Origin of the sequence: Ahrensia kielensis DSM 5890 (genome assembly GCF_000374465.1) — a bacterium.
Classification (GTDB): domain Bacteria; phylum Pseudomonadota; class Alphaproteobacteria; order Rhizobiales; family Rhizobiaceae; genus Ahrensia; species Ahrensia kielensis.
The window spans coordinates 1,150,813-1,208,483 of sequence record NZ_KB894528.1 but is presented as its reverse complement, the minus strand read 5'-3'; the positions used below and the strand labels follow the sequence as shown (position 1 = coordinate 1,208,483).

Sequence of the window (57,671 nt, the reverse complement as noted above, 5' to 3'; positions counted from 1 at the left end):
CCGACTCGCGGATATGTTACCTGCGGGGTATGAGCGCGTATTCTCATTTGCGGCTAGCAGGGTTCCGCATTGAGCGCCTAATAAGGAAGTGTCTATGGGGACCGATTTGAGGGCTTATCAAACCTCACTCAGCGAAGTTGTAAATCTTTCAGGTATTGGTGTTCATAGCGGTGATAGTGTTTCTATCTCTATGTTGCCCGCTGATCCTAATACGGGAATTATATTTCGCCGCATCATGCCTGACGGCACAACACATGACTTTCCCGCTGTCGTAAGCCATGTCGGGGCAACCGATCTGTGCACGATGCTTGGCGATCCTTCAAAAATACATGTATCGACCATTGAACATATGATGGCTGCGTTTTCAGCCATTGGTCTTGATAATGTTATTATTGAAGTTGATAGCCATGAAGTGCCGATTATGGACGGTAGTTCACGCATATTTATTGATGCGATTGATGAGGCTGGCCTAACGCATTTTGCTGCTAAGCGCCGTTATATCCGCGTTAAAAAGACTGTACGCGCTGAAATTGGTGGCTCATGGGCCGAGTTTAGCCCGTATGAAGGCACACGTTTTGAAGTCGTGATTGATTTTGAGAGTGCTGCTATTGGCCGCCAGGAATTTAAATCGGAAGTTGATGGCGATGTATTTCGCAATGAACTTTCAAGCGCCCGCACTTTTGGCTTTATGAAAGACGTTGAGCGGCTATGGGCTTCTGGCCATGCGCTTGGTTCATCGCTCGATAATTCAGTGGTTATCGGTGATGACAATATGGTTATTAACCGCGAAGGCTTGCGGTTTAAGGACGAGTTTGTTCGCCATAAAACGCTGGATGCTGTTGGCGATCTAGCATTGGCTGGTGCACAATTTATCGGAAGCTTCCGCTCTTATCGCGGTGGTCACCGCCTTAATGCTACAGTTTTAAAAGAACTTTTGGCTGATCGCACCGCATTTGAGATTGTTGAAACACCAGAACCGCGCGAACGTGCGTTTGCGCGCGAGTTTGTGGCTATTGCTGCTCAGGCATATGCCCCTTGGGATGTGTAGAAGTCTCGATTGGCTTTAAAAACACCGACAAAGCTTGATCAAGTCACAAAATTGCGGCATTTGGTGTGCATCGCTGAGCGAGAAGTTTATTCCGCTCAGTTTTGTGGTATTGTTAAGGACATTGTGTGTCCTGCGTTTAAAGAAGCCGGTAGTTAATATGACATCTGAAAATCGTTCATCGCGTTCAAAATACCGCGCATTTTCCATCGGTCGCAATTTGCTTGTAGCCGGATTGGCTGTTGGCGTTGTTTCTGGCTGTGCCAAAGATAATGATGATGTTGATCTGAACGCTTATGTTGAGACTATCGAGCCTGCTGATGTGCTTTATAATCAGGGCCTTGCCAATATGAACCAAGGCCGTTTGCGCGAGGCATCTAAAAAGTTTGATGCGCTTGACCGCCAGCACCCTTATTCAGAATTTGCTCGTAAAGCCAATGTGTTAGCTGCATTTACCCAGTATAAGCAGGGTAATTTTGATGAAGCTATATCTTCAGCGCGCCGGTTTGTGAGCCTTTATCCAACGCATGAAGATGCAGCTTACGCGCAGTATATCATTGGTATTTCCTATTTCAGTCAGATGCCGGTTGTAACGCGCGACCAGCGCGATACGCGTCTTGCGATTCAGAACTTCAACGAGTTGTTGGAGCGCTACCCTGATTCGATCTATGTGGATGATGCGAAAGCAAAAATCCGCATCGGTACGGACCAGCTTGCTGGTAAAGAGATGCAGATCGGCCGTTATTACCTAGAACGCCGTGAATATGCTGCATCTTTGTCTCGTTTTAGAAGTGTGGTCGAAGAATATTCAAACACGCGCCATATTGAAGAGGCGTTAGCGCGCCTTACCGAGACTTATATGGCGATGGGCCTGACCAACGAAGCACAAACAGCAACCGCTATTTTGGGTAACAACTTCCCAGACAGCGAATGGTACGCAAGCTCTTACAAGCTTCTGCAATCTGGCGGTTTGAAACCACAACAAAATTCAGGCTCATGGTTATCTCGTGCGTTCAACCGCTCTTAATCGGGGATTGAGTTTCGTTCGTCCGATTCTCTGTTTCAGGAACCTTTAAAGAATGCTGGCTGAGCTTTCGATCCGCGACATTGTTCTGATCGAAGCGCTAACGATACGCTTTGATGATGGACTTTCTGTGCTTACCGGTGAAACCGGCGCGGGTAAATCTATTCTGCTTGATTCACTTGCCTTGGCACTTGGTGCACGCGGCGATGCTGGTTTGGTGCGCCAAGGTGCTAATCAAGGCCAAGTGACAGCCATATTCGAATTACCGGCCGTGCACCCGCTACGCTCGGAAATTAAAGATGCAGGCATTGATGTTGATCCGAGCGAAGCATTAATTTTTCGCCGTGTTCAATCAGGCGATGGGCGCACCCGCGCTTATATCAATGATCAATCTGTTAGCGCTGGCCTTTTGCAAAAAGTCGGCAAGCATCTTGTTGAAATACATGGTCAACACGATGAGCGAGCGCTGATAGAAACAGATACGCACCGCGATCTTCTCGACGCATTTGGACAATTATCAACTGAAACTGAACATATTGCACGTTTGCATCATGATTGGCGTGCGGCAGTTAGAGCGCTTCTGACACATAAAGCGCGGGTGGCAGAGGCAGCCAAAGAAGCTGATTACCTCAAAGCGTCATCGGAAGAGCTTGAAGCACTCGCGCCAGAAGAGGGCGAGGAAACTCAGCTTGCCGAAAAGCGTCAGGGTATGATGCAGGCGGAGAAAATTGCGTCTGACTTGAATGATGCGCATGAGGTTTTATCCGGTCCCAAATCACCTGTGCCCGATATTGCGAGCTTGCTGCGGCGTCTTGAACGCAAGACAGAAGAAGCACCGGGGCTTTTGGAAGAAGCCAATGAGAATTTGGGCAAAGCGCTCGACCATCTGGCAGAAGCGCAAACGCTGATCGAAAAAGCGATCAATATTTCTGATTTTGACAACCGTGTGCTTGAGCAAACCGAGGAGCGACTATTTTCGCTGCGGGCTGCATCGCGCAAATTCAACGTTCCGGTTGAAAATCTGGCTGAACTTGCTGTTCAAATGGCAGACCAATTGGCCGAGCTTGATGCCGGTGAAGCGCGGTTGATTGAGCTTGAAAAGGCTGAAGGCGAAGCGCTGGCGATGTATGACCGTGCAGCGTTGCAGCTTTCCGAAGCGCGAAAAGCGGCTGCCGACCAGTTGGTTGCAGCGGTAATGGCCGAATTGCCAGCTTTGAAACTGGAAAAGGCGGCGTTTATCATCAATCAGACATCGGACGCTGAAAACCGTGCGGAAACTGGCATTGATACGATTGAGTTCTGGGTTCAAACTAATCCGGGCACACGGCCAGGGCCGATGATGAAGGTTGCATCGGGCGGCGAGCTTTCGCGCTTTTTGCTCGCGTTAAAAGTTGCGCTTGCGGACCGTGGTTCTGCACCAACATTGGTGTTCGATGAAATTGACACTGGCGTTGGCGGCGCGGTTGCAGATGCCATTGGCTCGCGCCTTTCGCGTTTGTCGACAAAAGTTCAAGTCTTGTCCGTGACACATGCACCGCAGGTTGCCGCGCGCGCAGAGCATCATTTCTTGATTTCGAAGAAGACAGAAGATGCAGACAAACTGGCGACCTCTATCGTTGAGATTGATATGGATAAGCGCCTTGAGGAGCTTGCACGTATGCTTTCTGGTGCCACAGTAACCGATGAAGCACGCGCAGCAGCAGCACAACTTTTAAATGCAGGTTAAGCCATGGCGAATGAATTGCGTCTCATAAAAGTTTCTGATCTCGACGAGACACGGGCTGCAGCTGAACTGGCTGCTCTTGCGGCAGATATGGCCAAGTACGATCTTGCCTATCACACGCAAGATGCGCCGCTTATTTCAGATGCTGACTATGATGCCTTAAAAAAGCGCAATGAGGAAATCGAAACCCGTTTTCCGAGTTTAAAACGTGCAGATAGCCCTTCTGAAAAAGTAGGGGCGACAATTTCTGAGAAATTCGAAAAAGTGCGTCATGCCGTGCCGATGCTGTCGCTCGATAATGCTTTTTCTGATGATGATGTTGAAGACTTTGCCAAACGGGTGAAACGCTTTTTGAAATTGCCGGAGACGGCACCTTTACGCTTGACCGCTGAACCAAAAATTGACGGTTTGTCGCTGTCGCTGCGCTATGAAAATCGCAAACTTATCTATGCGGCAACGCGTGGCGACGGGGCTGTTGGCGAAAATGTAACGGCCAATGCGCGGACAATTTCAGACGTTCCTGATCGTTTGCCTGAAAATGCACCGGACGTATTTGAGGTGCGCGGCGAGGTCTATATGACCAAAGCTGATTTCGCAGCGCTCAATGTGGCGCAAGAGGCCGCAGGCAAGCAAACCTATGTGAACCCGCGCAACACGGCTGCCGGATCATTGCGCCAGCTTGATGCATCGATCACCAAAGCGCGCCCGCTCAAGTTCTTCGCCTATGCATGGGGCGAGGTGAGTGTGATGCCTGCGGACACGCAAAGCGGCATGGTTGAAAAGCTGAAAAGCTATGGCTTTTCCATTAATCCGCTGATGGCGGTTTTTGATGATGTGTCTGCGCTGATTGAACATTACCACAAGATTGAGCTTGGCCGCGCGGAACTGGAATACGACATCGACGGCGTTGTTTACAAGGTTGACGATCTTTCTTTGCAGCAGCGTCTAGGCTTTGTCTCGCGTTCGCCGCGCTGGGCGATTGCACATAAATTTCCGGCTGAAAAAGCAGTTACAATTCTCAAAGCAATCGATATTCAGGTTGGCCGCACGGGCGCACATACGCCTGTTGCGCGGCTTGAACCTGTTACCGTTGGCGGTGTTGTTGTCACCAATGCTACGCTGCACAATGCAGAGGAAATCGAGCGGCTCGGTATTATGATCGGAGATACTGTCACCGTGCAGCGCGCCGGTGATGTGATCCCACAAGTGCTGGGCTATGTGCCAGAAAAACGCTCCAATAGTGTTGAGCCGTTTAACTTCCCCACCCATTGTTCATGTCCTTTAAAGACCGAGCTTGTACAAGAGGACAAGGCTACGGGTGAGGCGGGGGTTATTCGCCGCTGTACAGGTGAGTTTGCTTGTCCGTTCCAGCGCAAGGAACATTTGAAGCTGTTTGTTGGACGCAAAGCGTTCGACATTGATGGGCTTGGCGATAAGCAGATCGAGTATTTTTACGATTTGCCAGATGATGACCCTCTGCAAATTCGCACGCCTGCTGATATTTTCAAATTGCAGGAAAATGACCAAAAAGATGAACTGCGCAAATTGAAAAACCGCGAGGGTTTTGGCGAAACATCTGCGGCGAAACTCTTTGCAGCTATCCATGAAAAAAAGAGCATACCGCTTGATCGTTTGATCTTTGGCCTTGGTATTCGCCATGTCGGTCAGACGACGGCCAAGACATTGGCCAAGGGCTATGAAAGCTGGGGCGCTTTTGAAAAGGCAGCGCTTGCTATTGCCAATGGCGATATGGTTGCGCGCGGCGAAATGGAAGCACTGGATGATGTTGGGCCTGCTGTGCTTGATGCCGTTGCGCGTTTCTTTGGCGAAGAACACAATCTTGATATGGTCAAAGCGCTTGTCGAGCAGCTGACGCCGCAGGACGCTGAAAAGCCTAAAAGCGATAGCGCTTACGCAGGCAAAACAATCGTGTTTACTGGCTCATTGGAACGGATGAGCCGTGATGAGGCAAAATCTATGGCTGAGCGGCTTGGCGCTAAAGCATCCGGCTCTGTCTCGTCGAAAACCGATCTTTTGGTTGCTGGGCCAGGCGCTGGTTCAAAGCTTAAAAAGGCGCAGGAATTGGGCATTGAAGTGATTGACGAAGATGAATGGTTTGAGCGCGTGGCGAACGCTTAAGCTCGCCTTCAAAACATCTGATTGTCACGATCACAATTATTCAAGTGCAATAAATTGTTGCTTCCAATAGGGTCTCCTTATTGGAGAGATACATTGACGTTCACAAAATCAGAGTTCAAATCCGGCGTTGTTATGTCCATACCTATGGTCTTAGCAGCACTGCCTTTTGGTGTTCTTTTTGGCACATTAGCGGTTAAAAATGGAATGACCATTTTTGAAAGCTTTTTGATGAGTGCGACGCTATTTGCTGGTGCAAGCCAGTTGGTTGGTATTGAGCTTTTTGGTGCAAATGTTGCGCCTTGGTTGATCGTCCTTTCAATCTTTGCCGTGAATTTTCGCCATATTCTATATTCGGCTGTCACCGGCAGATATATGACGCATATGACTTTCATGGAGCGTTATTTATCTTTCTTTTTTCTCATCGACCCTTTGTATGCGATGATTGAAGAAAGACATGATCGCGGTGAAAAGATCAGTTTTTCATGGATGCTTGGTGCAGGGCTTTGTTTTTGGATTCCTTGGCAAATCGCGACGGTCATCGGGGCGACGTTCGGTAATTTGATTGCCAATCCAGAAGCGATTGGTATCGATTTTCTTTTGCCTGTTTATTTTATGTCTATTGTGATGGGTTTCCGCAAACGCAATAACTGGGCTGTCATAGTTATTGCCAGTGGCGCAGCATCAATGTTTGCCTATCATTATGTTGGTTCGCCTTGGTACGTCACGATTGGCGCTTTGGCAGGCATAGTAGTAGCGGCAATCATTGGATTGCCCAAAGATGCAAAATTGGTAGCAGAATAATGTCGACAATAATCTGGATAATTTTTGCTGGCGCGTTTGCGACCTATTTAACCCGTATCGGTGGGCACGTTGTTTTGTCACGTTTTGACAAAATTCATCCGCGCGTCGATGCAGGCTTGCGGGCAGTGCCCGCAGCTGTTTTGACCGCAATTGTTGCGCCTTACGCTGCCTTTTTTGGCTTAGCGGAAACGCTCACTTTGGCCGTTGTGGCTGTGCTTGCTCTATTTCTGCCGGCCCTGCCGGTATTTGCACTCGGCTGGGCCTGCATATTAGGACTGCGCTATTTTATCGGCTGATTAAACGCGCTTGATGCGGCGCGTTGCTTTTTCCAGCCAATGAAGCGTGTCTTCATCTTCGATCAGTTTGGATAGTTCTGTGCGCACCTTGCTGTGATAGCCGTTGACCCATCGTTTTTCGGCAACGGTGAGCAAAGACACATCGATCAAACGGCGGTCAATCGGGCAAAGCGTCAGCGTTGTAAAGCTTAACATTTCTAGGTCGCCGCCTTCAGGTATTTTCGGTGGATTGACCACCAGAATATTCTCGATGCGAATGCCGTGGCTGCCTTCTTTGTAATAGCCAGGCTCATTGGAGACGATCATGCCAGGTTCAAACTCAACCATAGCGCGGCGGTGGATGCCTTGTGGGCCTTCATGGACACCAAGGTAAGAACCAACGCCGTGGCCTGTGCCATGGGCATAATCATAGCCTTCTGCCCATAATGCCTGACGGGCAAGACCATCAATGTCGATGCCGCGTGTGCCGACTGGGAATTTGGCTTCGGAGATCGCGATCATGCCTTTAAGAACGAGTGTGAAATGGCGGCGCTTGTCTTCTGCTGGCTCGCCCACAGGAATAACGCGCGTAATATCGGTTGTGCCGTCCAAATATTGAGCGCCGGAATCTACCAAGACGAGGTCGCCGTCCCTCACTTGACGGTTGCTCTGCGTATTGACGCGGTAATGCGGCAAGGCGGCATTCGGACCAACAGCGGAAATCGTATCAAATGAAATCTCTTTGAGCGGAAAGCCAAGACGCTCACCAGTTTCAATGCGGATTTGTTCCAGCGTTTGCGCGATTTTGATTTCATCAAGATCTTCAGCTTTCTGGCTATCCATCCAGCTTAAGAATTGCACCATCGCAGCGCCATCGCGCTTGTGTGCTTCCATCGCACCTTTGCGCTCAATGCGGTTTTTGCAAGCGCGTGGAAGACGGCATGGGTCATCGCCTTTAATGATTGTCGCGCCCGATGTTTCGAGTGTTTCGGCAATCTTTGCGGCCACCAATGATGGATCGAGCAGGACGTTTAGTTCGGCTTCTCCGAGAGAGACAAGCGCTGCTTCCAGCTCATCTATTGAAGATAGCTGCGCAAGCTGGGTCAGATATGCTTCCTCTTCTGTGTCGATTTTGCTTTGATCGATAAACAACATCGCGTCGCCCTGTTTTGGAACGATAGCGAAGCTGAGCACGAGAGGCATATGCGATAGGTCTTCACCGCGAATATTGAACGCCCAACAGATAGACGTCGGATCAGTCAGTACGGTTACATCAGCGCCTGATTCTCGCACGGTTTTGGCTATTTCGTTGAGCTTTTGCTTTGGCTGAACGCCTGCATATTCCATATCGTGGATTGCGACTTTGCCTTTTGGTGCATCTGGCTGATCTGTCCATGTTGCATCAAGCGGATTTTCATCAAGCTTCACAAGAGTTGCGCCAATGTGATTGGCGGCGCTTTCAAAAGCGGCGATGCCTGCCATTGTGTGCAGCCAAGGATCGATGCCAATGCGCATATCTTTTGAGGCCCATTTATTCAAATTGAGGGCAGGGCCAGCTTTGGTAAGGTCATGGCGCTCAAATGTTTCTGCGTCTGTCTGCTCACGCAATTGCACGGTGTAGCGACCATCAGAGAAAACATGTGCGCTATCAGCCAAGATAACGGCAGCACCCGCAGAGCCGGTGAAGCCTGTCAGCCAAGCCAATCGTTCTGCACGTTTTGGCAGATATTCATTTTGGTGCTCATCGCTATGGGGGACAATAAATGCATCAATGCCTAGGTCTGCCATGCGCTCGCGCAAAGCGGCAACGCGTGCTGGGCCTTCAGATTTTTCAGAAGTGACGTCAAAAGATTGAAACATATAAGTATCCGTTGTGTTTTTCGGCAAGCTATCTGAGCTGCACCATGCCTTCAAGGTGGAAGGTTAATGTTGCGTTGCAATAAGATTTGTTCGCACATGCAAAAACGCATAGCTGCATTGCTGTATTATGCGTGGTAGAAGTGCTCTTCATATCCCATATTGTTTTTATCGCAACAACGCGAAAACAATTTTGGAGAATAGTCATGGCAAACCGCAAAGGTTTCTTAGAGGCAATGATGGATGCACGTTCACGCCAAGCCAAGGCATATGTAAACGGCGCACTTTTGATGCTTGACGACAAAACACTTAAAGCTCACGGCTATGACCGTAATGAGTTGTCTAAGAACAAGTCATCCTACTACCCGTTCTAAGCAACGGTTATAGAGTTGAAAAAAAAGCGGCTTTTGGCCGCTTTTTTATTGCTTTGAATTTATAGATTACCGTGGCGCAAGTGAATAGTTACCCAGCCTTCACGCTCAATGGTGCGGCGGTGCGTCAGTCCCATATTGCGGAAAGCGGCGACAACCATTCTACGCTGATGGGTCAAAATACCTGACAAAATAAGATCGCCGCCATAGGCCAGATGTTTTTCAATATCGAGCGCCATCGCCATGAGCGGCCAAGGTAAAATATTGGCAACAATCAATTCAAACGGGGCTTGATGTTTAAAAGCCAAATGTTTGAAGCCAATGGATGTTTCGCACTGAATTTGAGCGGTCTGGCCATTAAGAGCAACGTTTTCACGCGCAACTTTTACTGCGATCGGATCAATATCGGTCGCCAGAATTTTTGCTGACGTTAGTTTTGCAATGGCGATAGCTAAAACAGCGCTGCCTGCACCAAGATCAAGCGCACTATAGGGTTTGCGCTTGTTGATAATGTTTTCAAGCATGATCAAGCAGCCGCTGGTGGTTCCATGATGGCCAGTGCCAAATGCTTGGCCTGCGTCAATCTCAATACCAACATCGCCAGCACGCACGGCATGGCGGTCATGTGCGCCATGCACCAAAAAGCGTCCAGCGCGTACGGGCTTCAAGCCTTCAAGCGATTTTGCAACCCAGTCAATGTCGGGCAGGTCTTCGCGTGTAATTGACACGCCAAATCCATCGGAGCCGAGGCCGTTTTTGATGCGGGCCGTGACATCATCAATCAGGGCATCATCCGTATCGATATACAAAGACACCATATGAATATCGGCATCTTCATCTATTTCAGTAATGGCAATGGCATAGCCGTCATCTTCGAACTCAAGTTCGAGCAGTGAGAATATGCGTTCTGCTTCGGCTTTTCCGGTACGCAGACTAATCAGGCTTTGGGACATGTGTGTTTCTTTATTTCGGCAATTTAGGATCGGGTAATTTCTTTTCGGTTTTTATCTTTACCGCTTCTTTTTCAGGTTTGGCCATCGCAAAACTCATAATCACATCTTTTGGCTGTGGTTGATGGTCCTCAAGCGCTTTGCCGGGGATCAATTTGCCATCTGGTTTGCGCCATAGCACAACATGCGTGCCTTCTGGGCGTGTGTCCTGAAATTTCTCAAAGGTGAATTCATCGGTGATGCGTGTTGATTGGAATGTCCAGCCTTCACGTGTTTTTTGTTCAAGCTCATCATAGCTGATGCCGGGCGACATTAATTGCCTGCCGCCAAGTGTGAAGCTGAGTGCTTTGCGTTCTGATTGCTCTTTATAAGCACCGATTTGGAACACATGACTGCGGCCCATTTCTGGTCCAAAATCCGTGCACACCAAGGCATTATAAGCATCATTATCGCTTACCGCGATCAATGTTGAAAACTTGTTGAGTGCGAGGTGATGGTGAGAGTGCTCAGACAAGACATCGCCAAAATGTACTGGAATATCTGCGAGCCTTGCCTCGGACAGGTGGTTCCAGTTTGAATCTGAAATGGTGACCGGAATTTCCATTGCTTGAAGACGTCTGGCAAGTGCGGTGGACCATTTTGATCCGCCAACAAGCAAGACGCCAGGCTTTTCCGTCGTTTTAAGTCCAAGCGCACTCGATAGGGGCGATAGTGAAAAGCCGTGGAGTAGAATAGAGCCGACAACAACGGCAAAGGTGAGGGCAATCATGCGCTGCCCGTCTTCAACACCAGCGGCAACCAAAGAGGCACCGAATAGGCCTGCAACGGCGACGGCAACAATACCGCGCGGTGCTATCCAGCCAACCAAAAGACGTTCTTGCCATGTCAGGCCAGTTCTGATGGTTGCGATGGTAACGGCGATGGGTCTGACGACAAAGAGCAGAAGCACCACGAAGGCAAGTGCGTTCCAATCAAGTGTTTGAATGGTTTCCCAATCAAGCGCTGCTGTGAGCAAAATGAAAACGCCAGAGACGAGAAGGACGGTGACGGTCTCTTTAAATCGGCGCATTTCTGTCAGGGAGGCGATGCGTGTATTGGCAAGCGTGATGCCCATCACGGTGACAGTGAGAAGCCCAGACTCTTCTAAAATCATGTTTGACACAGCAAACAGCGCAAGGACGGTTGTAAAAAGCACCGGTGCTTTAAGATAGTCTGGAATGAGGCCTTTTATGAAGGCGCGTGATAATAAGTATCCAGCCGCATAACCAATAATGACCGCAAAGGCGAAGGCTGAAACGACATTCAGAATAATCGCGCCTGCACCATGGCCATTGACGCTTTGGGTCGCCAGAAAAACCTCGAAAGTAATCACCGCTAAAAGCGCGCCTATCGGGTCGTTGACGATGGCTTCCCAGCGTAGCATTGAGGCAGGGCGCTGCGAGAGTTTTGCCGAGCGCAACAGCGGCATAATAACGGTTGGTCCGGTGACAACCAATATCGCACCGAGCACCATGGCAGCAGGCCAAGCCAAGCCGCCGACATAATGGGCTGCTAAAAGCGCGCCAAGCCATGTGAGCGGTCCTGCAATGAGGATCATCCGGCGCACGCCTTTGGAGGTTTCAGATATTTCACGGAAATTGAGCGTAAGCCCGCCTTCAAAAAGAATGATTGCTACTGCTAAGCCGACAACGGGTTTGTAAATTTCGCCAAAATCGGTGCTTGGATCAATAAAGCCTGTTACTGGGCCGGCGATAAAACCAGCAAGTAATAAGAGGACAATCGCTGGCAGTTTAAAGCGCCATGCCAGCCATTGTGCACCGATGCCAGCAACGCCAATTGCCGCCAGTTTGAGTGCTACATCTTCCATGTTCGCTCACTTTTTTTGTTCGACTAACTCACTCATATGAGCCAGTCGCTCAAAAATGCAAGCAATTAGCTGCCAGCAAGGTTGCGGAGCTTTTGAATGGCTGTTTCAGAATTTTCGCCCCAAGCGATGGTGGAACGGAAATCACCGTTGGAATCGAGCAAGAAAATGGATGCTGTGTGGTCCATTGTATAGTCGCCATCTTCAAGTTCTTGGCGCTTATAATATATGCCATAGCCCGACGCCATGGCGCGCACTTTATCAGGATCGCCTGTAATTGCTGTGACGCGGTCAGTCACGCTTGAGACATAATTATTCAAAATCTCAACGGTGTCGCGCTCTGGGTCAACCGTGATGAAGAACGCTTCGATGTTTTCGCCATCTTCGCCCAAAGTTTCCAGCCAGCCATTTAACTCATAGAGTGTTGTTGGGCAGATTTCAGGGCAATGCGTGAAGCCAAAAAACAACGCAGATGGCTGCCCTATAAATGCTTCCTGTGTAATTTTTTCGCCTTGGCCATCAACAAGTTCAAACGGTACGCCATAAGCCTCGACGCTATTTTGTGTCTGTTGCCATTGATAGAAAACCACACCTAAAGCCGCGACAAGCGCGACGATGAGAACGGAAAAAAGAATACGCATAAAAGTGCCCAATCATTAAATGTTGGATGTTGTATAGGATGTAAAATTTATACTGCCTATGCGCAAATTAGCGCAGGTTCGGGCCTAAAGACACCAAGCAAGGCCAGATTGAATGAGCGATGCCATCATCTGTTTGCCGGTGCCAAGCCAAGTGGCAAAAGCCAATAACGAAACGACAATGATCAGGCCGCTGGCGGCGATCATTTGCTTTGTCATCATTTGGTTTGCTTGCTTATGGTTTTGCATGGTTCGATCATAACCGCATAATCATTGCAACGCTAGGTATGTTTTATTGTGTCGCATCACTGATAATCTTTGTTTTGGGAACTATATAGAGTTTAGATCGTTTCTAACGTCATGGAGAACATAATGTTACGTCGTTTCACAGCCGCAATACTTACCCTAGCCATCAGCACATCATCTAGCCTTGCCGAAGAAGTCGGTGAAGTGAGCGTTGATTGGCTTGGCAATGATATTGTTATCGAAGCTGTGAGTGATCCAGACGTTGAAGGTGTGACGTGTCATATCAGTTATTTTGACCGCGGTATTATTGACCGTTTGCAAAAAGGCAATTGGTTTGAAGACCCTTCAAACTCTTCTATTGCGTGCCGTCAAACCGGACCGATTAAAATCGGCAAGATTGAACTGGACGAAGGTGGGGAAGAGGTTTTCAAGCAGCGCCGCTCGATCATCTGGAAACAGCTTGTTGTCAAACGCATCTATGACAAGAAAAACGACACACTGATCTATCTGTCACATTCAAGACAAGTGCAGGAAGGCTCGGCAAAAATGAGCATGTCTACTGTGCCGCTTTATGGCGCTGAGGTGGATTGGGCAGAAGGTAAGCCGGAATAGCGGCTTAAGCCTTCTCTACAAACCCATCTAAAACCTTTTTCTCGCCAGCCTTATCAAAGGTAACGGTCAGCTTGTTGCCGTCAATTTCGGCAACATTGCCGTTGCCAAACTTCATGTGAAAGACGCGGTCGCCAACTTCGAAAGCAGAGGGCTTGTCTGCAACGGATTTGGCGACGAGTTCGCCCTCGATCATATTGCCTTTTATTGAGCCGCGCCCTGCGCCGCGGCGGCTGTCTGTTTCGCCATAACCGATACGTTCGACATTGGCGCCAGATCGTGAGCCCCAATTGTTGCGTGTTGCATCTGTTTTATTGGCCTGTGCGCGGGCCCAGCCCGGTGTTGAATAGGTGTTTTCAAACGGCTCAGCTTTATCAAAACGCGATTGACCATAGCCGCCATTACCGCCGCCATAGCTGGAGGGTGGGTCGGCAACATCAACATGCGCAAGTGGCAGTTCATCCAAAAAGCGCGATGGAATTGTGGATTGCCATAGGCCATGAATACGGCGGTTGGAAACAAACCAGATGTGGCAATTGATTTTAGCACGGGTCAAACCAACATAGGCGAGGCGGCGCTCTTCTTCTAAGCCGTTGCGCCCACCTTCGTCCAATGAACGTTGGTGCGGGAACAGACCTTCTTCAAAGCCCGGCAAAAAGACGGTTTTGAATTCGAGACCTTTTGCAGCGTGCAGCGTCATGATCGAGACTTTGTCATCGTCTGGATTTTGCTCAACATCCATCACCAGCGACACATGTTCGAGGAATGAGCGCAGGCTTTCAAACTCACTCATAGAGGTGATGAGTTCTTTCAAGTTCTCCAAACGGCCCGGTGCCTCTGCGCTGCGATCAGCCTGCCACATGCCGGTGTAACCACTTTCTTCCAAAATGGTTTCGGCGAGCTCCGTATGTTCGGTATTTTCCAGCGCTTTTGCCCAACGCTCGAAATTAATGACGACTTCACGCAATGCGGCACGAGGCTTTGGTTTTAAATCGGTCGATTCAATAAGCTCAGCAGAAGCGGCAAGCATCGGAATGTTTTTGCGCCGTGCATAATCATGGATCAGCCGCACGGAGGCATCGCCAAGGCCGCGCTTTGGTACATTGATGATACGTTCAAAGGCTAGATCATCGGCCGGTTGGCAAACAACACGGAAAAACGCCATTGCGTCGCGGATTTCCAAGCGTTCATAAAAACGTGGGCCGCCAATGACGCGGTAATTGATGCCGCTCTTGATAAAGCGTTCCTCGAACTCGCGCATTTGAAATGATGCACGCACCAAAATCGCCATTTCGTTGAGATCGTGTTGATCGCTGTGAAGGCGCTCGATCACTTCGCCAATGGCGCGGGCCTCTTCTTCAGAGTCCCAAGCAGCGTGAACCTGCACCTTTGGATCATCAATGTCGGGATCATCGGTGAAGAGCGTTTTACCAAGGCGGTCTTCATTATGGCTAATGAGGTGGGCAGCAGCTCCTAGAATATGTGCGGTTGAGCGGTAATTGCGCTCCAGCTTGATGACAGCTGCGCCCGGAAAATCTTTTTCAAAACGCAAAATATTGTCGACTTCTGCGCCGCGCCAGCCATAAATTGACTGATCGTCATCGCCCACGCAGCAAATGTTTGTTGGCGTGCCTTTGGGCCGCTGCGACAAAAGCCGTAGCCACATATATTGCGCCACGTTGGTGTCCTGATACTCGTCCACCAATATGTATTTAAACTTGGCGTGGTATTCAGCCAGCACATCGGGGTGATTTTTTAATATGCGGATTGGGTGACACAATAGATCGCCAAAGTCGGCAGCATTAAGCGTGCGTAGACGATCCTGATAGGCTGTGAACAGTTCGCGTCCTTTTCCATTTGCAAAAGCGCGTGCATCGCCTTCGGGAATATCGGCTGGGCCCCAACCTTTGTTTTTCCAGCTATCCATCAAATGCGCAAAAGTGCGCGCTGGCCAACGCTTATCATCAATGCCTTCGGCTTGGATAAGTTGTTTGATCAGGCGAATCTGGTCGTCCGTATCAAGGATGGTAAAATCTGATTTCAGGCCCACCAGTTCGGCGTGCTTGCGCAAAATCTTCACGCCGATGGAGTGGAATGTGCCAAGCCATGGCATGCCTTCAACAGCGCCGCCAACAAGAACGCCGATGCGCTCTTTCATTTCGCGTGCCGCTTTATTGGTAAAGGTGACGGCAAGGACCTGACTTGGCCATGCCAAACCTTGGCCTAATATATGCGCGATACGGGTTGTCAGAACACGGGTTTTGCCCGTTCCTGCTCCAGCCAGCACCAAGACAGGGCCTTCAACGGTTTTTACCGCTCGGCTCTGTTCAGGGTTTAAGCCATCAAGATATTGCGGTGTTGCACGGGCTGCCATTGCGCGCGCAGCAATGCCGGACCCGCCTCCATGATTAGGGGCAGGGGCGGCGTTATTTCGAGATGGTGCTGGACCATCATCGAATGGTATGTCATCGAACGGGTTGCTCATTTGTTCGCAATGTAATGATTCGGCGGACAATTGCGAGTTTTTAGTGGAAAATTGGAAGAGATGTTAACGCTTTGGTAGCATGTTTTACATTATCGTTACCGCATTATGACAGTATTTAATAAAATCTTTGTCGGATGCGCTCTAATCTTGGCTGGTATCACAGTTGCAAGTGCGACAACGATGTCCTCTGATGCGAAGATTATTAAATCAGCTTTCACACAAGCCAGCTCAATTGATTTCATGGTAACTGGCGGATCTAAAACCCAAACACCTAAAGGTGTTTTGCGGCATTTAGATGCTTGTGATGCCGATTGTCAGGCGAAACGCCTTGGTCTTACTTTCGATAAATAAAGTTTGCTTTGCCTAGCGGTGTTCTTCCACGCTGGCATCAATCAAAGCCTTGTTGAAATATCGCAGCGCGTTAACCTGCAAAGCCCAAGCTATAATTTTTGTTTCGTCACGCTCATCAACAACAGGCAGGCGTTGATAGCCGCCAGCATCAAATGTGCGCAGCGCAAAATCGATCGAATGGGTTGGTTTTAACACAGGTGTTCCTTTTTCAGGATCAATTGTCTCCGGTTCAAGGCCGGGCTCCACGACATCCATAAAGTCCATTACTTTTTTGGTGCGCATGATCGAGCGGTGCGGGCCTAAATGGTCAAACAGACCACGCATTTCCAATTGCCAATGGAAATATGACAAGCCATGCAGCGCTTGGTTCACACCGTGAGCAATTGCCACGCATAATAATAATGCGATGGAGAGGCTGTAGCCGCCCGTCAGTTCAAACACGATCATTGTGGTAGAGATAGGTGCGCCAAGCACGGCGCCTGCCACAGCGCCCATGCCCAAAATTGCATAAAGTCCGCCGCTCGATGCAAGATCAGGGAAGAGGCTTCCGGCAATTAATCCAAATGCGCCGCCTGTTGCTGCGCCCAGAAATAGAGCAGGGGAGAAAATGCCGCCGCCAAAGCGTGATGCAAGTGTTATGGCCGTTGCAAATGTTTTTGCGATGATGAGTGTGAACAAGAGCCATAGCGGCAATTGATTCCATAGCATCTTGTCGGTGACTTCATAGCCAACGCCAAGAATATGCGGCAAAAACATTGCCATGATACCCACGACTAAACCGCCAACAATCGGGCGCATCCAAATGGGCATCTTTATACCGCGCGCGACATATTCAGCTGAAAATAGGGTGAATTGGAACAGCACAGCGACAAGGGCACAGACAATGCCGAGCAGTGCAAATGCTGGGAACTCCCAATAGGATGTGATCTGATAGATTGGAATGAGAAATGTTGTTACTTCATCAAACCATAGGCGCGACAAAACAGTGCCAACGGTTGAAGCAATTACAATCGGCACGAACGAACGCATTGCATAGTGTTGCAGAATAACCTCGTGCGCAAATAAGACACCGGCAATGGGTGCGTTAAATGAGGCTGATATGGCACTGGCGACGCCTGCTGCCAGTAATGTTTTAGAGCACCATTCAGGTAATTTTTGACGATGTGCGATAAAACTTGCAAGCGTTGCGCCCAAATGGACGATTGGCCCTTCACGACCTGCGCTTGCACCCGCACCAAGCGAAATTGCGCTGACCAGTGCTGACCACAGCCCTTGTGTTAATCCAAGATTTCTGCCCGTTGTCGAGCGTGCTTCAATAACATCTGAAACATTGCCTGCACGGCGCGTATGAAGAAAGCGCAATAATTGCCCAACAATGAGGCCGCCAATTACAGGGGCTAGAAAAAGCCAAATAGTTGATACGTTTTGGGCCGCTGTCAGAGTGTCTTCGCTGCGGTTTTTGAGCCAAGGCCATTGTACAATGCCGATCAGTTCGCGGAAAGCGATAGCGGCCACGCCAACGGCGGCACCAATGAGCAGTGAGAGAATCCAGATATTAAGTGCTCGGGAGCTTTTGAACGTATCGAGGTTGGGCTTAATCCAGCTTATCAAGATTGTCGGTAGTTTTTTTATAATGGCCCAATTCATGACGCTGCATTTTCTTTTGAACCAATGGCGATAGGTTGGCCCGCTTTGGCAGGGCGTTGCAAGCTTAAATGCTTGTCAGCCATCGTTTTGATGTTGCTCAAAATGTCGGCTGGGAAGGGCGCAACCTTCGGCCCGCTCGCATCAATGTGAAGCGTCAAGGTTTCGCAGGTTGCTGCGACAGTGCCGTCCTCAAATTGAAGCTCTTGCCAAGTGTGAATGCGCTTTTGATCATAATTCAAAATTTGGCAGGTTGCTGTGAGTTTGGTGCCCTTGTGCACTTCGCGCAGATAGTCAATTTTGGTTTGGCCAGTATAGGTCGTCATGTTGCGGGTTTTGACATATTCCTCGGTCACGCCGAAGGCATAATGGAAATCATCAAAAGCTTTTTCAAACATGACAAGGTAATATGCCATGTTGAGATGCCCGTTATAATCTATCCAGCTGTCTTCAATATCCACTGCCTTAGAGGTAAAGGGCATAGGGCTGTGAAAATCATCGGACATTATGCTTTCAATCGCTTTTTGGTGGTGGACACAAGAGCGTGGTAACGGCACATTACGAAACATAACATAAGCAGCAAGTCAAATTGCTGAAAAATTGAAATTCTTGAATTATTTCAATGAATTTTATTGGTGGAGGAACGTCGTTGGCGCTCAAAGATATTGTCGAAGTTAAACGCAATGATGCTGGTATTTCTACGGCTGTTGGTATTTTAAAACAGGCTTTTGGCGAGGCGTTTCAAACAGGTGAGGCTCTGCGTGCGCAGCATGCGCATACGACCACGTATATACCGGCACAATTGCCTGACGGTGTGTTGTTTGCAAAATCATCTGATGATGTACAAAAAGCTGTAGAAATTTGTGCCGAGCACAAGGTTCCCATCATTCCCTTTGGTACTGGCACGTCGCTTGAAGGCGGGGTCAATGCACCTGCGGGCGGTATTTCAATTGATGTTAGCCAGATGAACAAAATCATTTCGGTTAATGAAAGCGATCTAGACTGCGTTATTGAGCCGGGTGTTACGCGCGAAGATTTGAATACATATTTACGCGCATCTGGGCTTTTCTTCCCTATTGATCCGGGTGCCAATGCCAGCCTTGGCGGCATGACAGCAACGCGTGCATCGGGCACGAACGCAGTGCGCTACGGTACGATGAAAGACAATGTTTTGGCGCTTGAAGTGGTGCTGCCCAATGGGCGCAAGATCACAACGGCGCAGCGCGCACGCAAAAGCTCTGCTGGTTATGATCTTACACGGCTGATGGTTGGCTCTGAAGGCACGCTCGGCATTATCACGCAGATCACGCTTAAATTGCAGGGGATACCGCAGGCAATCACCGGCGGCGTGTGCCCGTTCCCAACGCTTGATGCGGCGGTTGAGGCGGTTATTTATACAATTCAAATGGGCCTGCCTGTTGCCCGTATCGAATTGGTCAATGCACTACAAATGCAAGCGATGATTGATTATTCAAAACTTGATTTTGAACCGACGCCTTGTTTGTTCCTAGAGTTTCATGGTTCTGAAACCGGCGTTGCAGAACAAGCTGAGATATTTAATGAAATCGCTGCTGATCTTGGCGGCGGCCCGTTTAAATGGTCAGCGGTCCAAGAAGAGCGAACCAAACTGTGGAAAGCGCGTCATGATGCTTATTGGGCAGCGCTTGGCTTGCGGCCCGGCGCAAAGGCAATATCCACGGATGTGTGTGTGCCGATCTCGCGATTAGCGGACTGTATTCGAGATACTGAAGCCGATATCGAAGAGCTTGGTTTGATTGCGCCAATCGTTGGACATGCGGGCGATGGCAATTTTCATGTTTTGCTTTTGATTGATGAAGAAAATCCAGAAGAAATTGCGATGGCGGAAAGTTTTGTTGAGCGCTTGAATGGGCGTGCATTGGCGATGGGCGGCACATGCACTGGCGAGCACGGTATTGGGCAAGGCAAAATGAAGTTTCTAGAGGTGGAACTTGGCGGCGCTGTTGATGTTATGCGTGGTATCAAGCGTTCTATTGATCCAGACAATATTATGAATCCAGGTAAGATTTTTACGCTATGATGCAGAAAGATTTTTCGCTGTCCTTAAAATGTCAATTTGACAGCGCAGGCTTACGGAAAATCAGGGGTTAGGGTTGCGTTTATTTGTTCTAATCGGCGGTATGATCGTACTGGTGCTGCTTGCAGCGCTGGTCGGGCCGTATTTTGTCGATTGGAGCGGTTATCGTGATCGATTTGAAGCCGAAGCATCACGTATATTGGGCCAAGAAGTGCGGGTTGAGGGCAGCGCATCGGCGCGTTTAGTTCCTTTTCCGTCTGTCACTTTTTCCGATGTTCGGGTTGGCCCCAAAAATGCGCCCAATGTAACGGTTGAAAAGTTCTCAATGGATGTTGAGCTTGCGCCTTTCTTGCGCGGTGAAATCCTGATTTTCGATATGAATTTTGTGTCGCCTGTTGTTCGCCTTGATTTAGACGAAGACGGCAAACCACAATGGGATTTTCCGCTTGAAGCGCCTGTTGACCCTGCTCAAATCATTTTGGAACAGGCCAGCTTTAGCGATGGTACAATTGTGGTGCGTGATCAAAAGACCGCACGGCAATGGGATTTTGTTTCACTCAACGGCACGGCAGCGGCGCAAAGCCTGTTCGGGCCTTGGCGGGTTGAAAGCAAAGGTTTTGTGCGCGGTGAAGCTTTTGAGGCGCGTATTTCAACGGGCAATCTTAATCGTGAAGGATTTTCGGCGCGCATTCAGGCGATGCTGCCAGAAAGCAAGTTTGAACTGATTAGTGAAGGACGCATTGCAGCGCCCTCAACGGAGCGAGAAAGCTGGTATTCTGGCACTTTCTCCATCAAGCCAACTGCTAAACGGACACAGAACTATCTGATCGAAGGTCTGTTTGAAGCCGATGCGCGCTCTTTGAAAATCGAACAATTTCGCGGTGATTTCGGTGCGCTCGATGATCCTTATACGATCAATGGAACAGCCGAGATTGATGGCGGTGAAATCCCTTCATTCAACTTTCAAGCAAAAGGCAATCAGGTAAGTTTTAATGACGCGGCTGACGGGGAAGGCGCACCTGTCTCTTTATCGAACCGATTAGCAGAGATTCAAAGCGTTCTTGCCGCGCTGCCTATACCATCTATGGCGGGCACAATTGAGCTTGATTTACCAACGATTGTTGCAGGCAGCACGACCATTCGAGATTTGACGTTGCGGGCTGAACCAAAATCGGGTGCTGTTGGCAGTGTTTGGGATATCAAGCGCCTTGAGGCGAAACTTCCTGGCCGGACGGTTCTTGAAGGAAGCGGTACGTTGGTGCTTGGCGAAGGTGAAGCTGCGGCGGCGGGCACATCATTCAAAGGTGATTTGGTTGTGGCCTCGCGCCAGCCCTCCGGTCTTGCTGCATGGCTTACCGATGACATAGACGAAACAATTCGCATGATGCCTAATGCAGGATTTTCGGCGCAGGTTGAGCTAAACGCAGAACAGCAAATATTTAGCGAACTTGAGCTTGTGCTTGGTGCTGCACAGCTAACAGGACGTATTGAGCGCAAGGAAAGCGCATCATCCATGCCGTATATTTCTGTTGATCTTGCGGGGGACAATGCACGTTATGAAACACTGGATGCACTGTCTCGTGTCTTGTTTGGCGCAGGCAGTGGAGCATCAATATCCGGCCATGATATCGACGCGACATTTGATCTGACCAACCCACATATCAAAGATCTAGAAATGGGTGCGTTAGAAGCGGCATTGCGGGTGCGCGGTGAACGCGTTGAAGTGGATAAGCTCTCCATACGGGACATTTTTGGTGCTGCAGTTTCTGCGACTGGAACGCTTTCTGGGTTAGAAGATCAAGTTGGTTATAATACGAATTTTGATGTGAGTTTAATTGCGGCGCAAGGAGCGCCCTTTATGCGCGGGCTTGCGCGCATTTTTCCAAATGTCGCTTTCTTGGACACATTGCAGAGCGTTGCTGTGCGTGATGCTGCAGCTTTGCAAGATACAAGTTTGAATGTTGTTGGTACGGCTCTTCTGCCTGCCGACGATAATGGGGAAGTGTCAGTAAGTGTTTCGGGGCAGATCGGTGGCTCTGATATTTCTCTGACGACCACGATTACTGGCGCATTACTTGATCCGGAAAAGGCAGGTATTTCCCTTAGTGGTACGGTGTCTAACCCTGAAGCTTCGATTTTATTATCGCAAGCCGGCTTTGACGTCTTGCCTTTGCGCTTACTGGGTGAGGGGCAAGTCAAGCTGAATGCTTTGGGCAATCTGGTCGAAGGGTTAAGCACAAGGTTTAGCCTTCAAACATTGGATAGTTTTGGCAGCGCTGAAGGTGTTTTGAAGCAAAATGTTTCAGGGCTTGATTATGTTGGTGCAGCGCGCGTTCAGAGCAAAGATGCCGAGCCGTGGATGGATGTGCTTGGCTATGTTTTTCCTGCAACTGGACTTGGCACGCCATTGGTCGGTGAAGCGCGTATCACGCTGCAAGATGGCAGGTTGGCGCTGTCTGATTTATCGGGCCAAGTTGCGGATAATAATTTTGCGGGCAATTTAACCATTGCAAATGAGCGCTCGAAACGCCTGTTTGAAGGCACGCTGAAGCTGTCACAACTTGATCTGGGTTTCTTGGCTGAAATATTGACTGGTCGTTATGATCTATCAGATGAAGCCAGCCTGTTTAGCAACCCGCTTTATACGGATAACGCACTTGATGTGCGTGTGTCAGCCGAGAATCTCACAGCGATGGAAAACAGCGCAACTGCCGCGCAATTGCGATTAATATACCGTGATAACGCATTGTCTTTGCGCGAAATTCAGGCAGCGCTCTTTGGCGGCAATGTTACGGGTTCGCTTGATGCACAAAATGATAATGGTGCGGTTTTATTCAATAGTAATATACGTCTTCAAAATGCTGATTTGACGCATTTTGCGACAGCGCCATTATCCGGTGTTGAAGCCAATGGCGCTGTGACACTTTCTTTGACAGGGGCTGGCAATAGCACAAAAGCGCTTGTTAATTCACTGGCAGGCTCGGGTGTTATTGCAACGGATAATCTAATATTGTCGGGGCTAAACGGCGAGGCGTTACCGCCTGTTTTGGATGCTGCCGATGAAATCGGCTACCAGATAACGGACGCACAAATCACCAATATCGCGGCGATGTTTATACCGTCTGGTAGCGTGTCATTGCCGCCACTCGAATTGCCTGTGTCCGTCAATAATGGCCGTTTGAGCATTGACAATATTGCCGTGCAACTTGACCATTTTGCTCTTAACGGCGCGTTTTCATTGGCACTTGGCGAGCAAGCAATGTCAGGTGAGGCGCGTATTACTTATGATGTTGGCGATGACATTATTGCGGGTTCACAGCCAGAAGTTGTCGTGTCGATGAACCAAGCCAAAGGACAAGAACCGATCATCGTTGAGCGTGATTATGCATTGCTTACGTCTTTTATTCGTCAACGCGCATTGGAACGAGAGCAAGCACGGGTGGAAGCCCTGCAGGCACGATTGTTGGAGAAGCAGCGCCTTCGCCGACAGGTCCGCTATCTGAAATATCTTCAACGAGAAAACTTCGTGCGCAGCGAAGAAGAGCGACTGCGTGAAATCGCTGCAAAACGCTTGGCGGTTATTCTTGAGCGGCGCAGACAAGAGCAGCGGGTTTTAGAAGCACAACAAATATTGGATGAGCAAAAGCTGCTCGAAGAAGCTGAGCGCCAACGCATTGAGGCCGAGCGCAAGCAAGCCGAAGAACAAAAACGTGCAGAAGAAGCAGCGCGCAGGGCGAATGAAGAAAAACCGGAGCCGCTAGATGATGGGCTGACCGAAAATCCTTTCGGGCCACGCCGCAACGATTCAAACCTGTTCCAAGATTTAGAATTTGATTCTAACTGAATTGAGATGCGCGCAGTTTAAAGACGGCCGTTCTTGGCGGCCTCTAAAACATAAAGCCTCAATGATGACGATAGATTGCTGTCGCGCGGGCGCTCATTATCTATTTTAGTCACGAGCGCTGCGATAGAAATATCGTCCTGTTCGGCTAAGCGACATAAATCATCAAAGAAAATGTCTTCAAGCGAAAAGCTGGTGCGGTGCCCAGAAATTGAGATGGATCGCTTGCGCGCCAGCATTATTTCTTTTTGCGGAACGAATCGAGTGAAACAACATCAGCAGAATTGTCGCCGCCTTCATCCGAAGATTTGTCATCTTCGGCGGTTGTTTCTTTGTCGTCCGCTTCATCATCAGATGCAGGGTCCTGTAGGACGGGCTGCGCTGTGCCAATGGCAGTAACGCTCGCGTCGCCATCCTCTTCTGCCTGTTCGACATCAAATTCGAGTTCAAAGTTGACAGACGGGTCGTAAAAACCGCGGACAGCTGAATAGGGAATATAGAGTTTTTCAGGAATGTCAGAGAATGAAAGACCTATACCAAAGCCTGTTTCATTGACCTCAAGCTCCCAATATTGGTGCTGAACAACAATTGTCATCTGCTCAGGATATTGTTCTTTGATTCGGTTTGACACTTTGACGCCTTGAGCGCCGGTCAAAAACGTAATGAAAAAATGATGGTTGCCTGGAAGGCCAGTCTTGTCGACCTCAGACAGCACTTTGCGAATAACGCCGCGCAGGGCATTTTGTACGAGAATGTCATAGCGCAGAATGTCTTCTGTCATCTTTCGGGTGCTTTCCACTTCATTATTACAATTGCAGATGTGCGCCGAACGAGGGTTGAGGTCAAGAGGCAGGCACGCTGCTGATTACAATAAATGTATGGAAATGGGCAGAAAATGAAAGTGCAGGCTTCTGTTGCCAGGTGCCTGCGAACCCCGCCTAACAGTGCGAACCGTTAGGAGTTAGTGTGAAGCTGTCGCACCGCAATTAAGCAGCGAGACGTGCTTCCGCGTAGTTGTCGTTTGCAACTATACAAATGACCCGATAACGGCGGTATCATGCCGAGTAAAAGTACGCTCTTTACGCCCTCGTCGATCCTATTTCGCCCCCAGCATCAAAAGTTCCCGTGCACAATGTCACTTAAGAACTGTTGGTGGTGGAGGCGCCGGGTACCGCCCCCGGGTCCGAATGGTTTATTACAACGCCAATTTATCACCATAGCTGGCAAGCCAGCAGTGCTTATATAGATGTTATGTTTATGAAATTAAAGCCCCAAGTTTAGTCCGGCGCTTGACTTTACGTAGCTGTTAAAGAACATTCTCACGGAACGTTTATTTATACTGGACTATTTAGTCCATCACTGGTCCATTCATGAGGGGAAATTTATGAGCGACTATCTAGGTGACGTGCAGCGTTATGATTCGGGCGCAAATGAAGATGTTGTAAGCAAAATTGTAAAGCATTTGGGAATTGCGCTTCGCAGCCGCGATGCTTCTTTGGTTTCATGCAGTGATAAAAGCGAACTTGATCGTGTTATTGAAAAATGGTGCGGCAAAAAACTTGGTATGGATGCAGCTGCAGGCAGCGAAATTGTTTCTAAAGTCTGTGAAGAAATGTCCGGTGACCGCAATAAAGCGCGTGTGACATTCTATTACCTTGTTGCAAAACATGCAGGTAAACTCGGCGATCTCTAATGATTGTTGATTTTGAATAGATGAAGCCTCCGCTTGCGGGGGCTTTTTTGTGCGTATCTTTGCCTTGGAAAAGTCATTTGTGGATTTTCCGCAAGGAATCGTAGAAAGCTTGATCCATGCAACAATATCTCGATCTAATGTCTCATGTGATGGAAAACGGCACCGATAAGGGTGATCGTACCGGCACAGGTACGCGTTCCGTTTTTGGCCATCAGATGCGTTTTGATTTGCGTGAAGGCTTCCCGGTCGTCACAACCAAAAAGCTTCATTTGCGCTCAATCATCATCGAACTTTTATGGTTCTTGCGCGGCGACACGAATATTGGCTGGCTGCAAGATAATGGTGTATCCATTTGGAATGAATGGGCCGATGAAAATGGTGATCTTGGGCCTGTTTACGGCTATCAATGGCGGTCATGGCCTGCGCCGGATGGCACGAGCGTTGACCAAATTGAGAAGCTTGTTGATGGGATTAAGAATAATCCAAATTCACGCCGCCATATTGTGAGCGCTTGGAACCCAGCATTGGTTGATGAGATGGCATTGCCGCCTTGCCATTGCCTGTTTCAGTTTTATGTCGCTGACGGCAGGCTTTCGTGCCAGCTTTATCAGCGTTCGGCGGATATTTTCCTTGGTGTACCATTCAACATAGCGTCCTATGCGCTTCTTACTCATATGATTGCGCAGGTCTGCGATCTTGAGGTCGGTGATTTTGTTCACACGCTTGGGGATGCGCATTTATATTCAAATCATTTTGAGCAGGTCAAAACTCAACTTGCACGCGCGCCGATGGCTTTACCGCAGTTGAAGATCAATCCCGATGTGAAATCGCTTTTGGATTTCAAGTTCGAGGATTTTGAAATTGTGGGTTATGAATCGCATCCGCACATAAAAGCGCCGGTGGCGGTATGAAAAACATAGAACCTCATATCGAAATTGTTGTTGCTGTTTCTCAAAATGGTGTGATTGGCCGCGAGGGTGATATGCCTTGGCGTCTGTCGGCCGATTTGAAGCGCTTCAAGTCGCTGACAATTGGAAAACCCGTAATAATGGGGCGCAAGACGTTTGAAAGCATTGGTAAGGCTTTGCCGAACCGGTTAAATATCGTCATTACCCGTGATGCTGATTGGCACGCTGATGATGTGATGCGTGTTGGTTCAATCGGTGCGGCTGTGGATTTGGCGTTAGCACATCTTGAAAGCGCTGAACCTGATCCCGATGATCTGGAAGCGCCGCTGCCTGATGAAATATGTATGATTGGCGGCGGACAAATCTATGCGCAGGCTATTAATATGGCGCATACGCTTTATGTGACGCATGTTTTGGCCGAAATCGACGGCGATACACATTTTCCAGAAATTGATGAGAATTTATGGTTGGAAGTGTCCAGCGAAGATGTGCCTAAAAGTGACAAGGACAGCGTTGAGACACGATTTGTCATTTATGAACGTAAATCTGCCGAATAGTTTGTTTTAACCAAGTTTTCTTTATGTAGCGTGGTTGCGCTCAATCTGCCGCATGGACCAATTTGACCGTGTTAAAATTCTGGTTTTTGCTCATAAATGAGACGTTTTGTAGCATTACGTGAAGTTTGCTTGTTAAAGGCAACGAAAATCGCGCCTTATGCGTTGAAACTGGTTAAGCTGCCACCTAATATACACATAACGGCTCTGCACTTGCGGAGCTCTATTTATTCGTTTGAGAGGATTTTGATGCCCTGGAGCAATCAGAACGGTAATGGCGGCGGAGGCCCTTGGGGCGGCGGCGACAAAAATAATGGTAGTAACGGCGATAATGGCGGCCCTTGGGGCAATGGTCCAAAGCGCCCGAGCAATGGCGGTGGTAATCAACCGCCTGATCTAGAGGATATCATTCGGCAGGGACAGGATCGCTTAAGAAAAGCTATTCCTGGCGGTGGTGGCCGTGGAACGAATGGTGCCTTCATTGTATTGCTGATTTTAGGCGCACTTGTGCTTTATGCCATGCAAGCCTTTTATCAGGTTGATACTGATGAACGCGCTGTGGAGCTGCTTTTCGGAAAGCCAAAACAAGAGCTTTCACAGCCGGGTCTTCATTTCCACTTCTGGCCGATTGAGACTGTTGAAAAAGTCAAAATCGTTGAGAAACAAGTCGCTATTGGTGCAGGCACAAGCCGCTCCGGTTCAACAGGTTTGATGCTTTCAGGTGATCAGAACATCGTGGATGTTCAATTTGCGGTTCTGTACTCAGTGATTAACCCGCAAGATTATCTGTTCAACGTTTCGCGCCCAGATGATGTTGTGCGTCAAGTGTCTGAAAGCGCGATGCGTGAAATCGTTGGCCGCCGTCCGGCACAGGACGTGTTCCGCGATAACCGTGCAGCGATTGCTGAAGATGTTCGTACATCGATGCAGACAACGCTGGATAGTTACGGCGCTGGTATTCAGGTGAATACAGTTTCCATTGAGGATGCTGCACCGCCACGCGAAGTTGCCGATGCATTTGAAGAAGTGCAGCGTGCCGAGCAGGACGAAGACCGTTTCCGCGAAGAAGCAAACCAGTATTCGAACCAGAAACTGGGTGCTGCACGTGGTGAAGCAGCGCAGATACGTGAAGAAGCCTCTGGTTATGCAACGCGTGTTGTTCAAGAAGCTCAAGGTGAGGCAGCCCGCTTTATCTCGATCTATGAGCAATATAAGTTGGCACCGGAAGTAACGCGCAAACGTCTCTTCTTGGAGACAATGGAAGGCGTGCTGCGTGATTCTAATAAGATCATCATGGATAAAAATGGCAACGGTGTCGTGCCGTATTTGCCATTGCCTGAGGTTCAGAACCGCCGCACAGACGGAGGAAACAACTAATGAACAGCAATAAATTACCAATAATAGGCGCTGTGCTTATTGCGATTCTTCTCGCAATTTATGCGTCCGTTTTCGTCGTCAATGAACGCCAGCAAGCGGTTGTATTGCGCTTTGGTGAAATTCAGCGGGTTCACACAGAGCCAGGTCTTTATTTCAAAGCACCTTTAGCTTTTGCTGGCTTTGATACTGTTCAGCTTATTGATGACCGTCTTCTTCGCCTTGATTTAGAAGATACACCGCCGGTTCAGGTTTCTGGTGGCCGTTTTTATGAAGTTAATGCGTTTTTGACTTATAAAATTACGGATGCTCGCCGGTTCAGAGAAGTTGTTTCTGGTGATCTTGCGTCAGCGGAAGCGCGTTTGAAAACGCGTTTTGATGCGGCACTTCGCCGTGTTTATGGTTTGCGTGGTTTTGAAGCGGCATTGTCAGAAGAACGTACACAGATGATGACGGAAGTGCGCAACTTGCTCACATCCGATGCAACGTCTTTGGGGCTTGATATTAAGGATGTGCGTATCGTGCGCACCGATTTGACATCTGAAGTTTCACAGCAAACCTATGACCGTATGAAAGCCGAGCGTTTGGCTGAAGCGGAACTTCTGCGTGCACGTGGCCGTGAAAATGCGCAGGCAATTCGCGCGATTGCGGATCGTCAGGTTGTCGAGACTGTTTCTGAAGCACAGCGTGAATCAGAAATATTACGAGGCGAGGGCGATGCAGAACGTAACCGCGTTTTTGCTGAAGCCTTTAACCGTGACCCAGAGTTCTTTGAATTCTATCGCTCAATGGCAGCTTATACAGCGGCATTACAGCAATCAGGAACGACTCTTGTATTGTCACCTGATTCTGAATTCTTCCGCTATTTTGAAAATGCGGATGGTGTAAAACCAGCGGCTCCTAACCCAGCGTCTAACAACAATTGATGCTTAGCACTTTGATTACCGCCGTAGGACTTGTTCTCGTTATTGAGGGCCTGTTCTACGGCGTTTTTCCATCAGCCGCCAAAAAATTGGCTGAATTACTCGAAATGACACCGCGTGACACCATTCAGACAATGGGTATTGCGATGGCTTTTGTCGGTGTTGTTATTGTATGGCTTGCACGTGGGTAATCGAAGGTTCGTTTCATGAACTTTTTAGAAACTAAATATGCGTGTTTTTTCACTTTGTCGTTATCTGCCCTATGCGGGAACGAAGTTCGGCCTTATTTCTTCTAAACAATAGTATTTGAACAGGGCAACGGCCAACAGGTCAAAGCTTCTATGGAGGACTATATGAAAATTTCTGAGCTTGGTGCGCAGTTGCGCAGTGGCATGGCGCGCACCACGATTGCTGCTTTATCGGTTGCAACAATTGCGGGAACTGTGCCTGCATTTTTGCCGCAGGCATCGCTTGTGACGCCAGCATATGCACAATCTGGCCCCGTCTCATTGGCAGATCTTTCAGAAAGCCTGATTGATTCTGTGGTGAATATCTCAACGTCACAAACTGTTGAAGCATCGTCTGGCGACCGCAATGTTCCACGGCCTCAATTGCCGGATGGTTCACCGTTTCAGGAATTTTTTGACGAGTTCTTTGAAAACCAGCCAGGCAGTGGCTCATCTGGTCCCCGTAAAGTCCAGTCTTTGGGATCAGGCTTTGTTCTTGATGCAGAAGAAGGCATTGTCATCACCAACAACCACGTGATTGCAGACGCCGATGAGGTGGTTGTGAACTTTAATGACGGATCACGTGTTGATGCGGAAATTATTGGCCGCGACCCGAAAACGGATATTGCGGTGCTTAAAGTTGATCCAAAAGCACATCCTTTGAAGGCTGTGAAATTTGGTGATTCAGATGCAATGCGTGTTGGAGATTGGGTTCTTGCAATTGGTAACCCGTTCGGCCTTGGCGGCACAGTGACAACCGGTATCGTTTCTGCGATTGGCCGTGATATCCAGTCCGGCCCTTATGATAATTTCATTCAGACCGATGCTGCTATTAACCGTGGTAACTCCGGTGGTCCTTTGTTCAATATGTCGGGTGAAGTTATCGGCATTAACACAGCGATTATTTCACCATCAGGTGGCTCAATTGGTATTGGTTTTTCCATTCCATCAGAGCTTGCGACCAATGTTGTTTCGCAATTGCGTGAGTTTGGCGAAACCCGCCGTGGTTGGCTTGGTGTTCGTATCCAGCCGGTGACAGACGATATTGCTGAAAGCCTTGCGATGGATGATGCCAAAGGCGCGCTAGTCGCTGGTATTATCGAAGGTGGCCCTGTTGATGACGGAACAATTTTACCGGGCGATGTGATCGTTACTTTTGATGGAAAAGAAATTGACGAAATGCGGGACTTGCCGCGTATCGTGGCTGAATCTCCCGTTGGCAAAGCTGTTGATGTTGAAGTTATCCGCAAGGGCAAAAAAGAAACATTGCAGGTAACGCTTGGCCGTCTTGAAGATGGTGAAAAGCTGGCTTCAGCGGAAGATGGCGATTCTGATGACGAAAATGGATTGGAAGAGTCATCTGTCGAATTGTTCGGCATGACGCTTAATACGCTTAATGATGCAACGCGCGAGACTTTTGGCATTGGCGACGATGTGGTTGACGGTGTTGTCATTACAGAAGTCGCAGAAGGTTCTGCTGCTGCCCGCAAGGGTGTGAGCGCTGGTCAAGTGATTATGGAAATTGCGCAAGAAGCGGTCAAAGAACCGGAAGACATTGTCGATGCAATTGATAATCTGAGAGATGAAGATCGCAAGAATGCACTTCTGATGATTGCCGATAAAGACGGTAACTTACGTTTTGTGACAATCCGCATTGATGGCTAAATTGGCCGAATTGTATATGAATGAAAGCGGCGGGTTTAACCCGCCGTTTTTTGTTTAAGCCATTCATCGCGTGTAATGGCATAAGTGTTGTGGCGGCGAAGTTCTGCGCGCTCATCTGGAATGCTGGGGTGGTCAAATTCGCGGGCCTCATCCAAGCGCATGCCGATGCGGTCCATAACCGCAAAAGACTTTGCATTGCCTTGCACCGCAAAGGCCATGATTTCGTTTACGCCAATCACTTCAAAACCATATTCGAGAAAGGCGCTTGCGGCTTCTGTGGCATAACCCTGATGCCAAAACTCGGGCAGGAAGCGCCAACCGATCTCGGTGCCGGGCCCATTTGGAAAATCATCGCGAACAGCTGCAATGCCCGCCATGCCGATGACTTGGCCAGTTTCTTTCAAAGCTACCGCTGTCCAACCATAACCATTCTCTGTGATCAAATTGGCAATGACATTCATAAGCTGGTCGGATTCTTCGCGGCTGCGGCGATGCGGGAAAAACGCCATGACTTGCGGGTCATTACTCAGCCGGAAAAAGGCATCGCCGTCTTTGGTTTTATCCCAATGGCGTAAAACAAGACGTTCTGTTGTGACCTTGTCACCTGGTTTCATTGTTCAAACTCGTTTGCATGATAACCTTGGATATAAAGAAGCGCCGTTAAATCACTATGGTCAATGCGAATATCGGCTGCTGCGGCAACAGCAGGTTTTGCGTGGAGCGCAACACCTGTTCCAGCCAGATTGAGCATCCCCAAATCATTGGCACCGTCACCAACAGCAATGGCATCGTTTGGTGTTAGGCCTAAACGGTTTGCAATATCATTGAGCGCATCCACTTTGGCTTGTTTGCCAAGAATAGGCTCGCCAACTTTTCCTGTTAATTTGCCATTAGCATGCAGCAATGTGTTGGCACGGTTTTCTTGAAATCCGATCATTTGCGCTATGCGGCTTGTAAATTCTGTGAACCCGCCGGAGACCAGTGCGCAGTAAGCGCCATTTTTGCGCATGGTGCGAACAAGTTCTACGCCGCCGGGCATGAGTTCAATTCGAGTCGCAATAACCTGATCGATCACACTGACCGACAAATCTTTCAGCAGCCCGACACGTTCTTTAAGGGCTGCATCAAATTCGATTTCGCCGTTCATGGCGCGGGCTGTAATGCCCGATACTTGTTCTTTCAGACCCGCTTCTGCGGCAAGCTCATCAATGCATTCTTGGCGGATCATCGTTGAATCCATATCAGCGATGAGAATTTTCTTTGCCCGTTGGCTATCCATAGGCTGGATAACAATATCAATGGGGGCTTGGCCGATGATGTCTAAAACCGTCTGCCTTATTTGTGAACTTTCACCCTTTGGGCAAAATAAATCGAGGGCTTCACCATCTTTCAGCCAATCGATCTTTTCGCAATTGAGTGCAGCCGAACATCGCAGTGCGATCTCTTGGGTGATCAATGCGCTCGACTGAGGGGCGATGAGTGTTGCGAAGAATGACATTATCAATTGCCTTTATGCTTGCGGGTAGGCTGGTCCTATGCCAACTCAATTAGCATCGCAATAGTAGCAGCATCGGGCAGGGTGAAGGTGAGCACCAACAGCACAGAAAACAGTAATTTTCCTTGGCGTAATGCGACATTGCTCGCAGGACCAACGGCGAGTGGAAAATCGTCGCTGGCGCTTGATATTGCGCGCAAAAATGATGGCATCATTATCAATACTGATTCAATGCAGGTCTATGATGTTTTGCGGGTGTTGACCGCCCGCCCAAGCATTGAAGATGAAAAGTCCTTGCCGCATCATTTATACGGCCATATTGACCCTGCATCACCATATTCAACGGGCAATTGGCTGCGCGATGTTGAAGGACTGCTTTCCACACTGCCACCTGAGCAACATGTTATTTTTGTTGGCGGTACGGGTTTATATTTCCGCGCGCTGCTCGGCGGGTTATCACCCATGCCAATGGTTAATGATGAAGTGCGTTTGCATTGGCGTGAGCGGCTTATTCATGAAGGTGCGGTGGTGCTGCATAGAGAGTTGGAAAAGCAGGATGCTGATGTTGCTAAAACGCTGAACCCATCCGATGGGCAACGCATTGCTCGTGCCTTGGAGGTGATTGATGCCACCGGAAAATCTATTTTATGGTGGCAAAACCAAAAAGGGCAATCATTGGTCGCCGCTGAAAGCGTTGACCGCATTGTTATCGAACCAGATCGTGAAATTCTGAAAACACGGATTGCAAAGCGCTTTGATCAAATGGTTGATGAGGGCGCGCTTGGCGAGGTTGAGGCTATCAATGCGCTTGAAATCTCAAGTGCCATGCCTGCTATGAAGGCAATCGGTGTTAAGCAGCTGAGTGATTACCTCGCAGGCACTCAAACACTCGACACTGCAATCGAGCTGTCCAAGATTGCCACACGCCAATATGCTAAGCGACAAATGACATGGTTTCGCAATCAACTTGGTGATAATTGGCGACGCGTTCAGCTTTAATTTGTACTATTCGCGAATACATTAAATTCGATTTAGTTGCTTAATACTCTTGCAAGAATACTGTTATAGTTAGGTCTTGCGAGTAGGTAGATTAATAATATGCGACTTCACAAAACTGAAATAGTTTTTCTGGGTTACGCCGCCTTGACGGCGACGGCTACGTATTTGATTTTTCTGTTGAAGCAATATTTGGATAACCGGATTGATGTTGGTTATGCAGATTTAAGTGCTTTGAGCGATATTAATACAATGTTGCTTGGCGCACTTGCTATCATGATTTGTGGTTTGGCGATTGCCATGCTTGGTATTTATCCAGCGCTTCGCTCTGCCTTGAAAGAACGTGGGCGCTTGTCGGAAGTCACGCAGGATCTTACAAAAAAGAGTGCCACTTACCAACATGCTGCATTAACCGATCCTCTTACAGGGCTTCATAATCGTCGCTATTTTGATGATGCCATAGAGCAATATCTACAAGAATTTGGTGCGATCGATTATCCGCTTGGTGTTGTTCTTCTCGATTTGGATCATTTTAAAAATATCAATGATACATATGGTCATGATGTGGGCGATGATGTGTTAAGGGCTATTGCACGATGTCTGCTTGATTACACACGTCATCATGATGTCGTAGCGCGTGTTGGCGGGGAAGAGTTTGCCATACTCGCACCAAATTTAGATGTGACCGCTCTTAATAAACTCGCAAATCGTATACGTGTTGCGATTTCCGAAATCACTTTCAAATCAGGTGAAGCTTGTTTTCAAGTTACGTCATCAATGGGGATGACGATTTGGGACGGTAAAGAAAAAGCCGCGGCGCTTGTAAAGCGCGCAGACAAAAATCTTTATGTTGCAAAGACCGGTGGCCGCGACCGCGTTGTTTCTTAAATCTAAACAAGCGGCTATTGTCCTCCGTAATAATTATTTTGTGCTGTAACTTACGATTTCCTAAAACGACTAATAATGCTGTTCGCATTACCTGTGCGAATCTCTGGTGTTGGTGAAGCAGATTGCCGTTGGCGGATTGCATCATTCGGTTGCGCTGATGCTGAGCGCAGCGGTGTCGTTTCGGCAAACAAGTTTTGTCTGACCGTGTCAAACCTATCGGATGAAGGCTTCTGCGGCATTATTGATGCTGGTTGTTCATCCACTAAACTTGCACCGAGGGGCGCGGCATCCATCATTGAATCTGAATCAAATTGGCCTCCTGGGAAACGAATTTTCTGTAAAACTGTGCTGATATCAATTGGAATATCAACATTGTCATCCTTGCTGCCAACTTCCTCCATGAGGTGATTGGCGGGCAACTCATGCTTCGGAATATTGATAAACCGCATACGCATTGGCGTGTTAACGCCTTGACCGAACATGATCGCTTCACGGTTGGCAAGCGATGGCAAGAAATTGAGATAGGATTGTGATGCGCCAGCAATTGCTTTTCGCACGATGTCTTGGTCGACATCATTGCCAAGCCGCATCGCAACAAAAGTGTTGCATTGGGATAGAATTGTTTCGTCTAATTCACCTGGACGCTGTGTTACAACACCGAGACTGACGCCATATTTACGGCCCTCCTTCGCAATTCGCGCAATTGCTTGGCGCGTTGGTGCAAATCCATCGGCCTTATTGGCAGGTATGTAGCGGTGTGCTTCTTCGCATAAAACCAGCGTCTTAATTTTTGAATCGCTCCATACGGCGAGGTCAAATGCGAGACGGCAAAGCACGGATACGACCGCATTAACAACTTCTGACGGAATGCCGTTGAGCTGGAATACGGTGATTGGTTTGCCGTTAGCTGGGACACGGAATATTGTCGATAAAACGCCGTCTAAATTATCTTCAATCGCCTTGTTTGAGAACATAAAACGAAAGTTTGGGTCGCTTGTCAAAGCGTTGATGCGGGCAAGCAATGATTTCAAAGTACTGCGTTGTTCAGCAATGCCCAGTTTCCCCAAAGTATCGTCAATCATGCGAGCAAGATCAGATATGCGGTATGGGATGGGCGTGTCAGCCGTAATGCCACCGCTGTCTTTTTGTGAGCGGCGAAGCGATGTTTTGTCATCACCTTTAAAAAGCTGTTTTGCGCGCGGGATTAAATCACGCAAAATATCCACTTCGGCAGGGATATGCTCGTTTCCGCGAAATAGAACCTCAACAAACTCTTCCAGCTTGAAAGCCCAAAACGGCAAATCAAGATTAGATTCTGTGATCACAATCGATTTGTCGGGGAAAGCTGAGGAGAATTCATTGTGTGGATCCAATATGAGGATACGCATGTCGGGGCGCTGCTCGATAATTTTACGCATGAGAAGCGTTACTGTTGACGATTTGCCAACGCCTGTAGTTCCCACCACAGCGAAATGGCGCGAGAGCATTGCATCTATCGCAATGAGAGCTGGAATGTCAGAGTTCTGCGACAGGGTGCCAATTTTTACGGCTGATGTATCGCTGTTTTCAAAAACAGCAGATAAATCTGCACTGCGAATACGGTGAGCAACCGCGCCTAAATGCGGGTAGGCCGAAATGCCGCCATTAAAAAACGGTTTTCCTGCGGCATTATTCGTGATTTCGCCAACTAGCTCCACATGAATCTTCATTCGGTTGTCGCCATCAAGGCTCCAGCCGTCATCGTCAGATTCGACTTTATATAACATGCCGATGGTGCGTACGCCGTCACCGACAGAAATAGAGATCAACATGCCTACCGACCAATAGTCTTCGCTGGCCGAATCTTCTTTGCGTTTAATTGCAGATATGACGGCATGCATACCGTCACATTCAATCACGTGTCCTTCTGTTCGGTTTCTTATTACAGAACCGTCAGGCGCCATTTTTATACGGCTTTGGTCTCTAGAACCGACTATAGTATGGCCAATTTGCTCTTCGTTATTCATATCTTATGCCCCGCGTCGCGCCATTTTACACCTTTGTGGTTAACGAGACACTATCGCCGCAAAAATTGAACTCAAAACATCTTATGTTGAAGTTAATTTCGGGCTTGACTGGACGTAATCGCATGCTAGTTTTCAAATCATGACCAACATTTTTCTTATTGTGGTGGGACGGCGTATGGGCAAGATGGTGTAACCATCTGGCGAAAGCACCCATGCGCGGTAAACAACAGGCTCCTAAAGGGAGCCTTTTTTATTGCCTTTTGCGGGTCATATGCCCAAAAGGTTCAAAGAGAACCAAAATATACACGGAAATTGAACGATGAACGCTAAAAAACGCGACTTTGATGGCATGGAGATGACTGGCGCCGCAATGGTTCTACAGGCGCTACGTGATAATGGTGTAGAGCACATTTTCGGATATCCGGGCGGTGCGGTGCTGCCGATTTATGATGAGTTGTTTCAACAAGACGATATTCAGCATATTCTTGTTCGCCATGAACAGGGCGCTGGTCATGCGGCAGAAGGTTATGCACGCTCCACAGGCAAAGCGGGCGTTGTTCTGGTTACCTCTGGGCCAGGCGCTACGAATACAGTGACGGCGCTGCAAGATGCGTTAATGGATTCAATTCCGCTCGTTTGTATAACAGGGCAGGTGCCTACATCGCTCATCGGTTCTGATGCGTTTCAGGAATGCGATACTGTTGGCATCACACGCCCATGTACCAAGCATAATTGGTTGGTGAAATCGGTTGATGACTTGCCGCGCGTATTGCACGAGGCATTTCGAATTGCGACGACTGGCCGTCCGGGCCCCGTGGTTGTGGATGTGCCAAAAGACGTTCAATTTGCTTTGGGCATATATCAGGGACCTAAAATTGCAGAATCACGCATCAGCTACAAACCCAAAGTGGGCGCAAATTTAGAGCAGATCAAAAGCGCTGTTGCCTTAATGGCAAAGGCTAAAAAACCAGTGATCTATTCTGGCGGCGGTGTCATAAACTCAGGCGATAAGGCCAGCGAGTTATTGCGCGAGCTTGTCAAAGAGACCGAATTCCCGATCACGTCTACATTGATGGGTTTGGGCGCATATCCAGCTTCCGGCGAGCGTTGGCTCGGTATGCTTGGCATGCACGGTACTTATGAAGCCAATATGGCTATGCATGACTGTGATGTCATGGTGAATATTGGTGCGCGTTTTGATGACCGGATCACAGGCCGCATTGATGCTTTTGCACCGGATTCCAAGAAAATCCACATTGATATCGATCCAAGCTCAATCAACAAAATTGTTCATGTTGATATTGGTGTCGTTGGAGATGTTGCCTATGTGCTTGAGCAGATGTTGGCGCTTTGGAAAAAAGAAAAGAAGAAGCACCAAGCCAAAGCATTAAAAGACTGGCATGCGCAGATTGCTAAGTGGCAAGCGCGTAATTCGCTGGCTTATAATCAAACTTCCGATGTGATTATGCCGCAGCACGCGATTGAGCGGTTGTATGAAGCCTCGCAGCGCTCAGGCAAAGAAACTTTTATTACAACGGAAGTTGGCCAGCACCAGATGTGGGCCGCGCAATATTTTGGCTTTGAAAAGCCAAACCATTGGATGACATCGGGCGGTCTTGGCACGATGGGCTATGGTTTTCCAGCAGCCGTTGGTGTTCAGGTTGCGCACCGCGAAGCACTAGTGATTGATATTGCAGGCGATGCGTCCATTCAGATGATGATGCAGGAAATGTCCACGGCTGTTCAATATGGCTTGCCGGTAAAGATCTTCATTTTGAATAACCAGCATATGGGTATGGTGCGCCAGTGGCAGCAATTGCTGCATGGAAACCGCTTGTCGAGTTCATATTCAGAAGCTGTGCCGGACTTTGTAAAACTTGCAGAGGCTTATGGCGCAACAGGCATGTATTGCGATGATCCGAACACATTGGATGATATGCTGGATGATATGATCAATGCAGAAGGGCCAGTCATTTTTGATTGCCGCGTTGCTAATCTTGCAAACTGTTTCCCGATGATCCCATCAGGCAAGGCGCATAATGAAATGTTGCTTCCCGATGAGGCAAGCGATGATGCGATTGCAACTGCAATTGATAGCAAAGGTAAGGCACTCGTTTGATGATGAAGCGCCAATTTGAAAATTTTTACAATTACCGGTGTGGCATTTTTCTCGGTGAGACCACACTCATTACACGTATCCAAAAGGAGCTTTCGCTATGAACGAAGTTGTTGCACCTCCTGCCTCTGCCTATTTCATTGTTAAAGATAATGGTACTCCGGAAAACCACACTCTATCAATCTTGGTGGATAATGAACCTGGTGTTCTGGCACGTGTTATTGGCCTGTTTTCAGGACGCGGCTATAATATTGAAAGCTTGACTGTTACCGAGACTGAGCATGAAAAACACCTGTCGCGGATTACGATTGTAAGCAACGGCACGCATTCTGTTCTTGAGCAAATGCGCCATCAGCTGGAGCGGATCGTACCCGTTCATTCGGTGACTGATCTAACTGTGGTTGCACATGCAAAAGGCTATGAGAAACCACTTGAGCGCGAGCTTGCGATGCTCAAGGTTGTCGCAACAGGCGAACAGCGTCTTGAAGCATTGCGTTTGGCGGATGCATTTAAAGCGCAAGTGATTGATGCCAATGTCACACATTTCATTTTTGAAGTGACTGGCCGAACATCTAAGATCGAGCAGTTTATTGCGATTATGGCGCCGCTTGGTTTGGTCGAAGTTTGCCGCACAGGTGTTGCTGCTATGGCGCGTGGTCCGGGGATTGAATGACTATCAACAGTCAAAAGCCTGACTTAAATGAAGGCAATATACATTTAACGGGCTATATAGATGTGCCCGTTGATCGCCTTGATGATGTGCTTGGTGCGATGGACACGCATATTAATTTAACGCGCGGGGAACCGGGCTGCATCTATTTCGTTATGGTGAGGGATGTATCAAACTCTAACCATCTAAATGTCGAAGAGATATTTAAGGATCGGGCTGCTTTTGAACATCACAAAGAGCGGAGTGCTGCGTCTGATTGGGCGCAGACGACCCAAAACATCGATCGACATTTTAAGATCAGGGAAATCTGATTAGTTAGTGGAAACAGTGATGAAATTCTCTCTTCTCCTCAATGTTCATAGTGGAACTGTTCAAGACATAGGAGCGGAGGTGATTGAGGATAAATTCTCTAAATCATTCAAAGCTGCTGGCCACGATACGTCCGTCCATCATTTCGGTTCTGGTGACCTGATTGAAGCGCTGAAAAAATGTGCTTCTTCAGGATGCGACGGTATTATTATGTGCGGCGGCGATGGATCTGCATCTGCTGCTGCTTCTGTTCTAACGGGCAGCGATGTCGCGCTCGGTGTCTTGCCCGGCGGAACAATGAACCTCTATGCCCGCTCGCTTGGTATGCCGCTTGATATTATCGAGGCAATAGAGACGTTAGCATCTGCTGAAATTCGCAAAGCGGATGTGGGCTGCGCTAATGGGCGTATTTTCGTGCATCAATTTGCAACGGGATTTCAGACACGCGCGGTTAAGCTGCGCGAGAAGATGGACTTTGGTTCAAAGTTTTCAAAAATGTTTGCCAGCACGAAGGCGATTTTCAACGTCACGGTCAATCCGCCAGTTTATAAGCTGGAAATGAGCCTTGATGGCGGGCAATTCCAGCCGGTTAAATCTTCGCTTTTTGCTGTAACCAATAATATCTTCGGGGTTGGACATTTGCCTTATGCCGATGAAATAGATGGCGGCAAGCTTGGCGTCTATTTTTCTGAACCATTGTCGCGGTTAGCAGCTGTGAACATTATACGCGATACAGTTCTTGGCACATTGCATGATAATGAATTTGTATCGACAGATACAGCAGAGCAGGTGACGTTGCGCTTTCCCAAGCTAAAGAAATCGGATCAAGCTGTTATTGATGGCGAACTGATTAAGCTAGAAGAGCAGGTCGATATTAAAATCATGAAACAAGCTTTGCGTGTTTTGGTGCCGAATAAAGTTTGAATAAGTTAGGCTTTGATGCGTTTTTTCATATTTGCCTTATGCGGCGAATCCCGTAAGCGTTTTCTATGCAGTTTTCTCCTCAACAAGATGATGCCTTAAAGGCTGTTGCCCAATGGCTTAAACGCGGTGATAGCCAGTTATTCAGGCTTTTTGGTTATGCCGGTACTGGTAAAACAACTTTGGCACGCCATTTTGCCGAAGATGTTGACGGCGACGTTCAGTTCGCCGCTTTTACGGGCAAGGCCGCTCAGGTCATGCGCGGCAAAGGCGCCTCTAACGCGAAAACCATTCATTCGCTGATCTATCGTCCACGCGGCGAAGAAGAGCGCGAGGATATTGTTACGGGAAAAATGGGAATGGCGCCGGCATTTGCGCTTAACCGTTCATCAGATATCGCTAAAGCAAAGCTTGTTATTGTTGATGAATGTTCAATGGTTGATGAGGATTTGGGGCGCGATCTTTTAAGCTTCGGCACGCCGGTTCTTGTGTTGGGTGATCCGGGCCAGTTGCCACCGATTTCAGGCGGCGGATTTTTCACCGATGCGGAGCCTGATTTTTTGCTGACGGAAATTCACAGGCAAGCAGCAGAAAACCCGATTATTAAGCTGGCGATGGATGTGCGTAATGGCATTGAAATTATGCATGGCGATTATGGACCATCGGCAAAAATTATCTCTAAAGCCGATGTCGATACGGACGAAGTTTTAGCTGCGGACCAAGTGCTTCTTGGTATCAATAAAACGCGGCGTCGTTACAATCAGCGTTTGCGTGAGCTCAAAGGCTTTTCTGCACAATATCCGCAGGCTGGCGACAAACTTGTTTGCCTTCGCAATGATCCCAATAAAGGACTTTTAAACGGATCGCTCTGGAAGGTGATGACATCATCTAAAGAGACAACCAAGCCCGGTATCAACCTTTTGGTGTCGCCTGATGATGGCGATCATGATCGGGGTGCTGCGAAAATCAAATTACTTAAATCTGCATTTGATAGTCCAGATGAAGATGTCGCTTGGCAGCTTAAAAAACGCTTTGATGATTTTGATTACGGATATGCGCTAACTGTGCATAAAGCGCAGGGTTCGCAATGGGACAATGTTGTTCTTTTTGACGAAAGCTATGCGTTTCGTGATATGCGTTCGCGGTGGCTCTATACGGCAATTACCCGTGCAGCCGAGAAAATCACTATCGTAAAATGATACAGTGACAATTATTTGGTGGAAGCTGCCGTATGGCTCTCGTATGCTTGGCCATATGAAGTGGAGTGCCTACTATGTCGGTTAAGCTGTCCGTTAATGTGAATGCGGTCGCCATGTTGCGTAATCGCCGCGATTTGCCTTGGCCGAATGTTGTCGATCTTTCCCGCCAAGCACTGGAAGCTGGGGCGCATGGCATTACGGTGCACCCACGGCCAGACCAACGACATATCCGCTTTTCTGATCTTGCGCCGCTACGCGCTTTAATCGACGATGAATTTCCGGACGCAGAGTTTAATATTGAAGGTTATCCAAGCGATGATTTTCTTGAACTGGTTATCAAAAATGAGCCAGATCAAGTAACGCTTGTGCCTGATGATCCATCTCAGGCAACGTCTGATCATGGCTGGGACTTTGTCGGTAAAGGCAATTATCTTTATGACCGCGTGTCACGCCTCAAAGATCGCGGGTTTCGCGTATCGCTGTTTTGCGATCCAGATGCTGGCGAAGATATGATCGCACGGGCCAAAGAAACCGGCGCTGATAGGGTGGAGCTTTACACTGGTCCTTATGGCGGCTGTTTTGACGATGCCAAAGAGGCAGCGCATCAGATCAATCTGCTTGGCACCACTGCTGATTATGCCAAAAATGCAGGGCTTGGCATTAATGCAGGTCACGATCTGACCGTTGCCAATTTGCCTGCGCTTGTTGAGCGTGTGCCACATTTAGCGGAAGTTTCTATTGGTCATGGCCTCACTGCCGATGCACTGGAATATGGCTATAAAGGTGCTGTGAAACGATTTTTGGCTGCTTTAGGCAACTGATTTCCGCGCTTTTTGACGTAAATAAATTACACAAGAATTTTACTTCCGTATTAGATTTATGCTTGACATAGTACCGAACGGTACGGTACACAGTTAATCATGAATACACATGCTGATCCATATATCGAAAGCGATTTTACAGACCGTCAAGGCGCGGTTCTGGAAGCTGCGCTGGGGCTGCTTGTTGAAGGCGGCGAAAAAGCAATTACCACTGCTGGTATAGCGCGTGCGGCCAATTGCTCGAAAGAAAGCCTCTATAAATGGTTTGGTGATCGCGATGGCATTTTAGCCGCGATGATTACTTATCAAGCTTCAAAAGTTCGCGTTTCTGCGCGTCTTGGTGGTCCATCTCAATCAGCAGAAGCTTTTCGCGCTGAGTTGGAAGTTTTTGCCAATGACCTTTTGACTGTTTTGTCGGGCGAGACTTCGCTTGCACTTAATCGTTTGGCCATCGGGCAGGGCAGCCGTGAAGGCTCCGTGCTTGGCAATCTTTTGATTGAGCGCGGCCGCAAAACGGTTCGAGAACGCGCCATGGTTCTTTTGCAATCTGGCCAGCTTGCGGGCGTATTACGCTTTGATGACCGCGCCGCTGCGTTTGATACACTTTACAGCCTTGTTGTTGGCGATTTTCATGTGCGTATGTTGCTTGGCGAAACTGTGCCAGCGCTACGCGACGAGCTTGCTCGCAAGGAACATGTCGAACAGGCGATTAACCGATTTCATTTGTTCTATTCAAAAGATCATATGAACTAATTTTTCTAACATTAACTCACGAACTGGAGACGACAATGCGCGTATATTACGACCGTGATGCAGACTTAAATTTGATTAAAGGCAAAAACGTACTGATCATCGGTTATGGCTCACAGGGCCGCGCCCATGCGATGAACTTGAAAGATTCTGGTGCTGAAAATGTTCGCATTGCGCTACGCGATGGTTCAACAACTGCACTGAAAGCGGAAGCTGATGGCTTTAAAGTCATGAGTGTTGCTGAAGGTGCTGCTTGGGCTGACCTTATGATGATGGCAACGCCAGATGAATTGCAGTCAGGCATCTACAAAGAGCACGTAGAAGCAAACATTAAAGACGGTGCAGCAATTGCATTTGCGCATGGCTTGAACGTGCATTTTGGCCTTATCGAGCCATCAAAAAACATTGACGTTGTTATGATTGCGCCAAAAGGCCCAGGCCATACGGTTCGCGGCGAATACCAGAAAGGCGGCGGTGTTCCTTGCCTTATCGCTATTCATCAGGATTCTTCTGGTAACGCACATGATCTTGCGCTTTCATATGCGTGCGGTGTTGGCGGTGGTCGCTCAGGCATTATCGAAACAACGTTCCAAGAAGAATGTGAAACAGATTTGTTCGGTGAGCAGGCTGTTCTATGTGGCGGTTTGGTTGAGCTTATCCGTGCTGGCTATGAAGTTCTTACAGAAGCTGGTTATGCGCCAGAAATGGCTTATTTCGAGTGTTTGCATGAAGTGAAACTCATCGTTGACCTGATTTATGAAGGCGGTATCGCCAACATGAACTACTCAATCTCCAACACAGCAGAATGGGGTGAGTATGTAACTGGTCCGCGTATCATCACATCAGAAACTAAAGCTGAAATGAAACGCGTTCTACACGACATTCAAACTGGTAAATTCACTTCTGAGTGGATGCAGGAATGGCATTCAGGTGCTGCTAAGTTCAAAGGCACACGCCGCATGAATGATGCGCACCCAATTGAAGAAACAGGCGAAAAGCTTCGTGCGATGATGCCTTGGATTAAGTCCAACGCGCTCGTGGACAAAGACAAGAACTAACAGTTCTAACCAGATTACGAATAAAGCCGCGATATCAGTATCGCGGCTTTTTTGTTTGTTACTGAAACGGATTCTTGCTTTGCAAGTGAAGCGATCATGTTAAACGCTGCGCATGATTCATCTGATTACCGATTGTGAACTGACCGTCACCAGCGAACCGCTGCCTTTTGAAGAGGCGCATAAGTTACTCATTGATGTTTTTTGGGAGCAAGCATATGCGCTTAACCCACGTCTTTGGAATGGCTTGTACTATATGTTTTCGGATGTTCAGATTAAAGACGGGCATTTGCGGGCACGAGCGCACCGAACTGATTTTGCGACATTTCTTTACTGGCGCGAGAATGGTTCTGACAACATAACAAAACACATCACAGCGACGACATTTCCGACGCTTGCGGATGGTTCATTGCTTGCTGTGCGTATGTCGCAACATACGGCTAATGCAGGGCGAATTTACTTTCCCGCAGGCTCATTCGACAGGCCTGACATTGTTAAAAACAAGCTCGATCCCATGATTTCCATGACGCGGGAAATGACGGAGGAAACCGGTGTTTCACTTGAGCCCAATTGGCTTGAAGGGTCGCTGCTCGCTGTAGAAATTGACAATTCTATCTATATTACGCGCAAATCTAATCTTCCCCACAGTTTTGAAGCCGTTGAGAAAATCTGGCGAAAACACCAAAAGAATGGCGGAGATGATGAAATATGCGGCCTTGTGCAGATTGAATCAACAAGGCACATTCCAGGTGAAATGCCGCGCTATGCAGTAGAGCTGTGCAAATACCATTTTGGAAATGAAGATTATGACCAAAACTAAAGTCTCCAAACGGAAATATGCGATTTATGATGTGTTCACGCATGAAGCTTTGAACGGCAATCCTTTGGCGGTGGTTTTTGACAGTGCTGGCCTTAGCGACGATGACATGCAAAATATTGCTGCTGAGTTCAACCTGTCTGAAACCGTGTTTATTAGCGATGCAGAAAACAAAGCGCATACAGCCAAGCTTAGAATTTTTATGCCGCGCGGCGAGTTACCATTCGCAGGTCACCCCACAGTGGGCGCAACGGTTGCGATTTGCGAAGCGCAAAACACGGATGTTTCACGCATTTTGATGCTGGAAGAAAATGTGGGTGTTATCCGCAGCGCTTATTCCAAGAAGCAGGTTGGTTATGGCGAGTTTGATCTGCCCAAATTGCCTGCACGTGAAGTGCCAATGCTTGAAAAAGATATGGTCGCAGCGGCGCTGGGAATTGCTACAGAAGATATAGGATTTGAGAACCACCTCATTAGCCAGTTTAGCGCCGAAGTGTCTTATTTATGTGTGCCGGTAAAAAATCTGGCTGTGATGGAGCGCTTGGTTTTCAACGAGAGCCGTTGGTTGTCCTATTTCCCATCGCTTACGCCGCTTGAAGTGCATTGTCCCTATGTTTATTGCCGTGAGACGGTCAATCATGATGCGTCTTTGCACGCCCGCATGTTTGCGCCCCATCATGGCATTGCGGAAGATCCAGCAACTGGCTCAGCTGCGGCGGCGCTTTCTGGCGCATTGTTTTACTTTGATAACCCGCTTGATGGTGCCCATGAATATTTAATCGAACAAGGCGTTGAAATGGGGCGGCCCTCTTTTATCCGACTTGAGATCGAGTGCCAAAACGGCATTATGAATTCGGCCCGCATTGGCGGTCATGCAGTGAAGGTCGCAGAAGGTACATTATTGCTATGAGTTTGGATTTACACATCATCCGTGGAAGATTGCTGTCGTTCTTAGGCGAACCTATGGGGCCGGACGAGCAGGATAAATTTACCTATGTCGAAGACGGTGCACTTGTTTGTGAAAACGGCAAAATCGCATGGCGGGGACCATGGGAGAGCCTTCCTGAAAAGTTCAAAGGGCTAGATTTTACCGATCACCGGCCGCATCTTATTGTGCCTGGGTTTATTGATTGCCACATTCATTTCCCGCAGCTTCAAGTTGTTGGTTCTTATGCAGGGTCCTTGCTTGAATGGCTCAACACATACACATTTGTTGAAGAGCAGCGTTATAGTGATGCTGACCTTGCTGCAGCCATGGCGTCGCGGTTCTTAGACCAGCTTGTTGAACACGGCACGACAACAGCGGTGGCCTTTGGTTCTGTTCATAAAGTGTCTTGTGACGCTCTTTTGGGTGAAGCTGAAAAGCGTAATATGCGCATGATTGCTGGCAAAGTGATGATGGACCGCAATGCGCCTGAGGCGCTGCTTGATACGCCTCAAACCGGCTATGATGATACAAAGGCTTTGCTTGATACTTGGACAGGGCGAGGGCGCTGCGAGGTTGCTATCACGCCGCGTTTTGCTTTGACTTCGTCTGAAGAGCAAATGGAAATTTCAGGTGCGCTGGTGCGTGAATTTCCCGATGCTATTATGCAGACGCATTTGTCAGAAAATCATGATGAAATTGCCGCTGTGATGGCGCTTTATCCGCGCTGTAAAGATTACACCGATGTTTATGAGCAATATGGATTGCTGACAGATAAGGCTCTTTTTGGTCATACGATCCATGTGAGCGAGCGTGAAACCGCACGGCTAGCCGAGAGCGGTGCGGTGGCAGTATTTTGCCCGACATCCAACTTGTTTCTTGGTAGCGGGTCCTATGATCATGCGCGATTAAGTGCTGCTGGTGTGCGCCATGCCATTGCGACAGACATAGGCGGTGGTACATCTTGGTCCATGCTGCGCACATTGGATGAAGGCTATAAAATTCAAAACTGCCTAGGCAATCGCTACCATCCCTTGCGTTCTTTTTATCAAGCGACATTGGGTAATGCGCGCGCGATTAACCGCGAGAGTGAGGTTGGTACTTTGGAGATTGGAACCGAGGCTGATTTCATTGTTCTCAATGTCCATGCGACATCTGCGATGGCGCTGCGCGCAGAGAGAATTGAAACTTTGTCGGAAGAGCTTTTTGTTTTGCAGACGATGGGCGATGACCGTGCTGTGGAAGCAACGTATATTGCGGGTAATAAAGTAAAATAAAACTCTTTATTATGGTAAGCATTCTTTTGTCGCAAAGTGGCCTCATATGCTGGCCACCCGATGATCAAGGGTAATTGTGCTTTGGAGCCTTTATGCATCTATTTCGACGTTTAATCTCTGTTGTTTTGCTTGTCTTTGTCGCAACATTTGCGACTGCCCAAGAGGTTGGGGAAGAAGACGTCAAAGCTGTTGAGACGATCACCCAAAAGATCGAGCAATATGCAAAACAGGTTGAAGCTGCGCGCGATTCCGATCAGCGTTTGGTTGAACTGGGCGTTGAAATTGAGGCGCTGGAAAAAGAGCTCTTCAACCGCGGCGTTAAGCTTTCGCCGCGCCTGCCACAAATTAAATTACGGCTTGATCAAATTGGTCCAGTACCAGAAGAGGGGCAGGGCGAAGAGCCTAAAAGTGTCGTAGATGAACGGCAAAAACTTGTCGAAGAGCGTGGCCGGATAAACCAGCTTTTAGGCATACTTGAAGAGCAGTCCATTCGAACCAACCAACTAACGGACACGATTTCTGAGGCGCGCCGTCAGTTGTTCACTGATGCTTTGTCGCGCCGTTATGACATTACAGAAGCCTTCAGTACTGAACTGTTCACAGATGTGGGCGATAGCATCACCTCGCTTACCAACCGTATTCATTCTTGGTGGCAATTTACGTGGCGGTTCAAATCGCAAAATGCTCTGTTAGGACTCGGCGGTGTCATCGCGCTCACGCTCCTTGCGCTGTTGGGTTTAAGAAAGATATTTTCGGGGTGGATCTACCGCGACCCGAATATGGTCGATCCATCTTATCTCACACGCCTGACAACAGCATCTTGGTACACTATTTTACCGACAGCGCTGACTTGGTTGTTTTTTCTTCTGACCTATCTGGTCATGAGCTTTTTGGGTGTTTTGCGTGACGACATTGGGCAAATTCTAAGCACCATCTTTGTTTGTGCTGCGATTATTATCTTGGTTTGGCGGCTCACAGAGGCAATTTTTGCACCGAAACTAAAGCAATGGCGTTTGATTGATGTTTCAGACCATGCGGCGCGGCCATTAAAAACATTTGTTGTTCTTATGGTTGTGGTTTCAACCGCTGATGTTCTGGTTACTCAAATTAATTCTATCATAGGCACATCGGTGCCAGTGACGATTGTAAAAAGCCTTTTTACTGCAATCGCTGTTGGCTTGCTGTTGATTTCAATCGCTTTTCTTAAGCCGTTTGATCGATATTTGGACGATCAAAGCTTGGTTAAAGTTGCTTGGCCTCGAACGATAAAATGGCTGCTCTGTTTTGCGGGGGCAGGACTGATCATCTCCGCGCTTTCAGGCTATATTGGTTTCTCTCGGTTTGTTGCGCAGCAGATTGTTGTTACAGGTGCTGTCATTGCGACGATGTACCTTGGTATTCGCACTGCGCGGGCCATTTCTGAAGAGAGTGCCTTTGTTGAGACCTCTCTTGGCAAAAAGTTTTTGCACAATTCAAGGCTTACAGAATCTGGCGTTGATCAACTGGGGCTTATCGTTGGGTTTGCGGTTACTGCGTTGGTTTTGGCCGTTGGCCTGCCGCTACTTGCACTTATGTGGGGCTTTCAGTGGCTGGACATTGAGCGCTTTGTCATTAGCGCTTTCACCGAGATTCAAATTGGCTCCATCTCACTGTCTATCAGCAGTATTTTAATTGGCGTCGTTCTGTTCTCTCTAGGCCTGCTTTTAACGCGCTATTTCAAATCTTGGCTCGACGGTAATATTTTATCGCGTAGCCGTATGGACCCAGGCGCGCGTAGTTCAATCACAACAGCGGTCGGCTATATTGGTGTTGCGATTGCTGGACTGTTCGGTGTTACAGCCGCCGGAATTGAGCTCAGCCAGTTGGCGCTCATTGCAGGTGCATTGTCGCTTGGTATTGGTTTTGGTTTGCAAAACATTGTCAGCAATTTTGTATCTGGATTGATATTGCTGGCAGAACGTCCTTTCAAAGCTGGTGATATTGTTGAAGCTGGCGGCTTTACCGGTGTTGTAAAAGTGGTGAAGGTGCGCGCAACAGAGATTGAGACCTTCGATAAGAAAACCTTGGTTTTACCTAATTCCGAGATGATCAACTCTGCTGTTATCAACTGGATGCACAAGACAGCACTTGGACGTGTGAGCGTGGCTGTTGGTGTTTCCTATGATAGCGATGCGCAGGCAGTTCATGATCTTTTGATTGAAATCGCTAAAGATCATCCGCGTGTGCTGGCCAACCCTGAACCATTTGTTGACTTCTACAATTTCGGTGATTCTGCGCTAGAGTTTGAATTGCGTGCTTATATTGCAGATGTTGGCTTTTCAGTGGGCGTGAAAACCGAGCTGCGCATTGCTATTCATCAACGTTTTAAAGAACAGGGGATTGAAATTCCGTTCCCGCAGCGCGATGTAAATTTAAAAGTCGTGGGTGATAGCGTTAGCCAAGTTTTGGGAAACGCTGCCCAAGCGGCACCAACGGTGATAAAGACGGGCAAAACGCCTAATTTGGACGACTAATATCATCGATATAATAATTATGGCTTTGTTCAGGCAGCATTCAGGTTCGCTTGTTATATTGCTTACATAGAAAAGCTCCATTTATTCAGGAGCAGAAAAGGGAGACGCAAAATGTCGTCTAAAATTATTAAAACTGTTTTTATTGCGGGCTCGGCAATTATGGTAACTGCTTTTGCAGCCTCTGCCGCCAGCATTGAGAACAAAGATTCTTCAGCTCACACATTGTCTGTCACTGAAGATGGCGTGAAGAATGAAATCATTATTGGCGCTAATGAGATCGTTACGATTTGCCAAAGCGGTTGTTTTATCACAATGCCAAATGGTGACCGTGCGGCACTATCAGGCGGTGAGAGCGTACAGATTGTCGATGGCGCGGCCATCATAAACTAGCACCATAATTTTGAATGCAGTAACCGGCAGTTAAGCATACTGCTGGTTTTTACTTGTTTTATGCATCGTTTTTACTTTGCTTCATCGATCCTTACCATTTGTCTGTCAGGTTGCCATTACCTTGAGGATTAGACATTGGGCTAGACGAATACGATGGATGCAAAAACTGAAAATCAAACAATTCCGCTTGCTGTCGATTTAGATGGCACACTGATTGCCGCTGATCTTTTATGGGAATGCTTATTCAAGCTCATCCGCCGTAATGCGCTGTTCTTGTTTATGGTTCCCTATTGGGTTGCTGTGGGGGGTAAAATACGCCTCAAGCAAGAAGTGTTTTCGCGCGTTGATGTTGATCCTACAAAATTGCCTTACCGCGAAGAGGTGCTTGATTATATTCGCGCAGAAAAAAGCAAAGGGCGCAAAATTATTCTAGCGACAGCAAGTGCCCAGCATATTGCAGAAAAGATCGCGGCAGAACTTGGTTTGTTTGATGTCGTCATTGGCTCAACCTCAAAGGTCAATTTAAAATCAAAAGACAAAACCGCATATCTCGTTAAAGAATATGGTGATGGTGGTTTTGATTATATGGGTAACAGCCGCGATGACCTAGCGGTGTTTGATGCTTCACATAAATCAATTGTTGTCGCGCCAGACAAACATGCGCGCCAATGGGCAAAATCGCATAGTGCGGAAACGCTGGCCGATGGTGGTCCTGCGACCTTCAAAGAATATTTGAAAATGCTGCGCGTTCATCAATGGGCGAAAAACGTGCTTATTGCTGTTGCGCCGATATTGGACCACCGGATATTTGATTTTACGATGATCATGTATGTCGTGGGGGCCTTTTTTGCGTTCTCATTTCTGGCTTCATCGGTCTATGTTTTCAATGATTTGTTTGATCTAGCAATCGACAGAACGCATTCTACAAAACGTAAGCGACCATTGGCTTCGGGCCGAATTGAACCTGCCACGGGCATAAAAGTCGCACTGTGTCTGATTGGCCTTTCAGTGCTTATTACGACGTTACTGCCTTCAATGTTTGCTGTTGTTCTTGTGGTTTATTTTATTGCCACGACTGCCTATTCGCTCAAAGTGAAACGCTGGTTGCTGCTTGATGTTTTAACGCTTGCTGGTCTTTACACAATTCGTGTGGTTGCCGGTGCTGCGGTGACATTCACGCCGGCATCATTCTGGTTGCTCGCATTTTCTGTTTTCTTCTTTTTATCCTTGGCTTTGGTCAAGCGGTTTGTCGAACTTGATCAAGCTAGTATCGATGAAAAGAAGCGCCTTTCTGGGCGTGGCTATAGACCCGAAGATAAATCAATCATTGCCCAAAGTGGTATAGCGTCTGCATTTGCCTCGATCCTCGTTTTAGCGCTTTATATTCAATCGGATGCAGTTTTCGAACTCTATGAATATCCGTTTTTGATTTGGCCGATTTGTCCGCTGGTTCTCTACATCATTATGCGCGTTTGGATTTTGGCCAATCGCCGTGAATTTTATGATGATCCAGTTGTGTTCATTATTTCAGACTGGCGCAGCCAAATCATGATCGCTCTCGGCGCAATCTTGATGCTGGTTGCAGGATTGCTTGAAGCGGGTGGTACGCTCTTTGTCTGATCAGTACGATAGTTTTGGTGGGCTTAATAACCATGCGCGCCATCATGTGAGTGGCGCTGTCGCTGTTCGCGATATTGAGAGCGCGGCTGCTGATCGTTATTTGCCCTTTGGCAATGGCCGCTCTTACGGTGATAGTTGTCATAATGATGGTGGGGTGCTGGCTGATATGCGCGGCCAGAACAACATCATTTCCTTTGATGCCCAGACCGGTTTATTGACGGCAGAGCCGGGTGTGTTCCTGCATGAGATTATCGATCACTGCGCGCCCCATGGCTGGTTTTTACCGGTTACACCTGGCACACGTTTTGTCACTTTAGGCGGTGCGGTTGCCAATGATGTGCATGGCAAAAACCATCATGTGCGCGGCACGTTTGGCTGCCATGTTGAAGCATTGACGCTGGTGCGCTCTGACGGTGTTCACAGACTGACGCCCGATGATTTATCTGGTCTTTTTCAGGCGACCATAGGCGGGATGGGGCTAACGGGCATGATTGCGCGGGTCACGTTGCGCATGATGAAAATCTCATCGCTTGATGTGACGGAAAAGCTGACACCGTTCCAGACATTGGACGAATATTTTGCGCAGGCTGAACAAGCTGATGCTGACAATGAATATGCGGTGGCTTGGCTTGATCAGCTTTCCGGAGAACGCGGCATATTGATGACCGCTAACCATGCCGACAATGGTAATTTTGATACTGGTTCTCATAAGGCGAAATTGCAGGTGCCTTTTAAACTACCTTTTAATGCGCTCAATCATTTGAGCCTTAAGGCGTTTAATACAGCGTTTTATCATGCAAAAAAAAGCAAAAGCGGGCAGCTACTGACATCTAACTATCAAGGTTTTTTTTATCCGCTTGATGCGGTTGAAAATTGGAACAGGCTTTATGGGCCGCGCGGCCTATTTCAGCACCAAAGCGCAATTCCGGCTGACCGTGCAATCGATACCATTCGCTTGATGCTTTATGCCAGCCAAAGGGCAGGGCAGGCATCATTCCTAACGGTGCTTAAAAGATTTGGCGCGGTTAACTCGCCCGGCCTCTTGAGCTTTCCGCAGCCCGGTTACACGCTGACGCTGGATTTTCCCAATCGTGGTGAAAAAACATTGGCGTTGCTTCGTGAGCTGGATCGGTTGACGGTTCAAGCTGGTGGCCGCGTAAATCCATATAAGGATGCGCGTATGAGCGCGCAGACCTTCGCAGCCTCATTTCCAAATTGGGAACAGCTGGAAGCAAAGCGTGACCCAAAAATCATGTCTGATTTCTGGCGGCGTACAGCACAAAAACTGCCCAAAAATGGGAATGCAAACAATTCTAATGAATTAGTTCAGCGGACTGAAACCCCTTCTGTGTAGGGTTTGAAGCAGGAATAGGAAAGCCAAATGAAATATATCATTTTCATACTCTTTACGGTTGCGACCAATGCCGCAGCGCAGTTGATGCTCAAACAAGGCATGACCACGCTTTCGCCGTCTGTTTTGGCACAGGATAACATCATCCTGAAGCTTTTGATGGTGGTGTTTTCGCCTTGGGTTTTCTTTGGATTGGCAACATTTGTCATCTCAATGGCGAGCCATATGTTCGTGCTGTCAAAGGTTGATCTGTCTTTTGCCTATCCGTTTTTATCGCTTGCCTATGTGCTGGTCGCTGTTCTTGCTTGGCAGCTTTTTGGCGAAGAACTCGGCACATATAAGATCGCAGGCATCGTATTCATATGCATAGGCACTGTGCTGATCGCGCAATCTGGTTCGCCAACGCAAGAAACATCCATTTCACAAACGACAACTGAAGAGTATAATTCATGAAACATGTCATTTTCGGCGGCGATGGTTTTGTCGGCCGCTATCTTGCAAAAGACCTTGTTGAGCGCGGCGAGAAAGTTCTAGTCGCAGACATCCATAAGACAGATCTGCCGCATTATAAATCGGCGGAATATGTGCACTGTGATGTAACCAATTCAGCGTCTGTTTCTGGTGTGAAAATCACAAAAGGCGACATGGTTTATAACATGTCTGCAATGATGCTCTCGCCAATCCAAAAACGGATTGATCGCTACCCGTTTTTCTATCCGGTCAATACATTTGGTGCAGCCAATATTATGGCGCATACCTATGCTTCTGGTGGCCGCCAATTGGTGCAGTTCACGACGGATATGGTTTACGGTAAGACCGTTCAGAGCCCGCAGGATGAAAAGCATCCGATTGAGCCGATAGGCCATTATGGTGCGTCGAAGGCTGCGACAGAAGAGATTGCTGAAAGCTGGCGCGAAAAGGGCATGAACATTACGATCATTCGTCCGCGCCTTATTATCGGCCCTGGCCGTCTTGGTATTTTGGGCAAATTGTTCAAACTGATTGATATGGGCCTGCCTGTACCGATGATTGGTTCTGGCAAAAACCCTTACCAATTTATCTCTGTGTTTGACTGCGCGGAAGCTGCGCGTTTGGCATGGGAACATGGCGTGCCGAACAAGGCTTATAATATTGGGTCGGATAATCCGCCGCCAGTGAAAGTGCTTTTGGGTGATTTGATTAAATCAGCTGGTTCAAAATCCATACTGATCCCGACACCGGGCTTTGCCGTTAAATGGACTTTGGCAACGCTTGATTGGTTCAATGTGCCGATTATGGACCCTGAACAATATATGATCGCTGATGAGTATTGCGTGCGTGATACAACCGCGATCAAGGCAGATTTTGGCTGGGAGCCAAAGTATCGTGATGAAGACATGCTCAAAGATGCTTATGCGGAATATCGCAAAGCCGTTGATGCGGGTGTCGATGTTGGTAACTCAACCGTTGTTGCAGCGGAATAGGAACGAAAATGCTTGATTTTTTGAAGTCTAAAAAAACAGTTGAAGCACGTAAAACCGTTGCTGCACCTTCCGTTGTGACGCCTGTGCCAGGACCGGTTTCAAAACCGGATCTGCTATCGGTTGAAGATGCCAAGGCAATGAGCGTTGAAAAGATGACTGATCTTTTCAAAACGCATTACAATCCGGGTCAGCTGCATTTCATGAAGCTATTAGGCTTTCATAAAATCAAAATCGAACGTGCTGAAGGCATGTATTATTACGACCAAAATGGCCGTGCGATTTTGGATTTCTTTGGCGGCTTTGGCTCGCTTGCCATGGGCCACAACAATCCGCGTATCATTGCTGCACGCAAGAAGTTTCAGGACGAACAGCGCCATGAAATTGCGATGGCTTTCATGAGCCAATATGCAACAGCATTGGCGCATAATATTGCTGCGGTTTCACCGGGCGATCTTGATATGGTTTTCCTTGGTTCATCTGGCTCCGAAGCAATGGAAGCAGCGCTTAAGGTTTGTGAACGTGCTGCTGGTCCAGACCGTTCGATGGTGCTGTTTGCTGAAAACTCATTTCACGGCAAAACAAAAGGCGTTCTGTCTTACACAGATGGCCCGCTTTACAAGAGTGAATTCAAGCTGCTTGAAAATGGCGTTAGAGTACCTTTCGGCGATATTGATGCGATTGAAGCTGCATTCAAAGCACATCCTGAAATCGGAACAGTATGTCTTGAGACCATTCAAGGCGGCGGCGGCATTAATACGGCACCTGCTGAGTTCTGGCAGAAATTGCGCGCATTGTGCGACCAATATGATGTGTTGTGGCTTGCCGATGAAGTGCAATGTGGTGTTGGGCGCACGGGCCGTTTTTATGCCTTTGAACATTATGGCGTTGTGCCGGATGTAACGGCAATTGCTAAGTCACTTGGTGGCGGCAAATGCGCTATGGCAGCCATGATCGCACGCACAGAAATTTATATGAAAGCCTATGGCACGCCTAAAACGGCGCTCATTCATGCGGCGGCGACATTTGGTGGTATCGGCGAAGGCTGTATCACTGCGATGGAAACCATTAATGCGCTTTATGAGGATAACCTCATCAATAATGCGGCTGAAGTGGGTGCATATCTTAAATCTGAACTTGAGCGCTTGCAGGCGAAATATCCTGATATTGTCAAGGATGTTCGCGGGCAGGGCCTTATGGTTGGTCTTGAATTCCAAGACTTTAGCCAGACATTACCTGCTGTCATGCGCCCAGCCGTTGCCATGTTGGACGACAAGCTAAAAGGCTCTTTGTCCGGCTTTATGGGCGCATTACTACTGCGCGACCATGATGTGCTTGTCGCCTTTACTGAATATAACCGCAATGTGGTGCGCCTGTTGCCGCCTCTCGTTTGTACCAAAGAGAACGTTGATCAACTGGTTGGCGCTATGGACAAGATGATGGGCAAGGGCGTTGTGATGATCGTGAAAGACTTCATTGCTGCGCAGGTTATCGAGAAGAAAACCAAAGGCAAGAAAGCTGCTTAAATCACTTCCAACTATCTTGTAATCTCGGGTGGATAAACGCCGAATAACACGGCGTTATATCCACCTGTTTGTGCTCGGTTAGTGCGGGCGCATAAATTTCATGCAGGCGAACAATCGTATTTGTGAACGGACATTTTGGTTTCAAGATCATATCTGTATCGCGCAGAGATTGAAGTGTGCGTTCATCAGGCTCTGGTACAGTACGGTACGGATCGGCGCCGATAGGCATGTATTTGGGCGCGTTGATGTTTAAGAGCCATGCAAAGGGATTGGTGAAGTCCAGTGTGGTTATCGACTTTATGTCCAAACCATCGGCTTGGCGTCGTTTGAGTTTAGCAACGACCCTATCTGCTGCTTGTGCCCAGCCCACTTGATAATCTAAATCCGAGAACAGCAAGAATGATGGTAGCCGCTTCTTGTCTAGCGCCAAATCATTGAGTGCTTCTGGATAGGCTAGCCAGTTGGCGCGCATAGCATTGGTGCGTTCTTGAGTGTCTGGTCTAACCGTGACCGCGCCCATGTTTCGCAGTGTTGTATGCTGCAAAGCGTGCTGTTTTACCATTGTCGATGTTGCACGTGCGCTTGCTTGAAGTATGGAAGCTGTCATTGGTAGAAGCGTTGCAGCGGCAAGAACAATGATTGTGTAAAACGTCGCTGGGCTTGTTTTTTCGCCTATGGATTTTTGAAAGGCAAAAATCACCACTGGCCATAGAAGTATCATCTCCTGGCCGCCTGTGTTTTGGCTTTCGTAGAATACGCCAGCGATCAGCGCAACGATGATCCATAGTCCTGGATTTTGAAATTTTTGTTTCCAAGGCGTTGCTCTTGGCATCGTGAATAGAAGTACGAGGCTGAGTAAGCCGCCAAACAGGCAGGCGCTAAATGTGCGTGATATACCCTGCAGGATACGGCCGAGTAGACCGCCTTCATTCATTGTTAAAAGGATGAATAGATCGTTCAAATATGCCGAAACAATACCGGTTGTGAGTTCTAATATTGCGATCACAATCGCGGCCAATAGGCTAGAAAGCGCTGCGATTTTTATACTCACACGGCCGGTAAATAATGCCCAAGCACACAAAAGACCACCTGCAGCAAATGCCGTAATTTTCACAAGAAACAGTGCCGTCATTATGGTTGCTATTGCGATGATTAATACAGAAGCGCGGCGCGCAAATAAAAGCGCCGTAACTAAGACGAATAGCAGTTGTGACCCGTGGCGATTATAGATGGCAAAGCCATCAGCACCGGGAAACGGGTAATAAGGCGTCGTATTGAATGGTATGAGCGTAAACAAGGTAAA

The 57,671-nt window shown here is 48.1% G+C and carries 51 protein-coding genes, 1 other RNA gene and 1 pseudogene (1 of these 53 running past the window's edge); 38 read left to right on the top strand and 15 right to left on the bottom strand.

The features are described from left to right. Window positions 1-94: 94 nt before the first annotated feature. The 6 genes from lpxC (at window position 95) to C504_RS0106005 (ending at window position 7,028) form a co-directional block, all read left to right on the top strand. Window positions 95-1,048, top strand: coding sequence for a UDP-3-O-acyl-N-acetylglucosamine deacetylase (gene lpxC, locus C504_RS0106030; RefSeq protein ID WP_018688418.1), 954 nt, complete (start codon window positions 95-97; stop codon window positions 1,046-1,048). A 157-nt stretch (window positions 1,049-1,205) separates the two neighbouring features. After that, window positions 1,206-2,072: an outer membrane protein assembly factor BamD gene (locus tag C504_RS0106025; protein ID WP_018688417.1), complete on the top strand. Its 867-nt coding sequence runs from the start codon at window positions 1,206-1,208 to the stop codon at window positions 2,070-2,072. 52 nt (window positions 2,073-2,124) lie between these two features. Beyond that, window positions 2,125-3,795: a DNA repair protein RecN gene (recN, locus tag C504_RS0106020; RefSeq protein WP_018688416.1), complete on the top strand. Its 1,671-nt coding sequence runs from the start codon at window positions 2,125-2,127 to the stop codon at window positions 3,793-3,795. A gap of 3 nt (window positions 3,796-3,798) precedes the next feature. Next, the gene (gene ligA, locus C504_RS0106015; protein WP_018688415.1) at window positions 3,799-5,931 is read left to right on the top strand and encodes an NAD-dependent DNA ligase LigA; all 2,133 of its coding nucleotides are present in this window, start codon (window positions 3,799-3,801) and stop codon (window positions 5,929-5,931) included. A 93-nt stretch (window positions 5,932-6,024) separates the two neighbouring features. Beyond that, window positions 6,025-6,732: an AzlC family ABC transporter permease gene (locus C504_RS0106010; protein WP_018688414.1), complete on the top strand. Its 708-nt coding sequence runs from the start codon at window positions 6,025-6,027 to the stop codon at window positions 6,730-6,732. Further along, window positions 6,732-7,028, top strand: a complete 297-nt coding sequence (locus tag C504_RS0106005; RefSeq protein ID WP_018688413.1) for an AzlD family protein — start codon at window positions 6,732-6,734, stop codon at window positions 7,026-7,028. Before C504_RS0106010 ends, C504_RS0106005 begins: the two co-directional genes overlap by 1 nt. Here the strand turns inward: C504_RS0106005 and C504_RS0106000 are convergent, their stop codons facing one another. Beyond that, window positions 7,029-8,867 (bottom strand): aminopeptidase P family protein, encoded by a 1,839-nt coding sequence (locus tag C504_RS0106000; RefSeq protein ID WP_018688412.1) that lies wholly within the window; start codon window positions 8,865-8,867, stop codon window positions 7,029-7,031. Between the two features lie 203 nt (window positions 8,868-9,070). Between C504_RS0106000 and C504_RS18830 the strand changes: the two genes are divergently transcribed. Then, window positions 9,071-9,238 carry a hypothetical protein gene (locus C504_RS18830; protein ID WP_018688410.1) on the top strand — a complete coding sequence of 56 codons (168 nt, stop codon included), beginning with the start codon at window positions 9,071-9,073 and terminating at the stop codon, window positions 9,236-9,238. A 59-nt stretch (window positions 9,239-9,297) separates the two neighbouring features. Here C504_RS18830 and C504_RS0105985 read toward each other — a convergent pair whose 3' ends face one another. From C504_RS0105985 to C504_RS19010, 4 genes are all read right to left on the bottom strand, one after another. Further along, a complete protein-coding gene (locus C504_RS0105985; protein ID WP_018688409.1) occupies window positions 9,298-10,188 on the bottom strand; it encodes a 50S ribosomal protein L11 methyltransferase in 891 nt (296 codons plus the stop codon). A gap of 10 nt (window positions 10,189-10,198) precedes the next feature. Then, complete coding sequence (locus C504_RS0105980) at window positions 10,199-12,052, bottom strand: cation:proton antiporter (protein WP_018688408.1); 1,854 nt, start codon at window positions 12,050-12,052, stop codon at window positions 10,199-10,201. 65 nt (window positions 12,053-12,117) lie between these two features. Further along, window positions 12,118-12,690 carry an SCO family protein gene (locus C504_RS0105975; protein WP_018688407.1) on the bottom strand — a complete coding sequence of 191 codons (573 nt, stop codon included), beginning with the start codon at window positions 12,688-12,690 and terminating at the stop codon, window positions 12,118-12,120. An 84-nt stretch (window positions 12,691-12,774) separates the two neighbouring features. Next, a complete protein-coding gene (locus tag C504_RS19010) occupies window positions 12,775-12,909 on the bottom strand; it encodes a hypothetical protein (protein ID WP_256374329.1) in 135 nt (44 codons plus the stop codon). A gap of 150 nt (window positions 12,910-13,059) precedes the next feature. Here C504_RS19010 and C504_RS0105965 point away from each other — a divergent pair, with 150 nt between their 5' ends. Then, window positions 13,060-13,545, top strand: a complete 486-nt coding sequence (locus tag C504_RS0105965) for a CreA family protein (protein ID WP_018688405.1) — start codon at window positions 13,060-13,062, stop codon at window positions 13,543-13,545. A 4-nt stretch (window positions 13,546-13,549) separates the two neighbouring features. Here the strand turns inward: C504_RS0105965 and C504_RS0105960 are convergent, their stop codons facing one another. Next, the gene (locus C504_RS0105960) at window positions 13,550-16,027 is read right to left on the bottom strand and encodes an ATP-dependent helicase (RefSeq protein ID WP_018688404.1); all 2,478 of its coding nucleotides are present in this window, start codon (window positions 16,025-16,027) and stop codon (window positions 13,550-13,552) included. Between the two features lie 105 nt (window positions 16,028-16,132). Here C504_RS0105960 and C504_RS0105955 point away from each other — a divergent pair, with 105 nt between their 5' ends. Next, complete coding sequence (locus tag C504_RS0105955) at window positions 16,133-16,378, top strand: hypothetical protein (protein ID WP_156815856.1); 246 nt, start codon at window positions 16,133-16,135, stop codon at window positions 16,376-16,378. Window positions 16,379-16,390: 12 nt separating this feature from the next. Here C504_RS0105955 and C504_RS0105950 read toward each other — a convergent pair whose 3' ends face one another. Both C504_RS0105950 and C504_RS0105945 read right to left on the bottom strand, forming a co-directional pair. Then, window positions 16,391-18,025 carry a chloride channel protein gene (locus C504_RS0105950; RefSeq protein ID WP_018688402.1) on the bottom strand — a complete coding sequence of 545 codons (1,635 nt, stop codon included), beginning with the start codon at window positions 18,023-18,025 and terminating at the stop codon, window positions 16,391-16,393. Further along, on the bottom strand, window positions 18,022-18,528 hold the full coding sequence (locus tag C504_RS0105945; RefSeq protein WP_018688401.1) for a thioesterase family protein: 507 nt from the start codon (window positions 18,526-18,528) through the stop codon (window positions 18,022-18,024). The genes C504_RS0105950 and C504_RS0105945 overlap by 4 nt, the downstream gene beginning before the upstream one ends. Window positions 18,529-18,644: 116 nt before the next feature. Between C504_RS0105945 and C504_RS0105940 the strand changes: the two genes are divergently transcribed. Together C504_RS0105940 and C504_RS0105935 are read left to right on the top strand one after the other, a co-directional pair. After that, window positions 18,645-20,081 carry an FAD-binding oxidoreductase gene (locus C504_RS0105940; protein ID WP_018688400.1) on the top strand — a complete coding sequence of 479 codons (1,437 nt, stop codon included), beginning with the start codon at window positions 18,645-18,647 and terminating at the stop codon, window positions 20,079-20,081. A 73-nt stretch (window positions 20,082-20,154) separates the two neighbouring features. After that, complete coding sequence (locus C504_RS0105935) at window positions 20,155-23,922, top strand: AsmA family protein (protein WP_018688399.1); 3,768 nt, start codon at window positions 20,155-20,157, stop codon at window positions 23,920-23,922. Between the two features lie 17 nt (window positions 23,923-23,939). Here C504_RS0105935 and C504_RS0105930 read toward each other — a convergent pair whose 3' ends face one another. The 3 genes from C504_RS0105930 to ssrA all read right to left on the bottom strand — a co-directional run bounded on the left by C504_RS0105930 (window position 23,940) and on the right by ssrA (window position 25,191). Beyond that, on the bottom strand, window positions 23,940-24,158 hold the full coding sequence (locus C504_RS0105930; protein WP_018688398.1) for a ribbon-helix-helix domain-containing protein: 219 nt from the start codon (window positions 24,156-24,158) through the stop codon (window positions 23,940-23,942). Beyond that, the gene (locus tag C504_RS0105925; RefSeq protein WP_018688397.1) at window positions 24,158-24,700 is read right to left on the bottom strand and encodes an SspB family protein; all 543 of its coding nucleotides are present in this window, start codon (window positions 24,698-24,700) and stop codon (window positions 24,158-24,160) included. Before C504_RS0105925 ends, C504_RS0105930 begins: the two co-directional genes overlap by 1 nt. 119 nt (window positions 24,701-24,819) lie before the next feature. Next, window positions 24,820-25,191, bottom strand: a transfer-messenger RNA (tmRNA) gene (ssrA, locus tag C504_RS18515). 112 nt (window positions 25,192-25,303) lie between these two features. Here ssrA and C504_RS0105920 point away from each other — a divergent pair. The 7 genes from C504_RS0105920 (at window position 25,304) to C504_RS0105890 (ending at window position 31,263) form a co-directional block, all read left to right on the top strand. Then, window positions 25,304-25,612, top strand: coding sequence for a DUF2853 family protein (locus C504_RS0105920; RefSeq protein ID WP_018688396.1), 309 nt, complete (start codon window positions 25,304-25,306; stop codon window positions 25,610-25,612). Between the two features lie 116 nt (window positions 25,613-25,728). Beyond that, window positions 25,729-26,523 (top strand): thymidylate synthase, encoded by a 795-nt coding sequence (locus tag C504_RS0105915; RefSeq protein WP_018688395.1) that lies wholly within the window; start codon window positions 25,729-25,731, stop codon window positions 26,521-26,523. Then, window positions 26,520-27,077, top strand: coding sequence for a dihydrofolate reductase (locus C504_RS0105910; protein WP_018688394.1), 558 nt, complete (start codon window positions 26,520-26,522; stop codon window positions 27,075-27,077). Before C504_RS0105915 ends, C504_RS0105910 begins: the two co-directional genes overlap by 4 nt. Before the next feature lie 246 nt (window positions 27,078-27,323). After that, window positions 27,324-28,451 carry an FtsH protease activity modulator HflK gene (gene hflK, locus C504_RS0105905; RefSeq protein ID WP_018688393.1) on the top strand — a complete coding sequence of 376 codons (1,128 nt, stop codon included), beginning with the start codon at window positions 27,324-27,326 and terminating at the stop codon, window positions 28,449-28,451. Further along, on the top strand, window positions 28,451-29,374 hold the full coding sequence (hflC, locus tag C504_RS0105900; protein ID WP_018688392.1) for a protease modulator HflC: 924 nt from the start codon (window positions 28,451-28,453) through the stop codon (window positions 29,372-29,374). Before hflK ends, hflC begins: the two co-directional genes overlap by 1 nt. Further along, complete coding sequence (locus C504_RS0105895; RefSeq protein ID WP_018688391.1) at window positions 29,374-29,562, top strand: DUF2065 domain-containing protein; 189 nt, start codon at window positions 29,374-29,376, stop codon at window positions 29,560-29,562. The genes hflC and C504_RS0105895 overlap by 1 nt, the downstream gene beginning before the upstream one ends. Window positions 29,563-29,724: 162 nt before the next feature. Beyond that, the gene (locus C504_RS0105890) at window positions 29,725-31,263 is read left to right on the top strand and encodes a Do family serine endopeptidase (protein ID WP_018688390.1); all 1,539 of its coding nucleotides are present in this window, start codon (window positions 29,725-29,727) and stop codon (window positions 31,261-31,263) included. Between the two features lie 35 nt (window positions 31,264-31,298). On the opposite strand, the gene C504_RS0105885 is transcribed toward C504_RS0105890, so the two are convergent. Continuing rightward, entirely contained in the window at window positions 31,299-31,877 is a 579-nt protein-coding gene (locus C504_RS0105885; RefSeq protein ID WP_018688389.1) for a GNAT family N-acetyltransferase, read from the bottom strand. After that, window positions 31,874-32,761, bottom strand: a complete 888-nt coding sequence (gene serB, locus C504_RS0105880) for a phosphoserine phosphatase SerB (protein WP_018688388.1) — start codon at window positions 32,759-32,761, stop codon at window positions 31,874-31,876. The genes C504_RS0105885 and serB overlap by 4 nt, the downstream gene beginning before the upstream one ends. Before the next feature lie 87 nt (window positions 32,762-32,848). Here serB and miaA point away from each other — a divergent pair, with 87 nt between their 5' ends. Together miaA and C504_RS0105870 are read left to right on the top strand one after the other, a co-directional pair. Then, window positions 32,849-33,757, top strand: a complete 909-nt coding sequence (gene miaA / locus C504_RS17300) for a tRNA (adenosine(37)-N6)-dimethylallyltransferase MiaA (protein WP_018688387.1) — start codon at window positions 32,849-32,851, stop codon at window positions 33,755-33,757. A gap of 99 nt (window positions 33,758-33,856) precedes the next feature. Continuing rightward, window positions 33,857-34,642 (top strand): GGDEF domain-containing protein, encoded by a 786-nt coding sequence (locus C504_RS0105870; protein ID WP_018688386.1) that lies wholly within the window; start codon window positions 33,857-33,859, stop codon window positions 34,640-34,642. Between the two features lie 833 nt (window positions 34,643-35,475). Here the strand turns inward: C504_RS0105870 and C504_RS19070 are convergent. Beyond that, window positions 35,476-36,351, bottom strand: a pseudogene (locus tag C504_RS19070) (ATP-binding protein); the annotation flags it as partial. A gap of 616 nt (window positions 36,352-36,967) precedes the next feature. On the opposite strand from C504_RS19070, the gene C504_RS0105860 reads away from it, so the two are divergent. The 18 genes from C504_RS0105860 to C504_RS17285 all read left to right on the top strand — a co-directional run bounded on the left by C504_RS0105860 (window position 36,968) and on the right by C504_RS17285 (window position 56,368). After that, window positions 36,968-38,767 (top strand): acetolactate synthase 3 large subunit, encoded by a 1,800-nt coding sequence (locus C504_RS0105860; protein WP_018688384.1) that lies wholly within the window; start codon window positions 36,968-36,970, stop codon window positions 38,765-38,767. 97 nt (window positions 38,768-38,864) lie between these two features. Then, entirely contained in the window at window positions 38,865-39,437 is a 573-nt protein-coding gene (ilvN, locus tag C504_RS0105850; protein ID WP_018688382.1) for an acetolactate synthase small subunit, read from the top strand. After that, the gene (locus C504_RS0105845) at window positions 39,434-39,745 is read left to right on the top strand and encodes a putative quinol monooxygenase (RefSeq protein WP_018688381.1); all 312 of its coding nucleotides are present in this window, start codon (window positions 39,434-39,436) and stop codon (window positions 39,743-39,745) included. The genes ilvN and C504_RS0105845 overlap by 4 nt, the downstream gene beginning before the upstream one ends. Window positions 39,746-39,764: 19 nt before the next feature. After that, window positions 39,765-40,667 (top strand): diacylglycerol/lipid kinase family protein, encoded by a 903-nt coding sequence (locus tag C504_RS17295; protein WP_083923131.1) that lies wholly within the window; start codon window positions 39,765-39,767, stop codon window positions 40,665-40,667. 65 nt (window positions 40,668-40,732) lie between these two features. Next, window positions 40,733-41,863, top strand: coding sequence for an ATP-dependent DNA helicase (locus C504_RS0105835; RefSeq protein WP_018688379.1), 1,131 nt, complete (start codon window positions 40,733-40,735; stop codon window positions 41,861-41,863). Window positions 41,864-41,937: 74 nt separating this feature from the next. Beyond that, a complete protein-coding gene (locus C504_RS0105830; RefSeq protein ID WP_018688378.1) occupies window positions 41,938-42,684 on the top strand; it encodes a pyridoxine 5'-phosphate synthase in 747 nt (248 codons plus the stop codon). 99 nt (window positions 42,685-42,783) lie between these two features. Continuing rightward, window positions 42,784-43,437 (top strand): TetR/AcrR family transcriptional regulator, encoded by a 654-nt coding sequence (locus tag C504_RS0105825; RefSeq protein ID WP_018688377.1) that lies wholly within the window; start codon window positions 42,784-42,786, stop codon window positions 43,435-43,437. 35 nt (window positions 43,438-43,472) lie between these two features. Next, on the top strand, window positions 43,473-44,492 hold the full coding sequence (gene ilvC, locus C504_RS0105820) for a ketol-acid reductoisomerase (protein WP_018688376.1): 1,020 nt from the start codon (window positions 43,473-43,475) through the stop codon (window positions 44,490-44,492). Window positions 44,493-44,604: 112 nt separating this feature from the next. Next, window positions 44,605-45,309: a hypothetical protein gene (locus C504_RS0105815; RefSeq protein ID WP_018688375.1), complete on the top strand. Its 705-nt coding sequence runs from the start codon at window positions 44,605-44,607 to the stop codon at window positions 45,307-45,309. Next, window positions 45,296-46,216, top strand: a complete 921-nt coding sequence (locus tag C504_RS0105810; protein WP_018688374.1) for a PhzF family phenazine biosynthesis protein — start codon at window positions 45,296-45,298, stop codon at window positions 46,214-46,216. Before C504_RS0105815 ends, C504_RS0105810 begins: the two co-directional genes overlap by 14 nt. Further along, window positions 46,213-47,508 (top strand): guanine deaminase, encoded by a 1,296-nt coding sequence (gene guaD, locus C504_RS0105805; protein WP_026317261.1) that lies wholly within the window; start codon window positions 46,213-46,215, stop codon window positions 47,506-47,508. Before C504_RS0105810 ends, guaD begins: the two co-directional genes overlap by 4 nt. A 92-nt stretch (window positions 47,509-47,600) precedes the next feature. Next, window positions 47,601-50,021: a mechanosensitive ion channel domain-containing protein gene (locus C504_RS17290; RefSeq protein ID WP_018688372.1), complete on the top strand. Its 2,421-nt coding sequence runs from the start codon at window positions 47,601-47,603 to the stop codon at window positions 50,019-50,021. Window positions 50,022-50,132: 111 nt separating this feature from the next. Then, the gene (locus C504_RS0105795; protein WP_018688371.1) at window positions 50,133-50,411 is read left to right on the top strand and encodes a hypothetical protein; all 279 of its coding nucleotides are present in this window, start codon (window positions 50,133-50,135) and stop codon (window positions 50,409-50,411) included. Between the two features lie 153 nt (window positions 50,412-50,564). Further along, window positions 50,565-52,031, top strand: a complete 1,467-nt coding sequence (locus tag C504_RS0105790) for a UbiA family prenyltransferase (protein ID WP_018688370.1) — start codon at window positions 50,565-50,567, stop codon at window positions 52,029-52,031. After that, entirely contained in the window at window positions 52,024-53,385 is a 1,362-nt protein-coding gene (locus C504_RS0105785) for an FAD-binding protein (RefSeq protein WP_018688369.1), read from the top strand. The genes C504_RS0105790 and C504_RS0105785 overlap by 8 nt, the downstream gene beginning before the upstream one ends. Window positions 53,386-53,412: 27 nt before the next feature. Further along, window positions 53,413-53,835: a DMT family transporter gene (locus tag C504_RS0105780; RefSeq protein WP_018688368.1), complete on the top strand. Its 423-nt coding sequence runs from the start codon at window positions 53,413-53,415 to the stop codon at window positions 53,833-53,835. Beyond that, entirely contained in the window at window positions 53,832-54,845 is a 1,014-nt protein-coding gene (locus tag C504_RS0105775; protein WP_018688367.1) for an NAD-dependent epimerase/dehydratase family protein, read from the top strand. The genes C504_RS0105780 and C504_RS0105775 overlap by 4 nt, the downstream gene beginning before the upstream one ends. An 8-nt stretch (window positions 54,846-54,853) precedes the next feature. Beyond that, window positions 54,854-56,368 carry an aspartate aminotransferase family protein gene (locus tag C504_RS17285; protein ID WP_018688366.1) on the top strand — a complete coding sequence of 505 codons (1,515 nt, stop codon included), beginning with the start codon at window positions 54,854-54,856 and terminating at the stop codon, window positions 56,366-56,368. Window position 56,369: 1 nt separating this feature from the next. Here C504_RS17285 and C504_RS0105765 read toward each other — a convergent pair whose 3' ends face one another. After that, window positions 56,370-57,671, bottom strand: partial view of a hypothetical protein gene (locus C504_RS0105765; protein ID WP_018688365.1) — the 3' portion only. Its footprint extends 393 nt past the window's final position; only the last 1,302 of its 1,695 coding nucleotides appear in the window; its start codon lies beyond the right edge, outside the window — the gene reads right to left on this strand; the stop codon is at window positions 56,370-56,372.

Bases quoted from the DNA above. Each gene is read 5' to 3' on its own strand.
- C504_RS0105930 (WP_018688398.1), bottom strand. From the start codon at position 24,158: ATGCTGGCGCGCAAGCGATCCATCTCAATTTCTGGGCACCGCACCAGC.
- C504_RS0105955 (WP_156815856.1), top strand. From the start codon at position 16,133: ATGACAGTATTTAATAAAATCTTTGTCGGATGCGCTCTAATCTTGGCT.
- C504_RS0105825 (WP_018688377.1), top strand. From the start codon at position 42,784: ATGAATACACATGCTGATCCATATATCGAAAGCGATTTTACAGACCGT.
- C504_RS0105815 (WP_018688375.1), top strand. From the start codon at position 44,605: ATGATTCATCTGATTACCGATTGTGAACTGACCGTCACCAGCGAACCG.
- lpxC (WP_018688418.1), top strand. From the start codon at position 95: ATGGGGACCGATTTGAGGGCTTATCAAACCTCACTCAGCGAAGTTGTA.
- hflK (WP_018688393.1), top strand. From the start codon at position 27,324: ATGCCCTGGAGCAATCAGAACGGTAATGGCGGCGGAGGCCCTTGGGGC.
- C504_RS17295 (WP_083923131.1), top strand. From the start codon at position 39,765: ATGAAATTCTCTCTTCTCCTCAATGTTCATAGTGGAACTGTTCAAGAC.
- C504_RS0105975 (WP_018688407.1), bottom strand. From the start codon at position 12,690: ATGCGTATTCTTTTTTCCGTTCTCATCGTCGCGCTTGTCGCGGCTTTA.
- ilvC (WP_018688376.1), top strand. From the start codon at position 43,473: ATGCGCGTATATTACGACCGTGATGCAGACTTAAATTTGATTAAAGGC.
- C504_RS17290 (WP_018688372.1), top strand. From the start codon at position 47,601: ATGCATCTATTTCGACGTTTAATCTCTGTTGTTTTGCTTGTCTTTGTC.
- C504_RS0106025 (WP_018688417.1), top strand. From the start codon at position 1,206: ATGACATCTGAAAATCGTTCATCGCGTTCAAAATACCGCGCATTTTCC.
- C504_RS0105885 (WP_018688389.1), bottom strand. From the start codon at position 31,877: ATGAAACCAGGTGACAAGGTCACAACAGAACGTCTTGTTTTACGCCAT.
- C504_RS0105890 (WP_018688390.1), top strand. From the start codon at position 29,725: ATGAAAATTTCTGAGCTTGGTGCGCAGTTGCGCAGTGGCATGGCGCGC.
- serB (WP_018688388.1), bottom strand. From the start codon at position 32,761: ATGTCATTCTTCGCAACACTCATCGCCCCTCAGTCGAGCGCATTGATC.
- C504_RS17285 (WP_018688366.1), top strand. From the start codon at position 54,854: ATGCTTGATTTTTTGAAGTCTAAAAAAACAGTTGAAGCACGTAAAACC.
- C504_RS18830 (WP_018688410.1), top strand. From the start codon at position 9,071: ATGGCAAACCGCAAAGGTTTCTTAGAGGCAATGATGGATGCACGTTCA.
- C504_RS0105985 (WP_018688409.1), bottom strand. From the start codon at position 10,188: ATGTCCCAAAGCCTGATTAGTCTGCGTACCGGAAAAGCCGAAGCAGAA.
- C504_RS0106005 (WP_018688413.1), top strand. From the start codon at position 6,732: ATGTCGACAATAATCTGGATAATTTTTGCTGGCGCGTTTGCGACCTAT.
- C504_RS0105835 (WP_018688379.1), top strand. From the start codon at position 40,733: ATGCAGTTTTCTCCTCAACAAGATGATGCCTTAAAGGCTGTTGCCCAA.
- C504_RS0105925 (WP_018688397.1), bottom strand. From the start codon at position 24,700: ATGACAGAAGACATTCTGCGCTATGACATTCTCGTACAAAATGCCCTG.
- C504_RS0105845 (WP_018688381.1), top strand. From the start codon at position 39,434: ATGACTATCAACAGTCAAAAGCCTGACTTAAATGAAGGCAATATACAT.
- C504_RS0105830 (WP_018688378.1), top strand. From the start codon at position 41,938: ATGTCGGTTAAGCTGTCCGTTAATGTGAATGCGGTCGCCATGTTGCGT.
- ligA (WP_018688415.1), top strand. From the start codon at position 3,799: ATGGCGAATGAATTGCGTCTCATAAAAGTTTCTGATCTCGACGAGACA.
- hflC (WP_018688392.1), top strand. From the start codon at position 28,451: ATGAACAGCAATAAATTACCAATAATAGGCGCTGTGCTTATTGCGATT.
- C504_RS0105795 (WP_018688371.1), top strand. From the start codon at position 50,133: ATGTCGTCTAAAATTATTAAAACTGTTTTTATTGCGGGCTCGGCAATT.
- C504_RS0105775 (WP_018688367.1), top strand. From the start codon at position 53,832: ATGAAACATGTCATTTTCGGCGGCGATGGTTTTGTCGGCCGCTATCTT.
- C504_RS0105895 (WP_018688391.1), top strand. From the start codon at position 29,374: ATGCTTAGCACTTTGATTACCGCCGTAGGACTTGTTCTCGTTATTGAG.
- C504_RS0105910 (WP_018688394.1), top strand. From the start codon at position 26,520: ATGAAAAACATAGAACCTCATATCGAAATTGTTGTTGCTGTTTCTCAA.
- guaD (WP_026317261.1), top strand. From the start codon at position 46,213: ATGAGTTTGGATTTACACATCATCCGTGGAAGATTGCTGTCGTTCTTA.
- C504_RS0105965 (WP_018688405.1), top strand. From the start codon at position 13,060: ATGTTACGTCGTTTCACAGCCGCAATACTTACCCTAGCCATCAGCACA.
- C504_RS0106000 (WP_018688412.1), bottom strand. From the start codon at position 8,867: ATGTTTCAATCTTTTGACGTCACTTCTGAAAAATCTGAAGGCCCAGCA.
- recN (WP_018688416.1), top strand. From the start codon at position 2,125: ATGCTGGCTGAGCTTTCGATCCGCGACATTGTTCTGATCGAAGCGCTA.
- C504_RS0105980 (WP_018688408.1), bottom strand. From the start codon at position 12,052: ATGGAAGATGTAGCACTCAAACTGGCGGCAATTGGCGTTGCTGGCATC.
- C504_RS0105940 (WP_018688400.1), top strand. From the start codon at position 18,645: ATGAATTTTATTGGTGGAGGAACGTCGTTGGCGCTCAAAGATATTGTC.
- C504_RS0105870 (WP_018688386.1), top strand. From the start codon at position 33,857: ATGCGACTTCACAAAACTGAAATAGTTTTTCTGGGTTACGCCGCCTTG.
- C504_RS0105860 (WP_018688384.1), top strand. From the start codon at position 36,968: ATGAACGCTAAAAAACGCGACTTTGATGGCATGGAGATGACTGGCGCC.
- C504_RS0105920 (WP_018688396.1), top strand. From the start codon at position 25,304: ATGAGCGACTATCTAGGTGACGTGCAGCGTTATGATTCGGGCGCAAAT.
- C504_RS0105790 (WP_018688370.1), top strand. From the start codon at position 50,565: ATGGATGCAAAAACTGAAAATCAAACAATTCCGCTTGCTGTCGATTTA.
- C504_RS0105950 (WP_018688402.1), bottom strand. From the start codon at position 18,025: ATGAATTGGGCCATTATAAAAAAACTACCGACAATCTTGATAAGCTGG.
- C504_RS0105915 (WP_018688395.1), top strand. From the start codon at position 25,729: ATGCAACAATATCTCGATCTAATGTCTCATGTGATGGAAAACGGCACC.
- C504_RS0105780 (WP_018688368.1), top strand. From the start codon at position 53,413: ATGAAATATATCATTTTCATACTCTTTACGGTTGCGACCAATGCCGCA.
- ilvN (WP_018688382.1), top strand. From the start codon at position 38,865: ATGAACGAAGTTGTTGCACCTCCTGCCTCTGCCTATTTCATTGTTAAA.
- C504_RS19010 (WP_256374329.1), bottom strand. From the start codon at position 12,909: ATGATGACAAAGCAAATGATCGCCGCCAGCGGCCTGATCATTGTCGTT.
- C504_RS0105810 (WP_018688374.1), top strand. From the start codon at position 45,296: ATGACCAAAACTAAAGTCTCCAAACGGAAATATGCGATTTATGATGTG.
- C504_RS0105960 (WP_018688404.1), bottom strand. From the start codon at position 16,027: ATGAGCAACCCGTTCGATGACATACCATTCGATGATGGTCCAGCACCA.
- C504_RS0105945 (WP_018688401.1), bottom strand. From the start codon at position 18,528: ATGTCCGATGATTTTCACAGCCCTATGCCCTTTACCTCTAAGGCAGTG.